This window comes from Nocardia brasiliensis NBRC 14402, from assembly GCF_000308475.2.
In the GTDB taxonomy this organism is placed as follows: Bacteria; Actinomycetota; Actinomycetes; order Mycobacteriales; family Mycobacteriaceae; genus Nocardia; species Nocardia brasiliensis.
Genome location: NZ_BAFT02000104.1, coordinates 56,506 through 113,014 on the forward strand (window position 1 = coordinate 56,506; position 56,509 = coordinate 113,014).

Annotated in this window: 55 protein-coding genes (2 of these 55 running past the window's edge); 38 read left to right on the plus strand and 17 right to left on the minus strand. The window is 67.8% G+C overall.

Features of this window, described 5'->3' with window-relative positions:
* Positions 1-407 carry the beginning of an FAD-binding oxidoreductase gene (locus TY25_RS35035; RefSeq protein ID WP_042263656.1) on the minus strand. 940 nt of this gene lie to the left of the window's left edge, so only the first 407 of its 1,347 coding nucleotides appear in the window; the start codon lies at positions 405-407; its stop codon lies off the left edge, out of view.
* A gap of 62 nt (positions 408-469) precedes the next feature.
* Complete coding sequence (locus tag TY25_RS35040; RefSeq protein WP_226887324.1) at positions 470-1,090, minus strand: TetR/AcrR family transcriptional regulator; 621 nt, start codon at positions 1,088-1,090, stop codon at positions 470-472.
* A gap of 82 nt (positions 1,091-1,172) precedes the next feature.
* Between TY25_RS35040 and TY25_RS35045 the strand changes: the two genes are divergently transcribed.
* From TY25_RS35045 to TY25_RS35060, 4 genes are all read left to right on the plus strand, one after another.
* Entirely contained in the window at positions 1,173-2,135 is a 963-nt protein-coding gene (locus tag TY25_RS35045) for a zinc-binding dehydrogenase (protein WP_042263661.1), read from the plus strand.
* Positions 2,136-2,200: 65 nt separating this feature from the next.
* The gene (locus TY25_RS35050) at positions 2,201-3,016 is read left to right on the plus strand and encodes an alpha/beta fold hydrolase (RefSeq protein WP_226887325.1); all 816 of its coding nucleotides are present in this window, start codon (positions 2,201-2,203) and stop codon (positions 3,014-3,016) included.
* Between the two features lie 152 nt (positions 3,017-3,168).
* Positions 3,169-3,978 carry an AfsR/SARP family transcriptional regulator gene (locus TY25_RS35055; protein ID WP_052383399.1) on the plus strand — a complete coding sequence of 270 codons (810 nt, stop codon included), beginning with the start codon at positions 3,169-3,171 and terminating at the stop codon, positions 3,976-3,978.
* A 35-nt stretch (positions 3,979-4,013) separates the two neighbouring features.
* Complete coding sequence (locus TY25_RS35060) at positions 4,014-5,732, plus strand: M1 aminopeptidase family protein (protein WP_042263665.1); 1,719 nt, start codon at positions 4,014-4,016, stop codon at positions 5,730-5,732.
* Here TY25_RS35060 and TY25_RS35065 read toward each other — a convergent pair.
* Positions 5,661-6,458, minus strand: coding sequence for an AfsR/SARP family transcriptional regulator (locus tag TY25_RS35065; protein ID WP_226887326.1), 798 nt, complete (start codon positions 6,456-6,458; stop codon positions 5,661-5,663). The genes TY25_RS35060 and TY25_RS35065 overlap by 72 nt on opposite strands.
* A gap of 143 nt (positions 6,459-6,601) precedes the next feature.
* Between TY25_RS35065 and TY25_RS35070 the strand changes: the two genes are divergently transcribed.
* The 10 genes from TY25_RS35070 to TY25_RS35115 all read left to right on the plus strand — a co-directional run bounded on the left by TY25_RS35070 (position 6,602) and on the right by TY25_RS35115 (position 17,833).
* Positions 6,602-6,820: a hypothetical protein gene (locus tag TY25_RS35070; protein WP_146153969.1), complete on the plus strand. Its 219-nt coding sequence runs from the start codon at positions 6,602-6,604 to the stop codon at positions 6,818-6,820.
* Positions 6,821-6,885: 65 nt separating this feature from the next.
* Positions 6,886-9,303: a hypothetical protein gene (locus TY25_RS35075; RefSeq protein ID WP_226887327.1), complete on the plus strand. Its 2,418-nt coding sequence runs from the start codon at positions 6,886-6,888 to the stop codon at positions 9,301-9,303.
* Positions 9,303-10,553 carry a hypothetical protein gene (locus TY25_RS35080; protein WP_042263671.1) on the plus strand — a complete coding sequence of 417 codons (1,251 nt, stop codon included), beginning with the start codon at positions 9,303-9,305 and terminating at the stop codon, positions 10,551-10,553. The genes TY25_RS35075 and TY25_RS35080 overlap by 1 nt, the downstream gene beginning before the upstream one ends.
* A gap of 22 nt (positions 10,554-10,575) precedes the next feature.
* The gene (locus tag TY25_RS35085) at positions 10,576-11,115 is read left to right on the plus strand and encodes a hypothetical protein (protein WP_042263674.1); all 540 of its coding nucleotides are present in this window, start codon (positions 10,576-10,578) and stop codon (positions 11,113-11,115) included.
* 13 nt (positions 11,116-11,128) lie between these two features.
* Entirely contained in the window at positions 11,129-12,463 is a 1,335-nt protein-coding gene (locus tag TY25_RS35090) for a hypothetical protein (RefSeq protein ID WP_014985150.1), read from the plus strand.
* A gap of 53 nt (positions 12,464-12,516) precedes the next feature.
* Complete coding sequence (locus TY25_RS35095) at positions 12,517-14,658, plus strand: hypothetical protein (protein ID WP_042263676.1); 2,142 nt, start codon at positions 12,517-12,519, stop codon at positions 14,656-14,658.
* 18 nt (positions 14,659-14,676) lie between these two features.
* On the plus strand, positions 14,677-16,380 hold the full coding sequence (locus tag TY25_RS42190) for a glucosaminidase domain-containing protein (RefSeq protein WP_081869305.1): 1,704 nt from the start codon (positions 14,677-14,679) through the stop codon (positions 16,378-16,380).
* Between the two features lie 9 nt (positions 16,381-16,389).
* Positions 16,390-16,860, plus strand: coding sequence for an OsmC family protein (locus TY25_RS35105; protein WP_042263678.1), 471 nt, complete (start codon positions 16,390-16,392; stop codon positions 16,858-16,860).
* 189 nt (positions 16,861-17,049) lie between these two features.
* Entirely contained in the window at positions 17,050-17,565 is a 516-nt protein-coding gene (locus TY25_RS35110; RefSeq protein ID WP_042263680.1) for a YbaK/EbsC family protein, read from the plus strand.
* A gap of 40 nt (positions 17,566-17,605) precedes the next feature.
* Positions 17,606-17,833 carry a hypothetical protein gene (locus TY25_RS35115; protein WP_042263683.1) on the plus strand — a complete coding sequence of 76 codons (228 nt, stop codon included), beginning with the start codon at positions 17,606-17,608 and terminating at the stop codon, positions 17,831-17,833.
* Between the two features lie 36 nt (positions 17,834-17,869).
* On the opposite strand, the gene TY25_RS35120 is transcribed toward TY25_RS35115, so the two are convergent.
* Positions 17,870-18,313, minus strand: a complete 444-nt coding sequence (locus TY25_RS35120; RefSeq protein WP_081869306.1) for a universal stress protein — start codon at positions 18,311-18,313, stop codon at positions 17,870-17,872.
* Positions 18,314-18,988, minus strand: a complete 675-nt coding sequence (locus TY25_RS35125; RefSeq protein WP_042263684.1) for a response regulator transcription factor — start codon at positions 18,986-18,988, stop codon at positions 18,314-18,316.
* A gap of 538 nt (positions 18,989-19,526) precedes the next feature.
* Between TY25_RS35125 and TY25_RS35130 the strand changes: the two genes are divergently transcribed.
* Together TY25_RS35130 and TY25_RS35135 are read left to right on the plus strand one after the other, a co-directional pair.
* Positions 19,527-20,477: a DMT family transporter gene (locus tag TY25_RS35130; RefSeq protein WP_052383402.1), complete on the plus strand. Its 951-nt coding sequence runs from the start codon at positions 19,527-19,529 to the stop codon at positions 20,475-20,477.
* A 58-nt stretch (positions 20,478-20,535) separates the two neighbouring features.
* Positions 20,536-21,111, plus strand: a complete 576-nt coding sequence (locus tag TY25_RS35135; protein ID WP_042263686.1) for a helix-turn-helix domain-containing protein — start codon at positions 20,536-20,538, stop codon at positions 21,109-21,111.
* 6 nt (positions 21,112-21,117) lie between these two features.
* Here the strand turns inward: TY25_RS35135 and TY25_RS35140 are convergent, their stop codons facing one another.
* Positions 21,118-23,097: a fluorothreonine transaldolase gene (locus TY25_RS35140; protein WP_226887328.1), complete on the minus strand. Its 1,980-nt coding sequence runs from the start codon at positions 23,095-23,097 to the stop codon at positions 21,118-21,120.
* Between the two features lie 65 nt (positions 23,098-23,162).
* Here TY25_RS35140 and mtnA point away from each other — a divergent pair, with 65 nt between their 5' ends.
* Positions 23,163-24,164: an S-methyl-5-thioribose-1-phosphate isomerase gene (mtnA, locus tag TY25_RS35145; RefSeq protein ID WP_042263690.1), complete on the plus strand. Its 1,002-nt coding sequence runs from the start codon at positions 23,163-23,165 to the stop codon at positions 24,162-24,164.
* Here the strand turns inward: mtnA and TY25_RS35150 are convergent.
* Positions 24,137-24,721, minus strand: a complete 585-nt coding sequence (locus TY25_RS35150) for an adenine phosphoribosyltransferase (RefSeq protein ID WP_081869307.1) — start codon at positions 24,719-24,721, stop codon at positions 24,137-24,139. The genes mtnA and TY25_RS35150 overlap by 28 nt on opposite strands.
* Positions 24,722-24,756: 35 nt before the next feature.
* Entirely contained in the window at positions 24,757-25,635 is an 879-nt protein-coding gene (gene mtnP, locus TY25_RS35155; RefSeq protein ID WP_042263693.1) for an S-methyl-5'-thioadenosine phosphorylase, read from the minus strand.
* Positions 25,636-25,865: 230 nt separating this feature from the next.
* On the opposite strand from mtnP, the gene ahcY reads away from it, so the two are divergent.
* The 3 genes from ahcY (at position 25,866) to TY25_RS35170 (ending at position 29,812) form a co-directional block, all read left to right on the plus strand.
* Positions 25,866-27,320, plus strand: a complete 1,455-nt coding sequence (gene ahcY, locus TY25_RS35160) for an adenosylhomocysteinase (RefSeq protein ID WP_042263695.1) — start codon at positions 25,866-25,868, stop codon at positions 27,318-27,320.
* Positions 27,321-27,447: 127 nt separating this feature from the next.
* Complete coding sequence (locus tag TY25_RS35165) at positions 27,448-28,311, plus strand: adenosyl-fluoride synthase (protein ID WP_042263697.1); 864 nt, start codon at positions 27,448-27,450, stop codon at positions 28,309-28,311.
* Positions 28,312-28,381: 70 nt separating this feature from the next.
* Positions 28,382-29,812, plus strand: a complete 1,431-nt coding sequence (locus TY25_RS35170; RefSeq protein WP_042263699.1) for a cation:proton antiporter — start codon at positions 28,382-28,384, stop codon at positions 29,810-29,812.
* On the opposite strand, the gene TY25_RS35175 is transcribed toward TY25_RS35170, so the two are convergent.
* From TY25_RS35175 to TY25_RS35185, 3 genes are read right to left on the minus strand one after another with little or no spacing between them, the layout of a single operon-like run.
* Positions 29,770-30,777, minus strand: a complete 1,008-nt coding sequence (locus tag TY25_RS35175; protein ID WP_081869308.1) for an alpha/beta hydrolase family protein — start codon at positions 30,775-30,777, stop codon at positions 29,770-29,772. The genes TY25_RS35170 and TY25_RS35175 overlap by 43 nt on opposite strands.
* On the minus strand, positions 30,774-31,907 hold the full coding sequence (locus tag TY25_RS35180; protein WP_042263702.1) for a LuxE/PaaK family acyltransferase: 1,134 nt from the start codon (positions 31,905-31,907) through the stop codon (positions 30,774-30,776). Before TY25_RS35180 ends, TY25_RS35175 begins: the two co-directional genes overlap by 4 nt.
* Before the next feature lie 24 nt (positions 31,908-31,931).
* The gene (locus TY25_RS35185) at positions 31,932-32,153 is read right to left on the minus strand and encodes a ferredoxin (RefSeq protein ID WP_042263704.1); all 222 of its coding nucleotides are present in this window, start codon (positions 32,151-32,153) and stop codon (positions 31,932-31,934) included.
* A gap of 295 nt (positions 32,154-32,448) precedes the next feature.
* On the opposite strand from TY25_RS35185, the gene TY25_RS35190 reads away from it, so the two are divergent.
* From TY25_RS35190 to mbp1, 8 genes are all read left to right on the plus strand, one after another.
* A complete protein-coding gene (locus TY25_RS35190) occupies positions 32,449-33,747 on the plus strand; it encodes a hypothetical protein (protein ID WP_146153970.1) in 1,299 nt (432 codons plus the stop codon).
* A complete protein-coding gene (locus tag TY25_RS35195; RefSeq protein ID WP_042263708.1) occupies positions 33,735-35,180 on the plus strand; it encodes an acyl-CoA reductase in 1,446 nt (481 codons plus the stop codon). Before TY25_RS35190 ends, TY25_RS35195 begins: the two co-directional genes overlap by 13 nt.
* Positions 35,177-36,298 carry an NAD/NADP-dependent octopine/nopaline dehydrogenase family protein gene (locus TY25_RS35200; protein ID WP_081869309.1) on the plus strand — a complete coding sequence of 374 codons (1,122 nt, stop codon included), beginning with the start codon at positions 35,177-35,179 and terminating at the stop codon, positions 36,296-36,298. The genes TY25_RS35195 and TY25_RS35200 overlap by 4 nt, the downstream gene beginning before the upstream one ends.
* Positions 36,295-37,485, plus strand: coding sequence for a threonine synthase (locus TY25_RS35205; protein ID WP_052383403.1), 1,191 nt, complete (start codon positions 36,295-36,297; stop codon positions 37,483-37,485). Before TY25_RS35200 ends, TY25_RS35205 begins: the two co-directional genes overlap by 4 nt.
* A 15-nt stretch (positions 37,486-37,500) precedes the next feature.
* Positions 37,501-38,586 carry an LLM class flavin-dependent oxidoreductase gene (locus tag TY25_RS35210; RefSeq protein WP_042263712.1) on the plus strand — a complete coding sequence of 362 codons (1,086 nt, stop codon included), beginning with the start codon at positions 37,501-37,503 and terminating at the stop codon, positions 38,584-38,586.
* Positions 38,583-40,310 (plus strand): NAD(P)/FAD-dependent oxidoreductase, encoded by a 1,728-nt coding sequence (locus TY25_RS35215; protein ID WP_052383404.1) that lies wholly within the window; start codon positions 38,583-38,585, stop codon positions 40,308-40,310. Before TY25_RS35210 ends, TY25_RS35215 begins: the two co-directional genes overlap by 4 nt.
* Before the next feature lie 131 nt (positions 40,311-40,441).
* On the plus strand, positions 40,442-41,281 hold the full coding sequence (locus TY25_RS35220; RefSeq protein WP_042263715.1) for a glucose 1-dehydrogenase: 840 nt from the start codon (positions 40,442-40,444) through the stop codon (positions 41,279-41,281).
* A gap of 77 nt (positions 41,282-41,358) precedes the next feature.
* A complete protein-coding gene (gene mbp1 / locus TY25_RS42195) occupies positions 41,359-41,601 on the plus strand; it encodes a microaggregate-binding protein 1 (RefSeq protein WP_029901942.1) in 243 nt (80 codons plus the stop codon).
* 66 nt (positions 41,602-41,667) lie between these two features.
* On the opposite strand, the gene TY25_RS35230 is transcribed toward mbp1, so the two are convergent.
* Entirely contained in the window at positions 41,668-42,765 is a 1,098-nt protein-coding gene (locus TY25_RS35230) for a carboxylate-amine ligase (RefSeq protein ID WP_042263719.1), read from the minus strand.
* A gap of 362 nt (positions 42,766-43,127) precedes the next feature.
* Between TY25_RS35230 and TY25_RS35235 the strand changes: the two genes are divergently transcribed.
* On the plus strand, positions 43,128-44,444 hold the full coding sequence (locus TY25_RS35235) for a M14 family zinc carboxypeptidase (protein WP_218568574.1): 1,317 nt from the start codon (positions 43,128-43,130) through the stop codon (positions 44,442-44,444).
* 99 nt (positions 44,445-44,543) lie between these two features.
* Here the strand turns inward: TY25_RS35235 and TY25_RS35240 are convergent, their stop codons facing one another.
* The gene (locus TY25_RS35240) at positions 44,544-45,350 is read right to left on the minus strand and encodes an alpha/beta hydrolase family protein (RefSeq protein WP_042263722.1); all 807 of its coding nucleotides are present in this window, start codon (positions 45,348-45,350) and stop codon (positions 44,544-44,546) included.
* 146 nt (positions 45,351-45,496) lie between these two features.
* Positions 45,497-46,351: a phytanoyl-CoA dioxygenase family protein gene (locus TY25_RS35245; protein WP_042263725.1), complete on the minus strand. Its 855-nt coding sequence runs from the start codon at positions 46,349-46,351 to the stop codon at positions 45,497-45,499.
* Between the two features lie 110 nt (positions 46,352-46,461).
* On the opposite strand from TY25_RS35245, the gene TY25_RS35250 reads away from it, so the two are divergent.
* The 6 genes from TY25_RS35250 (at position 46,462) to TY25_RS35275 (ending at position 51,280) form a co-directional block, all read left to right on the plus strand.
* A complete protein-coding gene (locus TY25_RS35250; RefSeq protein ID WP_042263799.1) occupies positions 46,462-47,037 on the plus strand; it encodes a TetR/AcrR family transcriptional regulator in 576 nt (191 codons plus the stop codon).
* A gap of 87 nt (positions 47,038-47,124) precedes the next feature.
* On the plus strand, positions 47,125-47,748 hold the full coding sequence (locus TY25_RS35255) for a nucleotidyltransferase domain-containing protein (protein WP_042263727.1): 624 nt from the start codon (positions 47,125-47,127) through the stop codon (positions 47,746-47,748).
* Positions 47,749-47,805: 57 nt separating this feature from the next.
* Positions 47,806-48,636, plus strand: coding sequence for a helix-turn-helix domain-containing protein (locus TY25_RS35260; RefSeq protein WP_042263729.1), 831 nt, complete (start codon positions 47,806-47,808; stop codon positions 48,634-48,636).
* Positions 48,637-48,739: 103 nt separating this feature from the next.
* The gene (locus TY25_RS35265) at positions 48,740-49,300 is read left to right on the plus strand and encodes a putative immunity protein (RefSeq protein ID WP_042263731.1); all 561 of its coding nucleotides are present in this window, start codon (positions 48,740-48,742) and stop codon (positions 49,298-49,300) included.
* 71 nt (positions 49,301-49,371) lie between these two features.
* Entirely contained in the window at positions 49,372-50,382 is a 1,011-nt protein-coding gene (locus TY25_RS35270; protein WP_042263733.1) for a GlxA family transcriptional regulator, read from the plus strand.
* A gap of 178 nt (positions 50,383-50,560) precedes the next feature.
* Positions 50,561-51,280 (plus strand): DJ-1/PfpI family protein, encoded by a 720-nt coding sequence (locus TY25_RS35275; RefSeq protein WP_052383409.1) that lies wholly within the window; start codon positions 50,561-50,563, stop codon positions 51,278-51,280.
* 9 nt (positions 51,281-51,289) lie between these two features.
* Here the strand turns inward: TY25_RS35275 and TY25_RS35280 are convergent, their stop codons facing one another.
* Positions 51,290-52,651 carry an aldehyde dehydrogenase family protein gene (locus tag TY25_RS35280; protein WP_042263735.1) on the minus strand — a complete coding sequence of 454 codons (1,362 nt, stop codon included), beginning with the start codon at positions 52,649-52,651 and terminating at the stop codon, positions 51,290-51,292.
* The gene (locus tag TY25_RS35285) at positions 52,651-53,709 is read right to left on the minus strand and encodes an AMP-binding protein (RefSeq protein ID WP_042263736.1); all 1,059 of its coding nucleotides are present in this window, start codon (positions 53,707-53,709) and stop codon (positions 52,651-52,653) included. The genes TY25_RS35280 and TY25_RS35285 overlap by 1 nt, the downstream gene beginning before the upstream one ends.
* Positions 53,710-53,859: 150 nt before the next feature.
* Here TY25_RS35285 and TY25_RS35290 point away from each other — a divergent pair, with 150 nt between their 5' ends.
* Together TY25_RS35290 and TY25_RS35295 are read left to right on the plus strand one after the other, a co-directional pair.
* Positions 53,860-54,771 carry a LysR family transcriptional regulator gene (locus TY25_RS35290; RefSeq protein WP_042263804.1) on the plus strand — a complete coding sequence of 304 codons (912 nt, stop codon included), beginning with the start codon at positions 53,860-53,862 and terminating at the stop codon, positions 54,769-54,771.
* Between the two features lie 141 nt (positions 54,772-54,912).
* Positions 54,913-55,422 carry a hypothetical protein gene (locus TY25_RS35295; RefSeq protein ID WP_063048044.1) on the plus strand — a complete coding sequence of 170 codons (510 nt, stop codon included), beginning with the start codon at positions 54,913-54,915 and terminating at the stop codon, positions 55,420-55,422.
* A gap of 59 nt (positions 55,423-55,481) precedes the next feature.
* Here the strand turns inward: TY25_RS35295 and TY25_RS35300 are convergent, their stop codons facing one another.
* Positions 55,482-55,928, minus strand: coding sequence for an ester cyclase (locus tag TY25_RS35300; RefSeq protein ID WP_042263739.1), 447 nt, complete (start codon positions 55,926-55,928; stop codon positions 55,482-55,484).
* A 165-nt stretch (positions 55,929-56,093) separates the two neighbouring features.
* On the opposite strand from TY25_RS35300, the gene TY25_RS35305 reads away from it, so the two are divergent.
* Positions 56,094-56,509 carry the beginning of an AAA family ATPase gene (locus TY25_RS35305; protein WP_042263740.1) on the plus strand. Its footprint extends 2,197 nt past the window's final position, so the window shows 416 of its 2,613 coding nt (coding positions 1-416); its start codon is at positions 56,094-56,096; its stop codon lies off the right edge, out of view.

The window sequence follows — 56,509 nt, forward strand, 5'->3', positions numbered from 1 at the left end:
GCCATGCCGCCCAGCGAGGCGTCGGCCCCGGGGTCGACGGTGAACTGCAAACCGTGTTCGGCCGTCGCCGCGTTCAGTTGGGTGCGGGTGACGCCCGGTTGCACCGTGGCGGTGAAATCGGTGGGGGAGATGTCGAGGATCGAATTCGCCTGCGACAGATCGACGATCAGTTCGTTGCGCTGAGCGAGCAGGTGTCCTTCCAGGCTGGTGCCGGCGCCGCGGGCGATGAGCGGGGTCCGCGTCGCCCGCGCCCACCGCACCAGCGCGGCCACCTCGTCGACATCGGCCGGTGCCGCGACGCCGCGCGGGCGTTGCCCCGCGCGCCCGGTCTCGTCGACCGTGAACTGGTCGAGAACCGCGGGGCGCGTGTCGATCTCGAGGGGTGGGCCGTCGAACGCGGTGGTCATCGTGCTCCTCCAGCCGGGCCCGCACTGGGTCGGCGCCCGTCCTCGCATCGTAAATCGCGGCCTCAGCTCGCGGGCGTCAATCGCGGCACCGGCGGCAGCGGGACGACGGTGGGCGCGGCGCGGAACGCCTGCAGCATGAGCGCGGCGAAGCGCCGGGACGCCGCGACGCGTGCCGCAGGGCTGCTCGTACGCAGGCCGCCGTTGGCCATGATCATCAGGACGAGGTCGTCCAACAGGATGTCGGCGCGCAACTGACCGCTGTCCTTGGCGCGCCGCAGCAGTTCGGCGGCGCCGATGAGCGAGGACGAACGGATCGCGGTGAAGTCCATCGAGTGCGGAAAGGCGGACATGAGGGCAGCGCTGAAACCCTGGTCGCGCGCCAGCAATTCGCACAACTTCTCGACGGCGACACTGAAGCCGTGCCACGCGTCCGGGTCGGCCAAGCCCTCGTCCACGATGGCTCGGCACGCGTGCATGTGATCGGTGAACGCCTCGGTGACCAGCGACTCCTTGGTCGGGAAGTGCCGGTAGAGGGTGGCCGGGCCGACCTGCGCGTGCCGGGCGATCGCGCGCATCGGCACGTCCAGGCCGTCGGCGACGAATACCGCGCGCGCCGCGTCCAGAATGCGCTCGCGGTTGTCCCGCGCGTCGGAACGGAGGGTCTGAGACAAACGGGTGGTCACCGCTCTCACTTTAGCTAAACGGACGGGGGCGTCCGTTACGTTCCGTGGATCGGTTCAGCTCGAAAAGCCCACGGAGGCAGCAGTGAAAGCAGTGACGTTCCCGGCGTTCGGGACGCCGGAGATGCTCGCCGTGGTCGATCTTCCCGACCCGGGCCCGGCCGCGGGCGAGGTGCTGATCGTGACCGAGGCGATCGGGGTCGGCGGGCTCGACGCGCTGATCCGCAGCGGCGCGTTGACCGCCTACGGGTCCACGCCCGGGCACGTTCTCGGCAGTGAGGTGGCGGGGACCGTCGCGGCGGTGGGCGACGGTGTCGACACCGCGTGGATCGGTCGGCGGGTCTGGGCGCACACCGGGTTGACCGGGGGCTACGCCGAGCGCGCTGTCGCCCCGGCCGCGACGGTGGTGCCCGTCCCGGAGGCGGTGTCGGCCGCCGCGGCGGTGACCCTCGGGAGTTCGGCCATGGTGGCCCATTTCGCCTTGCGTCATGCCCATTTCGCGCCCGGTGAGTCGGTGCTCGTGCGGGGCGCGGCCGGGGGCATCGGGGTGATGGTGGTCCGGCTCGCGGCGCGGCGCGGCGCGGGATCGGTCGCGGTGACGACCTCCTCGGCCGAGCGTGGTGAACGCCTGCGCAAGCTCGGCGCCACGCACGTACTGGACCGGCACGGCCGCGGCGGGCCGGAAGCTCCCGCGGACTACGACGTGATCATCGATATCGTCGGCGGTGCGGCGGTGTCCGCATTCCTCGGCAGGCTCGCGCCGAACGGCCGCATGGTGGTGGTCGGGGCGATGGGCGGTATGCCGCCGGCGGACTTCGCCGCGCCGATGATCGCGGCATTTCAGAAATCGCTGTCGTTCGCGACCTTCAGCGCGGATACGGTTGCGGCCCCCGAGATCAGCGCGGCGATCGCCGAACTGTTCGCCGCCGCGAGCCGCGGTGAACTGGAAGCGATGGTGCACGAAGAGCTTTCGTTGGCCGACGCGGTCCGGGCGCACCGGATGATCGACGCGGGCGAGGTGTTCGGCCGAGTCGTGCTCGTGCCCTGAGGTACCGGCGACGCGGGGCGGCGGTGCGGCACCGATGAGTTCTGCCGCCCTGCCCCGTCGATACGGTGACAGACTTCGACGCGAAGGGCGCACAGATGAGCACGGCGATATCGGCGGACGGCACGCGACTGGCCTACGACGTGGTGGGCGAGGGGCCCGCACTGGTGTACGTCACGGGGGCGACCTGCTTCCGGAAGTTCCGGCCCGTCGTGGACGACGTCAAAGCGTTCTCGAAGGAATTCACCGTCTATACCTACGACCGCCGCGGCCGCGGCGACAGTACCGACACCGCGCCCTACGAGGTGCAGCGCGAAGTCGACGATATCGAGGCGATGATCGACGCGGCCGGCGGCAACGCCTTCGTTTACGGGCATTCCTCGGGTGCTGTGCTCACGCTCGAAGCCGCGCTGCGGTTACCGCACAAGGTCGATCGGGCGGTCATCTATGACGCGTCGTACGTGCACGACGCGGCAGAACGCGATTCCTACGCCGAATTGGCGCGGAAGGTCGAATCGCGCCTGCGAAAGGGCGAGAACTCCGGCGCGGTGCGGGAATTCCTGCGCGAAATCGGCATGCCGCGTCCGTTCGTCGCGCTGCTGCCGCTGTTTCCCGGCTGGTCCACCATGAAGGCCCTGGCACCCACCCTCACCTACGACATCGCGCTGACCGCGGACGTGCCCCCGCTGGACCGGCTCGGCGGCATCAAAGTACCGCTGCATATCGTCGCCGGTGCGAAAAGCCCGGCCGGATTGCACGACGTCGCACAGCAACTCGCCGACACCATTCCCACCTCCACCCTTCGCACTCTCGAGGGGCAGAACCATATGGTCAGCACCAAAGCGTTGCTGCCGATTCTGTGTGACTTCCTACGCGCGCGGTGAACGCGAGTTCGGTCAGCGGGGACCCGTTTCGCTGGATTCGCCCCGATTCGGGTAGCGATCTACTCAGGTGCGGCATCCTGACCTGCGGTGTCATGGTGTCGAAAGATTGACTTTCGTCGAAAGACGTGACCATGTGGGTAGCGAATTCAGCGATGGCGGGAAGGGCAGCAGGCCCCTTCCCGGCGTACCCGCGGACCAGGATCACCGCGGCGTATGCGGCTGGTTCCGCAGACTTGCCGGGGGCCGGCGCGCAGTTGTCGTTGTTCGGTGGGTTCGAGTTGCGGGTGGGCGGGGTGAAAGTGGTGCTGCCGGCGCACGCGCAGCGGGTGCTCGCCTATCTCGCACTGCACCGGATGACCGCGCCCGAGTGTGGACGCCGGGTGCTGGCCGAGCGGTTGTGGGAGAACTCGTCGCCGGATCGGTCCTCGGCCAGCCTGCGCACGGCGCTGTGGCGGATCCGCCGGGCAGGGCCTGCCCTGCTCGGCGGCGACGCGGAGCGTGTGCGGTTGACCGATCAGGTCGAGGTCGACGTGGACCGGTTCCGGCGGCGCGCCGAGGACTTGCTGGCCGGGTGCGCGGGCCCGGCGGCGAATGCGCACGAGCTGTGCACGGCGGCCGAACTCCTACCGGGCTGGGACGAGGACTGGCTGGTGCTGTTCCGCGAACAGCTCAGGTTGCTGCGGCTGCACACGTTGGAGGCGGTGGCCCGCAAGGACTGCGCCCTGGGCCGCTATCCGCAGGCGATCGACCTGATCCTGCGGGTCGTCGCCGAGGAACCGCTGCGCGAATCGGCGCAGGCGATTCTGATCGATGCCCACCTCGGCGAGGGCAACGCGGCCGAGGCGCGCAGACAGTTCGACCTCTTCGCGGCGACGCTGTGGCGCGAACTCGCGCTGCGCCCGTCGGCCGAACTCGGGCGGCGCGCCGGGGTCCGGGAGTGCTCGGCGACTACGCGCCGTTGACGCCGACGCGTACGGTAGCGAGGCACGCTGCGCGGATGCCGGCCGATTTCCGCAACGCACCGCCGCCGACTCCGATCGGCCGACTACGCGCGGTGCCGATGCACATCGAGGAACTGCGTGCGGTCGTGACGCTCGACGCCGCGACCGGAACCGGATCCGTCGAGGCGACCGTGGACTACGTGGTCGGCCCGCACGCGGGAGCGCCGATCTTCGACCTCCGGCAGACGGTGCGCTCCGCCCGGCTCGACGGAACCCGGCTCGACCCCGCCGAGCTGGCCGCCCACGACGTCGGCGCCGGTGCGCACAGCTCGATCCGGGTCGTCGGCCGCACCCAGGCCGCCGGATCGTCGCACCGGCTGAGCGTGACGTACCGGCTCGATACGCCGGACGCCGATCTCGGCGGGGCGTATCCGCCGGCGCTGCACTGGTCGAACGGTCGGGTGCGCTGGTCGTTCGGCATGTCCGACCTGTATGCGGGCCGGTACCTGGAGGCCTGGTTCCCGTCGAACCTGCCGTTCGACCAATTCCCGTGGACGCTCGAATTACGGGTCACCGGAACGGCGGTCGCCCATTCGCTGATCACCAACGGCGCCGCGACCGTGGTCGGCGCCAACGCCTGGACGGTGCGTTTCCCGTCCTGGTTCACCACGATGTCGTCGCTGCTCGAGCTGCGACCGGCCGACTCGGTCGTGCTGCGCTCGTCGACCGTATCGCTGCCGGTGTCCGGGCGTCAGGTGGTGGTGGAAACCTGGAAACTCGTTGGCGGTCAAGAGAATCTGCCCGCGTTGCACGCCAGGGTCGGCGTGTTGCTGACCGAGTACGAGTCCGTCTTCGGCGCGTTCCTCGGTGACCGTTTCGTGTGCCTGTTCCACGGCGCGGCCGGCGGCATGGAATACGCGGGCGGCGCGACCACCGCGGCCGGTGCGCTCGGCCACGAGGTCTTCCACTCGTGGTTCGCCCGTGGTCTGAGTCCGGCGGCACAGACCGACGGGTGGTGGGACGAGGCGTACACCAGCTTCCGGGACGACGGCGACACTCGCACCGAGAGTTTCGATTTCACCCGCGCGCCGGTGCGGCTGTGCGCCCGGCAGCCGTTCCAGCGCACCACGCCGACGGCGGCGTACGACGACGGCAGTCGCTTCTTTCGCGGTGTGGCGCAACGGATCGGCGCGGCCTCGCTGCGCACGCTGATGGGGGAGCTGTACCGCGCGCGCCGCGGGACTCCGGTCAGCACAGCGGAATTGGTCGCGCATCTGGTGTCCGGTTCCGGTGCCGCGGATCTCGTCGACGCCTGCCACCGATTCGTCTACGGCTTCGCGGAGTCGACGCCGGACCCGCGCCTGGTCTTCGGGGCGGCGCCGAGCTTGTGGAACCGGCACGGGGACGACCGGATCGCGGTCCACGTGCAGCCGAAAGCCGGTCAGGACAACTGGATTCACGCCCGGGTAACCAACACGGCGGCAGCCGGACCGTGCCGCTGCTTCGTCGTCACCTTCGCGTTACGAGTCACCACCGGCGCACCGCCCACCTTTCCCGTCGACTTCTTCCCCGCGCAGACGGCGGCGGTGGGTTTCGAACTCGCGCCGGGTCGTTGGCGCACCGTGTCGGCCCGACTGCCCGCGGCGCTGCTGCCCGCGCGCGGCACCAGGGTCTCGGTGCTGGCTTCGGTGCACGCGCGCCGCTCACATCCGGCGTCGGGCACCCATGTGTGGGAGCATGCGGCGCTCGCCCAGCGCGACATGACGATCGGCTGATCGGGACGCCGGTGCGGGCGGCGGCGGGGCGGCCATGCCGACCCGCCCGAACAACTCCGGCGACGGCCGGATGCTCAGTTCGGTCCACAGCAGATCCGCGAACACGCGCAGCTGCCTGCGCGCCTCGACCACGTTGCCCTCGCACAGATGCGCCTCGATAAGCGCGGTCTGCGCCGATTCGCGCAGCGGTTCCTCGGCGACCACGGCGAGCATCGCCTCGATCGCCTCGTGGTAGCGACCCCGCGCCGCGAGCTTGCGCGCGTCCGTTTCCAGGGCGTGCAACCGCGTCTGCCGCAACTGTTCTCGCGCGAGCAGCAGCCAGGTCTCGTCCCAGCCCGGCAGCAATTCGCTGGTACGGGCGAGCAGGGCGGCGCGGTCGCGCGGACAGTCGGACTGCGCGCTCAGCATGCGCTCGGCGTTGCCCCGGAACTCGTGTACGTCGACGGTCACGCCGGCGCCGAGCCGCACCCGGCCGCCGGTGCCGTGCACCAGGGCGGGAGCGGCCTGCCGGATCCGCCACAGGGCGGTGCGCAAACTCGCCCGGGACCGGGCCGCGGTGGCGTCGGGCCACAGGCGTTCGGCGAGCAGGGCGCGGTCGCAGTCGGGTTGGGCGATCTGGTCCAGCGCCAGATAGGCCAGTACACGTCGTGAATGCTGCGGCAGGGCAACGTGGTTCGCGTCCACGCGCAGCGCGAAACCGCCGAGCAGGCAAATGGCGACCGCCATCGGATCATCCCTCCGTCACCGGCCGCAACGCGGCCGAGTGCTGCCAGCGTGGCGACCCGGTGCTGCGCGTGCGTCAACGCCGCGTCAACGCCGCCCCCTCGGCATTGACGGGAGTTGGTATGGCCGCGCGCGACCGTGGTCCGGTGAATGGACCCGAGAGCAGAACGATCGTGGTGCGGGCCTGGCGGGACCGGGGACGGCTGATCATCCGCGTCCTGGCCGGCTCCGCCGAGCCGGACTCCGCCCGGGAATGGGTGTTCGCCGATACCGACGCGTCGCTGGCGCAGGTCGCGACCTTGCTCGCCGAACTGGGCGAAGATCGCGCCCCGGGGGAGACCGCGCCGGCAGAGACGAAGCGTTGACGTTCGCGCATACCGTGGTCGCGCACAGTGACGCGAAACGCCCGTCGTTTGCGGAGGTGACCACAATGCGCAGTGACTCATACACCGAGTCTCGCGGTGCTACCGAGGACTATGTCTCGCCCTTTTCCGGGCTCTCGCCCTTCGGCGAGGCGGTGGACGAGGCGGCCGAGCAGCCGACGGCCGCCCAGGACGAGTCGCCGTTCGAGAGCTACTCGTTCACCGAATCGCCCTTCGGGGAGCACAGTTACTCGGCGTCGGACGAGCAGTCGCAACTCGCCACCGAGTTCCTGGAGGCCCTGCACGACGAAGAATTCACCGAGGCGCTCGAGCAACTGCTCGACGAAGGAGCCGCGCGGGCGCTCTCCGATGCCCAGCAGTGGTCGGTGACGCCGTCGGCGTCCGAGTGCCGGGAGTCGTTGCAGGAGTGGCTCGCACCGCTGATCAGCGAATGGGAACGCACCATCGACAGCTTCGCGAGCGGACTGGAGAACGCCGATCTGCACGGGCTGGCCGAGCAGGAACTCGACGAACTGCTCGACTCACTGGCAACCCCCGCCGCGCTCGATTCCGAGGTGTTCGAGAACTTCCTCAGCAAGATCACCCGCAAGGTCAAGTCGGTCATCAAGCAGAAGATCCGGCAGGCGGTCGGGTTCGTCCGCAACCCGGTCAAGGGCGTGCTCAATGTCGCCAAGAGCGGGCTGAAGACGATCAAGAGCGGTTTGCAGGCGGTCGGCAAGCACGTGCTCGGGCCGATCCTGCAACGGCTGAAGAAGATCGGGCTCTCGCTGCTCAAGGGTGTCGTCGCGAAACTGCTGAACCCGCTGACCCGGATCCTGCCCGCCGAGATCCGGCCGCTGGTGCCGATTCTGGCCAAGCGGCTGGGAATCGGCGAGGCCGCCGACGAGACCGCGGACGAAACCGACGAGGCTGCCGACGAATTCGGCACCGCGGCGCTGCTGGCGCAGGATTTCGACCACCAGCTCTTCGCGATGTTCACCGCCGAGGAGCACGACGAGGCCGACGCGCAGGAGTACGACGAGGCCGATGCCGAAGAGCCCGAAGCGAATACGGTCGCCGAACTGGACGACGCCCGCGCCCGGCTCGCCGCCCAGCTGAGCGCCTATACGGGGGAGGACCCGCCGATCGCCGAGATCGAGCAGTTCGTCCCGGCGGTGCTGGCGATCCGGCCGCTGCTCAAACTGGGGCTGAAAGTGACCGGGGCGCGGGCGAAGCTGATCAATCTGATCGCGCAGCCGCTGGCGAAGCTGATCAAGGGGATGGTCGGTCCCGACGCCGCGCGGACCATCGGCAAGATCGCGGGGCAGGACCCGTCGGTCCTGATCGCACGGGCGGTGGTCGGGGTCGGTTTCACCGCGCTCGGCCTGGAAGCCACGGGCCAGGAGGAAGATGCGATCCCCGGCGAGGCGCTCGCCTCGGCGGTCGAGGCGACGGTGACGCGAGTGCTCGAGGAGTTGCCCGAGGCAGCGTTCACCGATCCGCTCCAGGTCAGTGCGGCGGTGCAGCGTGCGTTCGCCGAGTCGGCCGCCGCGTACCTGCCCGATCGACTGCTGCGCGCGGACCTGCCCGAGCGCGAAACCGCGGAGGAGGGCGGCTTCTGGGTGATGCTGCCCCGCTCGACCGGGCCGCGCTACCGATTCCGCAAGTACACCAGGGTTTTCGCGGTGCCGATCCCGCGACAGGTGGCGCGGGCGGTGCGCTGGAACGACGGCGGCACGCTGGAGTCCTATCTGCTCGACCGCGGCGTCGATCGGTGGCCGGTGCAGGCCGAGATCGACCTGTACGAGACCATGCCCGGCACCATGCTGGGGCATCTCACCCGAGATGAAACCCTGCCCGCGGCAGAGCAACCCGCCGCGGAGGACTATCAGCCGCTCACCGCCGAGGCCGCGGGACTGCTGCTGCGCGAACCCGCGCTCGGTCGCCGCCGCCGGGTCGGGACCGCTCCCGGTGCCTACCGGCCGGTGCCCGGCCAGCGGTACTACCGCGTGCGCGTCGCGAAACTGCCGGCGCGCAAGGGCCGTCGGCCGCGCAGGCTCACCACGGTGCGCTGGGATCCGGCCACGAAGCGGATGCGGATCGTGATCAAGCTGTCCGAACGACGGGCCAGGGCGTTGCAGGCCCGCCTGCAACGCGCCGCGCCCGCCGGACAGCGCGATCTGCCCGCCGTGCTGTCGGCGTTGCGCGAGATCTTCCTGCCGCGCCTGCACTATCGGATCGCGCGGCGCCTACTGAGAGCCGAGCTGTCGACCGATCCGGTCGCGGCGGCGAAACTGGCCGCCGATCTGACCGCCGCGACCAGTACCGCCATTGCCACCTATCTCGCGCAGCGGGGTGCCCAGTTCGCCGCCGCCGTCGCCGATCCGGCGGACGGGGTGACGCTCACGGTGACTTTCACCGGCGTAACGGCGGATTCGGGACAACTGCCCGTCGCCGAGGTCGTCGCCACGCCGGGAACGAAGTGATGGACGCCCGATTCGCCACCGAGACCGCCGCGCTCGCCGCTGAGGCGCGGCACTGGCGGCGCGCGTGTGCGGCGCTGGGCGACCTCGAGGTCAGTGCGTCACCGGTGGCGTGGCGCGAGCTGGAGTCCTATCTCGGGCTCAGCGTCCGCGCGAGCCTCACCGGCCAGGCGCGCAGGCTCACCGCACAGGCGGACCGCACGCTGTTCACGATCAAAGGTGCGACGACACCGGCGGACCTGAAAACCGCACGCGCGGAACTGCTCAGGTTGCGCCGCCGGTACAGCCGCGCGGAAGCCGTGGTCGACTTCTACTGCGACGCGGTGAACACCAGAACGAATCCGCGCATCGCGGCGGTGCTGCGCGGGCTGGACGCCCTGGCCGTGCACAGCATGGATCAGGTGCTGCGGCCGCTCGGCATCGACACACCGCCGGTGCTCAGCTATCTGGACAAGGGCATGGGCGCGTCGATCCTGCGCTCCGGTGCCCGGCTATGGGACGCCTCCCTGTCACCGGCGGCCGCGATCAAGATCACCCGGCACAATCTGTGGCAGCCGACCTCCCTGGTGCACGAGACCGGCCATCAGGTCGCTCATTTGACCAGTTGGACAAAGGAATTGGCGGCGGCCCTGCATGCCGCGCTGGCGCCGCACAGCGCGCCGGCGGCGGCCGCTTGGCGCAGTTGGGCCTCTGAGGTGGCGGCCGACGTCTACGCCTTCAGCTTGCTGGGATACGCGCCGGTGCCTGCCTTGGCGACCGTCGTGGACGGACCGTCGAGCCAGGTGTACCGGATGCCATTCGGTGACCCGCACCCGGTTTCGGCGCTGCGGGTGCAGTTCAATGCGGCGCTGTGCCGGAGCTGGTTCGGCGCGGGCCCGTGGGACGCGCTGGCCGCGCGCTGGCAGGCCAGACATCCACTCGCGCAGGCTTCTTCGGAGGTCGGCGCGATCGTGGCGGCCAGCATGCCGCTGCTGCCCACGATCGCCGAGGTGTGCACGCGCAGGCCGATGCGAGCCTTCCATGGCGTGCCGCTCTCGGCACTGGCCGACCCGCGGCGGGTGTCGCCCGCCGAACTGAACCGACTGGCCGACCGCGCAGGTGCCTCGCTGTACACCTCGACCTACCTGCAGCGGGTCGAGCCGATGCGGATTCTGGCACTGACCGTGCTGCGCGGTCTCGAATCGTCCACCGCGCCATCGGAAATGGAGACATGGCTGCGCCGGATGGGTGGCGGCGACCGCGTCGCCGCCTGAACGTAGGAGATAGGAGACCGACATGGACAACGAGCCAGGCAAGGCGGCGGTGGACATGGATCAGCTGATCCAGTTGTTCACCGGCGTACTGCAGCACTACCGGCAGCAGGAGAGCGCGGCGCCGAGCACGCTCGCGGAAGGCAACGACTTCACGCTGTCGATCTTCTCGGAGCTGCAATACGGGTTGCAATCGCGCAACCTCTCGGCGAAAGGGCCGATCACCCAGCGGTTGCCCGCCCTGGTCGACGTCGAGCACAAACTGCTGGAATTCCAGAAGGGCCTGCCGAACTACGCCGACCGGATCGCTGTGATCCACCGTGGCGCCCGCGGCCCGGAATTCCTCTACGTCTACGACGAGATCCGCAGGGACGGCGGGAACGGCGACGGCTGCGGGTCGAAACCGACCTTCGCGATCACATATCCCGCCGAGGCGGTCGCGGCGCAGATCCAGGACTGCGACGGGCAGGTCCGGGCCGTCACCTTCGTGACGTACGGACCGATCCGCACCGGGTCCGGCGGCGGCGTCTCGCTCGCGCACTCCGATTCGCCGCAGGCACTTTAAGGAAGGCAGCGCCATGTTCCGACAGTTGGCTACCAAACTCCCCAAGCTCACCGACCCACTGACACCCGCCGACGCGGTCTTCACCTTCCACCCGGAGCAGTTGAGCCGGTGGCTGGACGAGATCTGGGCGCAGGGCGGAATCACCGTCTGGCCCAAGGTCTTCACCGAGACCAAGGTGCCGCTCGGCGACCCGGCCGCGGTCAAATTGACGCAGCTGCCGGACAACTTGATCAAGGAGTCGTTCAAGTCCGGCGTGCACGGGCCCACCACGGGGACACCGCCGTTCCCGCCGCCGCTCGGCTACAACCCGACCAACGATCCGCAGGTGGTACCGCTGTGGGACCACATGTTCTACGCGTACCTGGTCGAAAGCACCGGCGCCGTAGAGATTTTCGCGGAGGTGGTGCGGCGCTACGTGGTCGGCGAGACGCTGCCCGCGCCCTCGGTCGAAACCATGGCCTGGGTACGCGCCACCGAGGAACTGTTCTTCCGCGACCCGCCGCTGTTCCGGGTGGGCGGGTTGACCAGCCAGCTGCGCCCCGATGCCCGGGTGAACCGGCGCAACGCCTACTGGCGCATGTTCGGACTCGATCTCCCGCATCCGGCGCCCGGCGCGGACAGCCAGGCCTGGAAGCGCGACGCGGGCGCCGCGAGCAACATCCGTTTCATCGAGATGTGGAACGAACTGCTGCGCCAGGTCTGGCTCGGGATCGAGAACGAGCGCAACACCTCCGGCTCGAACCCCACCGACGCCAGCTACATCGGATACCTGTGCCAGACCCTGGCCGAGATGCTGCGGCTGCGCCGGCTCGGCGGGATGCTCTCGCGCGAAGAGTTCAGCTACGTCTGCCTGCTGAACTGGTTCCACCTCACGGTCGACTACGAGAGCGCCGTGGTCCGGGACCTCAGCGCCAACGCGGGTATCAGCGGCGGTAACCCGGCCGATCGGCTCGCGACGATCGGCAGGCGGGTCGGCGTGGCGCCCTCGCGGCAGGCGCGCGAACTCTTCGAACTCGCCACGCTGGTCTCCCCGCTGCTGTGGGCGATCGAGCTCGGGGTGTTCGACGAACAGTCGCAGGCCGAGCTGCTGTATCGCTCCACCGGCGTACCGGGGCCCGGCCCCGCCCAGACGATGAACCGGATCATCGATCTGTGGCAGTCGGCGACCGGCGAGCGGGTCAAGGATCTGGCGGTCACCATGCGCCGCAGCACGAATCAGGTCCGATCGGCACAACCGACGAAACTGCTGCCCGCCGGCGTGCTGTCCGGCACCACCGCACCCTCGGCACCGGCGGCGCCGGCGGCGGCCGCGACGAACGGACATCGACGAGTTGCCCCACGGCTCTGAGCCGTTGGGACGTCGAGTCGTTCGCCATCGCGCGATACCGATTGGAGCCTGATATGAGTACCGTTGCCGAATCATCGATCTTCGCTTCGCCCGAGGCGACGCCGGAGACCGGCGTGTGGCCCACGCGCGAAGACGTCTTCGCCGAGGACGTGGGGGATCTGGCGTACGACGGCGAGACCGGCTGGCAGAACGAGGGTTCCGACACCGAGTTCGACGAGGCCGGGGATACCGAGGCGGACTACGCCTACGGTGCCGAGTACGACAGCGAGGACGCCGTCTTCGAAGTGGACAGCGAGGTAGCGCCTTTCGAGGCCGCGGGCTATGCCGAAGCGGACTCCGAGAACGCCGCCTACGCAGGCGCAGCCTACGAAGACAGCGACTACGAGGAAGCCGACTACGAGGAAGCCGACTACGAGGACGTCCACTATGAGGATGCCGACTATGAGGATGCCGACAACGGGGAAGTCGATTACGAGGACGCGGACTACGAAGACGCGGACTACGAGAACGCGGACTACGAGGACGCGGACTACGAAGACGCGGACTACGAAGACGCCCAGCCCGTCGCGGTGACACCCGGCCGGTTGCTCGTGCACCGGCATCCCCAATTGCGTTCGCACGCGGGCACGCCACCGGATCTGCTGATCGAGTGGAACGGCATGGTCGAGCCCTCCGTGGTCGACGTGGTCGTCCATGTGCACGGCTACTCGGGTCACGGCGCGGCCATGCAGATCGTCAAGCACAAGAAGCCGATCAGCGGACTGGATTTCACCGATCCGGCCAAGCCGGGAGCCGCCGGACGGACCGTCCCGACGTTGCTGATTCTGCCCCGCGGCCACCATCAGCCGAAGGGCAATCCTGCGCGCTACACGTTCCCGGCGCTCACGAAACCCGGTGCACTGCAGGCGCTGATCGATGACGCGCTGGTCCGTTTCGGCGCGGCGACCGGCACCACCGTGCGGCGCAATCGGCTGATCCTGACCGCGCACTCCGGCGGTGGCGCGGCGCTGATGGCGATCCTGGGTCACACCGATCCGGATGAGGTGCACACCTTCGACGCGCTGTACAACGACCCGAAAACGTTGATCGACTGGGCGCGCAAGCGCATGGCGGCGGGCACCGGCGCGCTGCGGGTGCTGTACCGCCCTGGTGAGGGCACCGCGCGGGCCAGCGAGCGGGTTGCGGCGGCGGTCCGGGCGGCCGGTTCGCCGAACTTCCGGGTGGAGCGGACACGGGTGCCGCACAACGAGATTCCCCGTCGATTCGGCTGGCAGCTGCTCGCCGACGCGTCGGCGAACCTGAGCGGCGGGGTCGTCAGCCGGGAAGTGGCCGACGAGAGCGCCGACGAGCTGTGGACGCCGCAGGAGGGCGACGGGGAGTACTGGGGCGAGACCGGTTGGGAGTCCGAGGATTACGCGGTGGAGTCGATCGCGCAGGAGTGCGGGTGCCGGGGCAGGGACAGCGAATCGCCGGAGGGAGAAGCGCCGCCCGCGCGCCCTCGCCGGATGCTCGGCACCTGCAAGCCGGTGCAGGACGATCTGAAGCCGGAGGCGCCCTGGAGTGTGATGCAGCAGCGATTCCGCAAACGCTGCAGCCTGACCAGTCATCGTCTCGACGCCAAGGCGGCCATCGATTGTGCGTGCGCGTTCGGCGATCCGCGCGATGTGGCGATCTTCTCGATGGCCCGCGTGATCGCGGCAGGCCCGCTGGCGGCCCGGCTGTTCGCGCATTTCCTCGGCGCCAGCGGTGCCGAGGTCACCATCGACGTGGCCGACATGATCAAGCGGTCGGCGGGCGTGCGGGAGAAGATCCGCAAGTCGATCGCGCGCGGCGGCGATATCGGGTTCACCCGGATCGAGCAGAGCGAATACCGCAACAGCGACCTGCAATTCGCTTACGGCGCGATCGACTGCGTGCAGTGGCGGGTGCTGCCGCCGGCGCCCAAGGACTGGCGGAACAAGCCCGCCACCCGGATCGAGATCTCGATGCTGGACTACTACGAATTCCATCCCGCCCGTCCCGGCGTCAGCCAGTGCGCGCACGCCGCGTGCGTCGAGCTCGTCGCGCGGGGACAGGCGAAGAATTTCTGGACCAGCGGGAGCACCGTGGTCACCCTCGCCGACCTCGGGGCGCGTCCCGCGGTGCCTGCGCGGCCGCCGCGGGAGCGCCGCCCCATCCACCAGAGCACCTACTGAGACGCGGGGAGGCAAGTGATGAGTGTCGTCGCCGAGTGGCCCGGCCACAGCGCCGCCGAAGAATCCGGCGCCGTCGAGCAGCACGAGTTCGACGAGAGCGTCGCCGGTGCCGAGGCGGCCTTCGAGGCCGAAAGTTTCCCGTCGGGGCTGGTGCTCACCGCCCGGCCCGGCCCATCGGCGGCCGGGCAAGAGCATTGGGATCCGAACAGTACCGGTCTGCCGCTCTACGACACCGGGCCGCAGGTCCGCACGAAGAAGCTGGCGCCGAACTTCACCGTCGGTGAACTCGTCAGCAGCGGTGGACGTCCCGCCGACCGCGCCCGCATCTCGCCGGCTCTGGTCCGCTGTCTGCAGGCGATCCGCGATCGGGTGGGAAAGCCGGTGAAGATCACCTCTGGCTATCGGTCCTGGGCGAGCAATGTCGCCGTCTACCGGGCGCGCGGGCAAAAGCCCACGCTCAGTAGGCATTGCAGCGGACAAGCCGCCGACATCACCATCGCCGGTCTCACCGGGTTACAGATCGCGGAACTGGCGATCGACGCCTGCGGCAACGATATCGCGCTCGGCGTCGGCGGCAATTTCGCGCACATCGACGTGCGCGGACGACCCGACACCTGGACCTATCTGACCGGTGCGGCCAATACTGCCGCACTCGCCCAGGTGCGGCAGTATCGACGAAACCGTTCGGCGCCGAAGCCCACGCCCGCCCCGACCCGTACGCCAGATCGTGCCGCGGGCATCGTGCGGCGCGGTTCGTTCACCAAGTGCGCGACAGGGGAGCAGCCCGGCGCCCGCGCCATGGCGAATCAGTGGAAGCGGCTGACCGGCCGTCAGGCGGGCACCTTCAACTGCCGGGCAACCACTTTCGGCACCCCGTCGCTGCACGGGGAAGGGCGTTCGATCGACCTCTACGCGAACGCGGCGGACCCGGCGCATCGGGCTCAGGTCGACGCCTACATCGCCTGGCTGCAATCCAATGCGGTGGAATTGCAAGTGGCGTACATCATTTGGAACCGGCGGCAATGGGGCTGGCAGTTCCGGGCGCAGGGTTGGCGGCCCTACGGCGGCAGCAACCCGCACACCGATCACATCCACGTCGACCTCAGCTGGGAAGGCGCGCGGTCGCCGAGTCCGCTGTTCGCCGGCCCGGTTCCCGGCCTGGGCGGTGGTAGCGCACCCGCGCCGACGCCGAAACCGGGGCCGCGACCCAGCGGCCGGGTGCCCGCGCACGTCGTCGATTTCGTGCACAAGTACCGTCCGCACGCGCAGGCGAACGAAACCCGCAGTCGCATACCGTGGCTGGTCACCCTCGGCCAGGCCGCGCTCGAAACCGGTTGGGGCGCGAAAGCTTGCGGCAACAACTTCTTCGGCATCAAAGCAGACGCGAAAGTGCCGGAGGCGCAACGCAAGCTGTGCACGACCACGGAAGTGCACAGCACACCGAACGTACGCGGCTACCCCGAGATCATTTCGGTGACACCACGGCCCGACGGCCGGTACAACTACGTCGTGCGCGCGTGGTTCCGGGCCTACGCCTCCCCGGACGCGTCGTTCGACGGCCACGCGCAGGTGCTGTTGCAGCCCCGATACGCGAAAGCGTTCGCGCACACCGCCGATCCCTACGCGTTCGCCCGCGAAGTGGCGGCCGCGGGCTACGCCACCGAACCGAGCTATGCTGCGACATTGACAGGTGTGATGAAGTTGATCGAAAAAGTGCCGTAGGGGTGGCGGATGACCAAGGCGCACGAGTACGCACTGGACGTGACCTGGACCGGTAACACCGGCACGGGCACCAGCGGGTACCGGGACTTCGAGCGATCGCATATCGTCAGCGCCGAGGGCAAACCGCCGATTCCCGGCACGGCTGATCCGGCGTTCCGTGGCGCACCCGAACACTGGAATCCGGAAGAGCTGCTGGTGGCCTCCCTGTCGCAGTGCCACATGCTCTGGTATCTCGTGCTCTGCGCCCGCGCGGGGATCGTGGTCACCGAATACACCGATCACCCGACGGGCACCATGGTCGAAGACCTCGCGGGCGGCGGCCGGTTCGCCGAAGTAGTACTGCGCCCGCAGGCGCGGATCGCTGATGTACAGCACCGGGATCGCGCGCTCGCGCTGCACGAGCGCGCCCACGACCTGTGCTTCATCGCGAACTCCGTCAATTTCGACGTGCGCTGCGAACCGCAGGTCGCCGGCGCCTGAGCCTCCGGTAAACCGAAGCGGCAGTAGATATTCGACGGTATGCGGACTATCACCCTGCCCGTGACGTAAAGTATAGTAGTCGGTATCGTTCGTTTTACTAAACGCTCGCCTATCGCATCACACCTGCCGGGATGTGCTGTGCCTGGAGGTTGTGCTCGCGTTGGTCTTCGTCGACTCAGAAAGGTTCGCATGACCCAGAGTGATCCCTACCAGCGCCTCATCGAGTTCCTCGACGCAGGTTCCGCGCAGTATCGATTGATCGATCACGAACCGGAGGGCCGCACCGATGTGGTCAGTCCGATGCGCGGCAACGACTTGCACGATGCGGCGAAGTGCATGGTGGTGATGGTGAAGATCGGCAAGAAGACCAAGCGGTACGTCTTGGCGGTGGTGCCGGGTGACGCGAAGGTCGACCTCACCGCGGTGCGCGCGCTCTTCGAGGGCACCTATGTTTCCTTTGCCACCCCCGAAATCGCCGAGAATCTCGCCGGTTCGGTGGCGGGCACGATTCTGCCCTTCTCGTTTCATCCCGATCTCGAACTCATCGTCGACCCGGGTGTTCTCGACATCCCCGAGCTGTATTTCAACGCGGCCCGGCTCGATCGGTCGATGGCGTTGCGTACCGGCGACTACGTGCGCTTGGCCCATCCGCGCACCGAGAAGATCGCGCAATACGAGGCGGCCATGGGCGAGGCGATGACGTAATCCGATTGCCGACAGAACGTACATTCTCGGAGGTCTGCAGATGACTACCAAAGAAGCCGACAGCGGCCACCTGGCGGGCTCGACGAATTTCGTCGACCGTGACGCCGAGCGTGTCTGCGCCGAATTGCATGCGATGCGCGCGGTCGGGGACGACACCGGCGCGCTACCGGCAGGCCACGGCTTGGCCGATGTCCGCCGCGTCGCGCTGGTCGGTACGAACCGTCTCCGAGATGTGTTGTTCCACAAGGCCAGACACGGCCGGGTGTAGTCCGGCCGTGTCCGGCGTTGCGGTCCGAGAGCGCACTCAGGGCGGATTATGGTCGGCGACAAGGAGGATCGGGTATTCGTGCTGGCGCAGCAGCGCACGCGACACGGAACCACCGTAGTGATAACCGAGAAATGAATGCGGATGCGAGCCGATGACGATCATCCTGGCGCCCACCGAGTGCGCGACGGCGAGCAGGACTCGCTCCGGTGTACCTCGTCGGGCATGGTAGGTCCACTCGATCGAGCGATGATCGTAGAGCGCGGCCGCGGCGCACGCCCGAACGGTGGCCTGTTTCGCGTCTGCCTGCCTTTCCCAATCATCGATATCGGGATCTACCGGATAGTCGCCCAGATCGAAGGCGTGCACCACATGTAATTCGTCCGTGAGATCTCGGGCCAGGCCGGCGGCGGCAACGAGAGCGGCTAAGGCAGCGGGTCTTTCGGCTATGCCGACGACGATCGCGGTGGCTCGGCGTGGCATTCATCGCTGCCTGGACGCATCGGGCTCGAGTATCGCCTCGACCGAAAGCAGGTCGAGGGCGATTGCCTGTTTTATCGCTTCGACGCGTGAGGAGGCCGAGAGTTTGGCGTAAATATTCGTCAGATGCCGTTTGACGGTGCCTTCCGCCAGATACAGCCGGTCGGCGATCTGCGAGTTCTTCAGGCCCGCGGCAACGAGCGTCAGCACCTCTCGCTCCCGGGTCGAGAGTATGGCTCCGTCCCCGCTGCCCAGACCTTGCAGCATGCCTCGGGTGACCGATAGAACCACCTGCTCGGGGTTCTCGAAGATCTTGCGTACCGCGCTGATCAACTCCTCCCGGGTCGAGTTCTTCCATACGTATCCCCCCGCGCCCGCCGCGATCAGATCGCCGATGCCGCGCGGCGTGTCCCGGTCGCCCAAGATGATCACCGCCACAGCGCTGGGCGTGCTCAGCAGGACGCTGCGTATCCACCGTTCCGGTCGCCGCTCGTATTGGCTGATACTGATGATCGCGATATCCGGCCGGTACCGCTCGAGCGTCGCCTCGACATCGCGCTCACCGCATTGCCCGACAACTTCCATATCGTGTTCGTGGGAAAGGATTTCCACTATTCCGTGCCGATACAACACATGTTCATCGACGACTACCAGTCGTATTCCTGCCGGTGCAACCATCAAATCTGCCCCCGCTTTCGTGCTGTGTATCAAAACTAGGGAGGCTGGTGCGCGCCCCTAGGTCGAACGTGCGCGCCCGTGCGGTGAACGCCGGCCCGGCACTCGGGCATCAAATGCTCGAGTGTGGACTGCGAGTCGGCGTGGGAATGGGACCGCTCGATGGCCGCACGCGGGCCGACGTGCTGCCGGATGGCCTCGGCTGACCGCCGAGCATTCATCTGGCAAACCACGATGACCCCCATGGTGATCTGGTCCGCCGACGAGCGATGATCGCAGCGGCCCGAGTGACCCGAACATTCCGCGCTGCATGTCCGATAGCCAGTGTGACCTATGGGACTGGACAGTCGCAAGGGTGCACGAGGTCGCAGCAGGCGCTACAACTTACCGCTGACACCGGAATTGGGGGCAGAGCGTCGAGCGTAACAAACTGTACGATTCTGCCTAATATGCTGTACGGCAGCTGAAGGTGGCAAACCTTTGGCGATCGAGGGGACGGTGTACCACGATGCGGGGTGGGGACGCGTCACAACCAGGGTCGATGGTGGCTCTGACGGATCTTTCCATCTTGCTGGTGGCGATCACCTGGGGTTCCAGCTACGTCGTCATGCAGACGGTCGGCAGCGCGGTGTCCGCGGCCGGTTTTCTCGCGCTGCGTTTCGCGGCGGCAATACCGGTCATCGCGCTGCTCGCATTGCGCACGCTGCCCCAGCTCACCTCGTCCGAGGTGCGCAACGGCATCGCTTTCGGGTTCATGCTGTACGGCATCCTGATCTTGGAAACAATTGGGGTACTGCATACGTCGGCCGCCAACTCCGGATTTCTGATCACCGTTTCCGTGGTGCTCGTGCCGGTCCTCGAACGCGTACTCAGTCGTCGGGCACAGCCGCTACCGGTCTATCTCGCTACGGTCACCGCGCTCGTCGGCTGCGGTCTGCTGCTGTTGTCGAGGGGCGGATTCCATCCGCAGAGCGGAGACTTGATCATCCTGGCCGCGGCGATGATCAGGGCCACCCAGATCACCCTGTTCGGCCGCAGTTCCGAAGGGCAGAACCAGTCGCTGGTGAATATCACCCTGATCGAGTTCGTCGTGGTGCTGCTGCTGGCGACGGCGACCTCGGTGCTGACAGGTGCGCCGATGTGGCGACTGGCCGGCGCGGTGAGTGGATCGAACTGGCTGCTGATCGCCTATCTCGGCGTGATCGGCACGTCGTTCGCGTTCTTCGCTCAGCTACGTGGCGCACGCCGGACGAGCTCGACCCGGGTCGGCTTGATTCTCTGTACGGAGCCGGTCTTTTCGACCCTTTTCGCGGTGCTGGTGGCCGGTGAGCAGCTCACCGTAGTGCAGATGTTAGGCGGCGCGCTGGTGGTCGGGTCCGCGATCGTCGGCCGCAGTCTCGAAGGGGCACGGAAAGTGCCGGCCCGTGTCGTCGCCGAACCGAGTCGTCATCCGTTGCGGACCGGACCCGACACCACCGGATCCGGACCGTAATCGCCGAGCCCGGTGCGTTAGATTGGGCCTAGCGGCACAATCTAGCGAACGGTGGTCGATGTCCGATCTAGCAGACAGCACGAAGCTGGACAGTGCCGCCGCGGCCATCGGCGCACAGATCCGCAGGATGCGGGAGGCTCGGGGCATGTCGGCGGCGGAGCTCGCCCGGCAGGCCGGGATCAGCAAGGCCACCTTGTCCACGTTGGAATCGGGGGCGGGTAATCCGCGTATCGACACGTTGTCTGCGATCGCCGTGGCGCTGCGGCTGCCGCTCGGCGACCTCATCGTCGCGACGGCACCGACCAGGGCCACGCTCCGGCCGGGCACGTCCGAGCCGGACTACAGCAAACAGGAACTCCTGCAGCGCGTCGGCGCCGGCGTGTACGTCGAGGTGTGGCGGATCCGAATCCGCAAGGCGGGCAACCGGATCGACAGCCCGGCGCACACGGTCGGCACGGTGGAGCATCTGCACGTGGCCAAGGGCGGCTTGCGGGTCGGCGCCATCGACACGCCCTGTGACGCCAGCGCAGGCGATTTCGTGGTGTTCGGTGCCGACGTGCCGCACTTCTACGAGGCGAGGACCGACAACGTCGAGGCCGTGCTGGTCATGACCTATCCGGTCTCCGGCTGGTAGGGCGGCTCAGATCCGCCGGCTCGCCACCTTGGCCATCAGGGCGGTGCATTCCTCGAGCGTATCGCTCCAGAACACCAGTCCGTGGCGCCGGATGTAGATGATGTGGCTGCGTGGCGCCGCCTTCGCGACCGCCTCCGCGAGCTGCACACTGCCGTACTCCTTGGGCGGGATGACGAGCACATCCAGGTCGGCGATCTCGTCACCCGGGATGTAGTGGTTGTGCACGATATAGCGGGCGTCGACCGATGTTCGCACCAGATAGTGCATGTAGCTCTCCGCCGACGGCGGCCCGGCGCCCTCGCAGCGCAGCGTCCAGTCCGAGAAGCCGAGCAGTTCGACGAAATCGTGCGGCGCCAGATCTTTGAGGTAAGAACCGCTCGCCGAAACGAAGGTGTGACCGTTTGTCCGGACGCTGATGTTGCCTGCCGAATCGGTCTGGTGCTCGAACACCGCGGCGGCCTCGCCGAGCGTGCGGACGGCCTCGACCGTCTCTGGGGCGCAACGATTGTCGGCTTTCGTCAGGCTGATATTGACCCAGCGCGGCCGAGCCGGGGTCGTAGGTGACGACTTGCCGCGAGGGGCGCGGCGCGGACCGGCGCTCTTACCGCAGTATCGGATGTTCTGCCTGCCGACAACGAATGTCGCGACATCACGCGCGACCGATTCCGGGTTCGCGTCCCGGAGCAGCAGGCGTTCGATCCAGCCGGCGATCCGTTCGAGATCGGCGCCGCTGTATCCCCGCCGTGTGATCTCCTGGACGCCGAGCCGCAGCGTATCGATGTGTTCGAACGCGATCGAGCGATTCACCGAGATGTTCGCGTCGAGCAGCTTCTTGGCCAACATCGGGCCGGCGCCGAGCGGCCGGGTGTCGATGAAAAACATGTGGTTCTGCGTGAATCCGCGATCCGCGGCGAGCACGGGGATCCCGCGCTCGTTGAGCAAACCCGCCAGATGTCTGGCGTTTTCGATCACTCGCGCCGCGTATTCGCGCCCGTCCTCGTACATCTCGTGCAGGGCGATGAACAGCGCGAGCGTCGAGGCGGTGTGCTGACTGCTCACCATGCCGTTCGACAGGGTATAGGTGATCCGTTCCATCAGGCTGCGGCTCTTGCCGAGGATGAGCCCCTTCTGCGGGCCGAAGAAGGTCTTGTGCGTGTTGGCCTGCAGAATGTCGGCGCCTTCGGCCAGCGGATCCTGGAACTGCCCGCCCGCGATCAACCCGAGGGTGTGCGAGGCGTCGAAGATCAGCGGGACGTCGCCGCAGATCTGCTTCAGTTCCCGGAGCGGGAACGGGAAGAGATAATTCATGGCGTCGATGTACAGCAGCGACGGCCGTTCGCGCTCGAATATTTCCCGGGTCCGCTCGAGGTCGATGGTGCACAGGTCGCGGAACGCATAGGTGGTACTCCGCCTGCCGAAGGACCGGCACATGAGCTCGGTCAGGAAGTGTCCGCCGTCTTTCGTGGAAATGCGCATGATCTTGTCGCCGGGCTGGGACAGTGCGGCGAAGGTTGTCTGCATCGCGTGCAAGCCGGACAGACAACGGAATTCGGTGTATTCGGCGCCGAAGAGTTCGCGGCACACCTGGGTCGCGGATTGCTCGATGGCATTCACCCGGTTGAGCCCGCGATAGAGGAAGTTGTTGAGGCGCGACGGAGAGTCGAGCCGCATATCGAGATGCTCGAGCAGATAACGGTTCGCCAATTTGGTGGACAGCACGTTCTGGGCGAACGGGGACAGCACCGTTTCGTTCGCGGTCAGATGCAGCACCTGCTCGTTGTCCACCTCCTCGCGGGTCACCAGGTCCCGAATTGCGGTAAGCGACAAGGGCGTATCGTTACTGAGCTCGGTCATTTCACTCCGATCGGCGGGAGACCCTGCCCCTGCGTTTCGGCAGTTTCTCAAGATAGACATTAGTAATGCCCACTGCGGCACAACAATACGACGAATGTTCCATTTTTGTGTCCTGAAAGGCGTCTGGCACATGGCCGTTCGGCTATGGCCGCGGTCTCGTCGTTGACGGAATGCGGCAGTGGCCGGAGAGTGATCCTATGCGGACAATCGACTGGGTCGACGGAAAAGTAGTCATTCTCGATCAAACGTTGCTACCACACCGGGAAGTCGTCGTTACGGTGACCACCGCCGCCCAGCTCGCGGGCGAGATCGCCCGGCTCGCGGTGCGCGGCGCGATGGCGCTCGGTGTGGCGGGTGCGTTCGGTATGGCGCTCGCCGCGCTGCGGGCAGCCGAACGCGGCGAATCGATCGAACTCGCGCTCGATGCGGCCGCCGCGACCATGACCGAGGCACGCCCCACGGCGGTCAATCTCGCGTGGGGCGTGCAACAGGTGCGCACGGTCGCCGACGGTGGTCTCGACGCGGTCGTCGCCGCGGCCTTGGCGGTGCGAGACGCCGACATCGCCGCCAATCGAACGATCGGCGCGCGCGGCGCCGACCTGCTCGCGGGCGCCCGGCGCATTCTGACGCACTGCAACGCGGGTGCGCTGGCCGGTGTCGAATGCGGTACCGCGCTGTCGGTCATCGGCGCGCTGGACGCGGCGAACCAGCTGGAGCTGGTGTACGCCTGTGAAACTCGGCCGCTGTTGCAGGGCAGCCGGCTCACCGCGTGGGAGCTCGGCCGGGCCGGGATCGCGCACACCGTCATCGTGGACGGCGCGGCCGCGGGGATGATCGTGCACGGCCGGGTCGACGCGGTGGTCGTCGGTGCGGATCGGATCGCGGCCAACGGCGACGTGGTCAACAAGGTCGGCACGCTGAGCCACGCATTGGCCGCGCAGCGCGCGGGGATCCCGTTCGTCGTCGCCGCGCCGGAAGCGACCCTCGATCCGACCTGCCCGGCCGGAGCCCAGGTGCCGATCGAGGAGCGGGCAGCGACGGAGGTGCTCGAATTGGGCGGTGTGCGAATCGCTCCCGTGACGAGCACCGCCTGCAATCCAGCGTTCGATGTGACACCCGCTGATCTCGTCACCGCGATCGTCACCGAGGATCGGGTGATCAGACCGTCGGGTCAGTCGATCGGCAAGGTCAGCGTGTGATAGCCCCGGTAGCGCCCGAGCCGGGCGGGCCCGCCGAGCTCGGTGAGCGTGGCGACCACCGCGTACCCCGCCACCGTACCGTGCGCGAGTTCCACCAATTCCGCTGCGGCGGAGAGCGTTCCGCCGGTGGCCAGCACATCGTCGACGAGCAGGACGCGTGCGGACGGGGGCAGGACATCGCATTGCAACTCGAGTGACGCCCGGCCGTACTCGAGGTCGTAGCCGACGCTGTACACCCGCCCCGGCAGCTTCCCCGATTTGCGGGCGAGCACCAGCGGGCTGCCCGATTCCTGGGCCACCGCGGTGCCGAAGACGAAGCCGCGCGCTTCCACCGCCAAGACGATGTCGAAAGCGCCGGCGAAATGGCGGATCGCCGCCTTGGCAATCCGGGTGGTCATAGTGGGGGTCGCGATGACCGGACAGAGGTCTTGGAAAAGCACACCGGGCGAAGGGAAATCGGGATACGCCCGGATGAGCTCGGCGACGTCGGCGGCGAGCCGGTCGTCGATGCGGTCCGGGGCGGTCGGGGCGGTCGAGTAGTCGACGGTATCGGACATGGCGAATCCTGTGGTCTCGAGAGTCGGGAAAGGGATCAACGCAGCTGGTTTCCGGCGATGAGCGCGAGCCGGTCCGCGGTGTCGCCGGGTACGCCCGCGGGGTCCGACATGACGGCGTGCCGCATCGCGTCGGCGCACTCGCAGTCGCGCGCCGTGCCGTCCGAGGACGCGGCGAACTTGCGGATGATGTCCTTGGCCGTCGCGATGTTGGCCCGCATCACCGACGCGACCATGTCTGCGGTGACGGATGGCCCTCCGGTGCGCCAGCAGTCGTAGTCGGTCACCAATGCCAGTGTGGCGAAACAGATTCCGGCCTCCCGCGCGAGTTTGACCTCGGTGGCCGCGGTCATGCCGATGATGTCGGCGCCCCAGGCTCGGTAGAGCTCCGATTCGGCTCTGGTGGAGAACTGCGGCCCCTCGATGCAGACGTAGGTGCCCGCGCGATGCACGGTCGCACCAGCCGACGCGGCGACGTCGGTCAGCCCGGCGCGCAGCACCGGGCAGAAGGGGTCGCCCAGCGGTACGTGCGCGACCAGGCCGGCCCCGAAGAAGGTGGACCGGCGGTGCCGGGTCAGGTCGACGAGCTGGTCGGGCACCACCAGATGGCTCGGCTCGATCTCGTTGCGGAGACTGCCGACGGCGCTGATGCTGAGGATGCGCTGGACCCCGAGTTGCTTGAGCGCGTGGATGTTCGCCGCGGCGGGCACTTCGGTCGGCAGGTAGCGGTGGCCGCGGCCGTGCCGGGCGAGGAAGGCGATGGGGCGCCCGTCGAGTACGCCGACGCCGACCTGGTCGCTCGGGTCGCCGTAGGGCGTGGTGAGGGCGACTTCGCGGCGGTCGGCGAGCGTTTCCAGGTCGTACAGCCCGCTGCCGCCGATGATGCCGAGTTCGATTTCTGCCGTAGGTGCAACCATGGTATCCGTCCCGGAGTTTGCCGAATTTCGGCGCGACTGAACTGTCTGCCGACGATCTTCAGGATATCGGCGGTCCGATCCGTGCCGCGATGTGCCGATCGGCGCAAATTGCTACACATTACGGCGTGTCACCAATTGCTTGCCGTCGTATCTTCTGCTTACCCCGCTGATCTGCGTTGTATTGGACGGTACGTCGCCCTATCGTCAGTACGGACAGTGGTCGAGCATTTATGGAGTTGACCGTGACAACTGAATTCTATTATCGGGTCGCCGATCTATCACTTGCCCATTTCGGGCGCCAGGAAATCGAACTCGCCGAGCACGAGATGCCGGGCCTCATGGCGCTGCGCGAACAGTATGCGACCAGCAAACCGCTGACCGGTGCCCGTATTTCCGGTTCGTTGCACATGACCGTGCAGACCGCCGTGCTGATCGAAACGCTGACGGCGCTCGGCGCCCAGGTGCGCTGGGCGAGTTGCAATATTCTCTCGACGCAGGATCACGCGGCCGCCGCCGCGGTCGTCGGGCCGTCCGGCACGGTCGAGGACCCGCGGGGTGTTCCCGTGTTCGCCTGGAAAGGCGAAACACTCGACGAGTACTGGTGGGCCACCGGGCAGATGCTCGACTGGCCCGACGGCGCGGGGCCGAACATGCTGCTCGACGACGGCGGTGACGCCACGATGCTGGTGCATCGGGCGGTCGAGGCCGAAAAGCTCGGCGCCGTAGCGGATCCCGGTGCCGAGCAATCGGCCGACGACGAGGTGATCGACGCGCTGCTACGGGCCTCGCTGGCCGCCCACCCGCGCAAGTGGACCGACCTCGCCGCAGGCATCCGTGGTGTCACCGAGGAGACCACCACCGGTGTCCACCGGCTCTATCAGATGGCGAACAGCGGTGCGTTGCTGTTCCCGGCGGTCAACGTCAACGATTCCGTCACCAAGTCGAAGTTCGACAACCGGTACGGCATCCGGCACTCGCTGATCGACGGCATCAATCGCGGCACGGACGTGCTGATCGGCGGAAAGGTCGCGGTCGTCTGCGGTTACGGGGACGTGGGCAAGGGATGTGCGGAGGCGCTGCACGGACAGGGGGCCCGCGTCGTGGTGGTGGAGATCGACCCGATCTGCGCCCTGCAGGCCGTGATGGACGGCTTCCAGGTGGCCACGCTCGACGACGTGGTCGGCTTCGCGGACATCTTCGTCACCGCCACCGGGAACGTGGACGTCATCACCGCCGATCATCTCGCGGCCATGAAGCATCAGGCGATCGTGGGCAATATCGGCCACTTCGACAATGAGATAGACATGGCGGGCCTGGCTCGGATCGCGGACGTCCGCAAGGAGAACATCAAGCCGCAGGTCGACAAGTGGGTCTTCCCGGACGGCCATGCCGTGCTCGTCCTCTCGGAGGGCAGGCTGCTCAATCTCGGCAACGCCACCGGCCATCCGTCGTTCGTCATGAGCAACAGTTTCGCGAATCAGGTGCTCGCCCAAATCGAACTGTTCACCAAGTCGGCGCAATACCCGGTAGGTGTGTACACGCTGCCGAAGCGACTGGACGAAATGGTCGCGCGTTTGCATCTGCCCGCTCTCGGTGCCCGGCTCTCGACCTTGACGCCGCGGCAGTCGGACTATCTCGATATTCCGATCGAAGGTCCGTACAAGCCGGAGCAGTACCGCTACTGACGCCCGCCCGGGCGGCTACCGGGCATCGAGATTTCCGCCCGTGGAGGTGGCGGAATTCACCGCACAGTAATACAGAAGGAGCGGGTCAGTGACAACAGCAAATGGTCGCCGCCCAATTATCGCTTTCATGAGCGACCTCGGCATCACCGACGACTCGGTGGCGCAATGTAAGGGGTTGATGCTCAGCGTGTGTCCGGATGTCACGATCGTGGACATCTGCCACACCATGCAGCCGTGGGACGTGGAGGAGGGCGCACGGTACATCGTCGATCTGCCGCGGTTGTTCCCCGAGGGCACGGTGTTCGCGACCACGACATACCCGGCGACCGGCACCACCGCGCGCTCGGTCGCGTTGCGGATCGCGCACGCTTCCAAGGGCGGCGCCCGCGGACAGTGGGCCGGCTCGGGCGCGGGCTTCGAACGGAAGGAAGGTTCCTATATCTACATCGCCCCGAACAATGGCCTGCTCACCACGGTCATCAAGGAGCACGGGTACCTGGAGGCCTACGAGGTGTCCTCGCCCGAAGTCATTCCGGAGCAGCCGGAACCGACCTTCTACAGCCGTGAGATGGTCGCGCTGCCGTCGGCGCATCTCGCCGCCGGCTTCCCGCTGGAGAAGGTCGGGCGACGCCTCGCCGACGACGAGATCGTCCGATTCGAACGCAAAGATCCCGAACTCGTCGCCGACACCGACCTCGTCGGGTACGTGACCAACATCGATCATCCGTTCGGCAACGTGTGGACCAACATTCATCGCACCGATCTGGAGAAGCTCGGTGTCGGGTACGGCACCAAGCTGCGGATCACCCTCGACGGCGTGCTGCCGTTCGAGTTGCCGCTGAGCCCGACCTTCGCCGACGCGGGGGAAGTCGGGGCGGCGGTCGCGTATCTGTCCAGCCGCGGTTATCTGGCTCTGGCGCGCAACGCGGCGAGTCTGGCCTATCCCTACAACCTCAAGGCCGGCATCAGCGTGCAGGTCAAGGTGGGCTGATCCAGCACTGTCGGCGGCCGGTCGGGCCAGTTCGGGCCGGCCGTCGGCATCGGCCTGCAAGGAGGGTCAAATGTCGCTGTCCCGTGGCGATTTCGCCAGTCTGTTCGTCGCGCTGATCGTCATCCTGGTCGCCGCTCATCTCGGGGCGCAGATCTGTGCGAAACTGCGCCAGCCGCCGGTGATCGGCGAGATCCTCGGTGGACTGTTCTTGGGGCCCACGGTGTTCGGGCAGGTGGCGCCGGGCGTGGCGAGCCAATTGTTCCCCGCCGGCGGTGTCGTCCACGCCGGAATCCAGATGCTCAACGAGTTCGGACTGCTGCTGCTGATGTTCCTGGCCGGGCGGGAGGTCATGACCTATCGCAATCCCGGCAAGCAGCGCACCGTGGCGGCGTTGGCCGCGGCCGGGCTGGTGATTCCGATGGTGCTCGGGGTCGGGGTGGCCCTCGCGCTCGACCACGCCGACTACTCCGGCCCGCACGGGACCGATGCCACCTTCGCCCTCATCTTCGGAATCGCCTTCGCGGTCACCAGCATTCCGGTGATTTCGCGGATAATGCTCGACCTCGGGTTGCTCAACACCAGCTTCGCCCGGACCGTCCTCGCGGTCGCGCTGCTCGAGGACGTCGTGCTGTATGTGGCGCTCGCCGTGACGTTCAGCCTGGTCCAGAGCGACCAGAAGACATTCGGGCTCGGTTCACTGCTGCAACTGCACGGTACGGGCGCGATGGCGTACCAGGTGATCGTCAGCCTGGTTTTCATCACGGCGCTGCTGCTGGCCGGCAAGTGGTTGTTCAACCGGCTGGCCACGAGCAAGGTGAATCTGATGGAGAAGGCGAGTCCGATCGCGTTCCGGCTGGTATTCGCACTCGCGCTGGTCCTTTCGTGTGTGTTCCTCGGGATCAACGCCATCTTCGGCGCGCTCTTGGCCGGGATCGCCTCCTCCGATATCAGTGCGCCGCAAGGCAATCGGCATAGCAAGCCCGTGGCGGGCGCGGCCGCATGGGATACGATCAAGGACTTCTCGCTGGCGTTCTTCATCCCGATCTACTTCGCCGGGGTGGGCATGCAACTCGATCTGGCCCGCAACTTCGACCTCGTGTTCTTCGCCGCCTTCTTGCTGACCGCGACCGCGGTCAAGGGGCTCAGCATCTGGGCCGCCGCGCGCGCGGTGGGCGAATCGACCCGGTACGCGAAGAATTTCGCCGTCGCGCTGAACGCGCGTGGTGGCCCGGGAATCGTGCTGGCCACCGTCACGTTGTCCGCGGGCCTGATCAACGAGGAATTCTTCACCAGCATCGTGCTGCTCTCCATCGTGACGTCCTCGTTGGCCGGCATGTGGTTGGACTATGCGTTCCCGAGAACGCTACGTCCGTCGCTGCTCGCCACAGCCTCGAATCATGATGCGAGGACGCCGGACAACGGCGCCGCGGGAACTCGCGGCGGTGGCGCTGCGGCCGATCATGTGGTGGGGGCCGACGAAGCGCCCGGGCCCAAGTCGTAGTCGAACGGTGCGCAATGGGTGACTTCGACGGCGAAACCGTCGGGCTGCGACCGATCGATCTGTCGCTCGCCCTTGTTCTGCGCGACGACGTGCGCGAAGGTCGGGGCGAGGACGGGATCGTCGGCCGCGGGCGCGGGCCGGAAGAAGCGAACCAGTTCGGCGAGCGCCGTGCGGGCACTCGCGGTGTTGAGCTCGTGCGTGGCATCGGACAGCACGACGATGGCGGCCGACGCGTGGTCGCGGAAGGCATACTCCACCGCGTGCAGATCGACCCAGGAGTCGCGGCTGCCCTGGACCGCCAGAATCGGCACGGATTCGATCGACCGGACATCGGCGTGGGTGGATTCGGTGGTGTGCCAGCCCAATTCGACCAGCCGCTGCACGAACCGCCATTTCACCTCGTGGTCGAGCACGAGCGCGGTGCGGTCGGGGTCGGTCTGCTCGCCGCGCAGCCACTGCCCGATGAAGTCCTGGTCGTTGGCCGCCGCGATGGTGGCCTGCATGTCGACCACGGCGGAGATGGCGCCGATCGCGACCGGACGCCGACCCGACCGGGCGGCCGCCGCGAACGCTATGCGCGAGGCGATACTCGCGGTGAACAGGGCGGCGGGTCCGCTGCGCGGGCCACAGCTCGCGACCCAGTCGTGCACCAGCGCGAGATCCGCGGCGAGCGCATCGGGGGTCAATTCCAGTATGGTTCCGTCGCTTTCGCCTACATGATTGGTGGGGTCGTAGCGAATGACGTCGAACCCGTTGAGGAGAAAGTAGAGGGCGACGGCACGGCCGCGGCGCATCACCGTGCCGAACGGCGGTGCCACGATGACCCGGCCGACCGGGTCGTGGTTACCGGGCTGGAATTGGCGTAGGCCACGCAACATGCCGCGGGGCGTGGGCAGTTCGAACCGCTCCGACCGCACGGTCACCGGAGTGGTCGAACGGCGATGTCCTACTGGTGCTGTCGTCATCGGATGACCTCGGCGTCGAGTCGTAGGGCGCAGCCGCGAGTTTCGGCCGTCGTGATGCGGCGCACGACGGTGAGCACCGCGGAGTCGTTGCCGCACGGGCAGCTGCCCTCGCGCGACACCGAGCCCAGATCGTCGGTCGCCACGAAGCCCGGATAGCTGGTGGGGGAGGCGTCGCAGAACGCGAGCACGCCGACCTCGCCGGGCGGCAGCGCCCGCATCGTCGCCGGGTCACGCGCACTCGTGTGCAACCATGCGGGCACATGTTTGGCGCGGAACCGGCATTCGAACAACACCGTGTTCAGCTCGACCGCGTTGTAGCAGTCGCGGATCGGCGCGTCACCGGCCAAACCGAAAGCAGCCGTGACGAATTCCTCGAAGTCCCGCCGGGACATGGCCGTCGCGTCCGCGCGCTTCCAGCCGCCGGCGGTGATGACGAGGCCATTGCGCGCACCGAGGCCGGGATCGATGCCGCGTTCGCGCAGCGCTGCCGCGAGATCCCGGACCAGGGCGGGTGGTCCGATGATCACCGGCCGGTCGATTGACTGGTCGAGCAACGCCGCGATCACCTCATCGATCCGGAAAATGTTTGCGCTGACGAAGAATCGGGTGGGATGCAGCAGATCGACGATGCTGAGCACGTAGGAAAACCAGAGATCGCCGGCCTCGGTGGTGTCCGGCCCGAGCACGAACAGCTGCCGTTCGATATCGGGATTCGGTAGGGCGAGCCGGCTGCCCTGATCGATGCTGCCGACAAAACGCTCCAGAGTGGTCCCGTCGCGATATATCCGGCTTTTCGTACCCCGGGTACCGCTGCTGGTGCAGACCTGCACCACTTTTTCGGGCGCACAACTCGAAACAGTTCGGCGCTTGAACACCGAGGCCGGTATCAGCGGCAACGACTCGATGAAACCGGGCCGGTCCAGCCGGGACAGCGACCATTCGTTGGCTTCGGCATAACGCCGGTAGGCTGCGCAGCGCTGCCAATGGTGCTGCACGGCAGCGCGCATCAATTCGTCGCGGAGTTCACGGAGCTCGGCCCCGGCCAGCGTGAATGCATCGTCGCGCTGGTGGATCAGATCATCGATCGCCCGAATGGCGTCGATGACCGTGACCTTGGCGTGCGTGGTCATGCTCTTCCCTCGATCGGCGCCCGGTCAGTCGATGATGTTGATGCAGCGTGACGGGCATTCGGCCGCCGCGCGGTGCACCTGCTCCTCGTGTTCGCCGGGCACGAGCAGCGCCTTGGGCGCGCAGTCGGCGCCGACGTCGGCCTTCACGTACGCCACATATTCGTCGTCCGTCGCGAACATCGCCGCAGCGTGTTCACAGCACAGCTCCGCACCTTGGCAGAGCGTGCGTTCGATCCACACCCGCATTGTTTCCAGGGCTCCTCGTGCCAGAATTTCTCGGCCAGTTCGTGCTCCCTGTCCACCAAACGGTAATTGCCATGGCACTGTCAATACGTCGTTCAGCACACTTGTCGCGATTCGGTATTCGAAAATCCTCGCAAGGTAACGTGATTCGTACGACGGCGCGGTATTCGGCGGGCCATCGGTCACATACGCTCTGTCACTTTCGGGTTATCGCGTCAGCGAAAATTCGGTGATAGTTTCGGCGCAGTGCTCCCCAGCAATTCCAGTACGTACCGCGTACCTCTGATTGGAGCCGATCGTGTCGATCGAAACCATTCCGACGAGCATGTCGACGCTCGATGACGTCGCCGGACTGTTGTCCTGTTGTGCCGCAGAAGATTTCGCGGATTCGGCGCGGGATCTGATCCGGGCGGCGGGTGCCACGTTGATCTTCAGCAGGCATCACTGGCTGCGCTTCGGCGGGACCTGGCACGGCCGCAAAGAGTTCCGTGACGCGCTGACCGCGGTCGAGGCACGTCCGTACGAGACCTGGACCGAGGACGACGCGGAACTCGTCCTCGGGCTGGCCGCGCTGCGGCGCGCCGGGATCGGCCTCGAACAACTCGACGGTGAACTCTCGCTCCGGTCGGTGCGTGCGGTGCTGGCGCAACGGCTGGACGGCTACCTGTTGTCGATCGGCCAGCCGCGGACGCTGGATCACCTGACCCTGCTGGAGCTCGCCGACCGCATCCGTAGGGTCAGGGAATACGTCGAGCGGGACTACTTCAGGTATTCGGTGATCGATGGCGCGAAGTGGCATCGCACGGAGGGGCTGCTCGCCCGCGCCCAGGTGAGTTGGACCGAATTGCCCGGCCGGGTGGTCGAGGAGTTGACCGCCATCGCACCGGGCCTGCCCGACACCCGCCTCGCGGCGCGCTGGCTTCCTGCGGCCACCAGGCAATGCCTCAGCGCCCGTGGGCAATCCAAGGATCTCGTCGAGGCGCTGATGCGGTGCGCAGTGCGTGATCGCGTCCTCTCGGTCGACCATGTGACGGTCACCTGCGTGCGCGGGGTACTGCTCGACCGCCCCGGCGAGCTGGACGCGTCCGACCAGTTCTTCACGCATACGGTGCTCGACGACGGCCTGGCCCTGGCCGGCTTCGCCGAGCAACTGGGGCACGAGTCGGAACAGCGCCTGCGCGCGACCTTGCGGGCCCGGATGATCAAACTGAAGCGCAAAGCGGTGGTGAACTATTTCGGCGACGGTTGCCTGCGCGGCGAATGGGTCGAGAAGGCCGCCGACAACATGATCTTCTTCAACGAGGACACCCACTACCGCGGTCATCAAACCGTCGGGTGCTCGACCGGTGGCCGTTCGGCGTTCGAGGTGAGCTACCACCGTGACCGAGCCGAACACACACTGCCGGCGATGATGGGCGACTTCCGGGTGGTCCGGTTGTCGCATGATCCCTCTCGCCGCTTCGCGGTGGACAACCTACGCCACGTGATTCGATACGCACAGTGGGTGCGACTGGTCGTGCAGGAGACCTTCCGTGCGGGCGGTGTGCTGGAGCTGCTGCCGAGCGAACGGTCCGGGGGTGCCGGATGCACGAGGTAGCGCTGCCTATCGTCGTGAACGGCGAGACGGTGGCCGACAGCGGGGTCGAACCGCTGGTCGTCACCTACGAATCGGGCTGGCGGATCACGATTCCCCGGCCGACCGCCGAACTGGTCGGGGACGTGCTGAAGACGCGACGAGACGCGCTCGCGGAGCTGCACCTGGACGAGATCACGGTGTTCCTCGAGCGGGTCGGCCGATTGTGGGGCGATCCCGGCTATCCGGGCCGCCGCGACGCTGTCGCGCTGGCGGCGCGGATCACCGGCTACCACGAGGCGATGATCGAGGACGACTACACGCGGGTAGCGCGCGCCTGTGCACGGGCCAAACTCTACGACATCGTCGAGACGGACCTGGACAATCCACTGCTGCTCGATGATTGGCTGCCCAAGCAGTCGATCTTCTTGCGCGCGTTGCCCAAAGGGCGCGTACTGCATTTGATGGTCGGCAATGTTGCGCTGGCCGGGCTGTTCACAGTGATCCGCGGGTTGCTCACGAAGAACGTGACCGTCGCGAAACTGCCGCGCCGCGATCTGGTCTCGACGCTGGCCTTCGCCCGCACCTTCGCCGACGTCGATCCCTGGCATCCGCTCACCCGCGCGCTTTCCGTACTCTATTGGCCCGGCGGGGATCCGATCGAGCAGGTTTTCATCGACGCTGCGGATGTGGTGTGCGCGTGGGGAAAACACTCCTCGATCGCGGCGATCAAGCCGCGGATCCCGGTCGGGACCGAGCTGGTGGAGTTCGGCCCGAAAGAGAGCATCATCCTGATCGGCGCCGACGACGGCGGCTGGGCCGACGTCGCGGTGCGTGCGGCGTACGACCTGAGCGTCTACGAGCAGGAGGCCTGCTTCAGCCCACAGCGGATCTTCGTCGAAGGCGACGGCGACGCCTTCGCCGCCTCGCTCGTGCGCGGGCTCGAACATGTGGCGCAACGGCTTCCGTGCGGTTTCCGGACTGTCGACGCCCAGGCGCACATCACCCGGGCGCGGCAGGAGGCCCGGTTCGACGGGTACCGGGTCCGGCAGAGCGCCGGGTCGGAGTGGACGGTGGTGACCGTCCCGCCGGGGGAGACGCCGGTCCTGGAACACCCGCTGGGCCGGACCGCCTACGTCTATTCCGTCGCGCGGCTGGCGGACGCCGTGGCGGCGGTGCACCGGGACACGCAGACCGTCGCCGTGTATCCGTGGCACCGCGGCAAGGAGTTCGGACGCGAACTCACGTTGGCCGGGGCCTCGCGCATCACCGAGGTGGGCATGATGAGCAGGCCCCGCCCCGGGTTCGTGCACGACGAGATGCGTCCGCTGCACTCGCTGGTGCGCTGGGTTTCGGTGGAGCGCGGTCTGGACTACCGAGGTCGCTTCCGGGCTGCGGATCGAGCCGAATTCGAGCAGCGGATCTACGGTCTGCCGGTTCGCGATGCGGGCGAATGACGATGGGGGACAGGCCGATCAAGACGGCGGTACTCGGCGCGGGCGATGCGGGCCGGGCGTTGGCGGCAGTGGTGGCGCGGGCCGGATGCGAGGTCCGGCTCTGGAATCGGACCGCCGCGCATCTCGCGGATATCGAGGACGCGACACTGACCCTGCGCGACCCGGACACGCATACGGTCCACCTCGCGGCGGTGTCGACGGATCTCGACGCGGTGTGCTCGGGCGCGGATCTCGTGCTGGTTGCGGTGTCCGCCGCCGCACAGCGTGACCTGGTCACGGCATCCTGGCCGGCACTGCGGCGGGCCGAGGCGGTCGTGCTCGTGCCCGGGCACACCGGCGGCGTCCTGGAGGTCACCACTGCGTTGCGCGACCGGGTGGACTGGTGTGAGACCGCGCCCGGCCCGGCCGTCGCCGAGATGATCCTGCCTTTCGTCTGCCGCGGCGAGGGACCGTCGATCGTCCGAATCTTCCAGTACAAGAGGGATGTTCCGCTCGGGGCGCGACAGCGGCGGCACGCGGACCGCGCCCGCGACCTGCTGGTGCGAAGTGTTCCCGCCGTTCGCAGCGCGGCCTCGATCTGGGAGACGAGTCTGGCCAATGTCACGGCCGTGATCCAACCCGTTGTGGCCCTGGCCAATCTGGCGCGGCTCGACCGCGGTGACCGGCATCGTTTCTACGCCGAGGGGGTATCGTCCGCGGTTGCGCGAATCATCGAGGCCGCCGACCGGGAGCGGGTGCTGCTCGGGCGCGAAGTGGGGGTGCGATTGCCGACCGCGTTGGGCTGGTTCGGGCAGACCTACGATGGCACCGCAACCAGTTTGGCCGACGCGCTGAGTGCGGCCCCTGGATATCGGTCCATCCTCGCCCCGTGCGGCACCGACCATCGCTTCCTCGACGAGCACGTGCGGACCGGTACGGTGCCGTTGGCCGCGCTCGCCATGCTGGTCGGCACGCCGCACCGGCAATTGGACGCCATCGTCACGATGGCCTCGGCCGCGACCGGCCGCGAGCTGTACCGGAACGGTCGAACGCTCGCTCGGCTGGGCATCGGATCACGGGCGGACATCATGACTCTCATGGGTCCGCCGGCCTACGCGACCGAAGGTACGGCGAGATGATCGAGACATCGACCACGCCGGAATTGCGCAAGCAGGTCGTATTGGAGTGTCGTGCCTGCGGTTACCACGTCACGGCCGCCTTCGTGCCGCGGTGCCCCTGCTGCGGGGGCGCCACCGACGTGTTCTACGACCTGACCCGCGCGCAAATCCGCGACGACGGCAATCCGCTGGTGCGCTGGTTCGACCTGTTGCCGCTGACCGACTTTCAGCACACCGTGTGGCTCGGTGAGGGCAATACCCCGCTGCTGTGGGCACGTGAACTCGGGCGCTGGGCGGGCCTGGACTTCCTGTACCTGAAAGCGGAGAACGCCAATCCGAGCGGGACCGCCAAGGACCGGATGGCGGGTGTGGCCATGCCGTTCCTGGTCCAGCAGGGCGTGACCGAGTTCGTCATCTCGTCCACCGGCAACAGTTCGACCTCGATGGGCCGGTGCGCCGCGCGCATGCCGGAGGTGACGCTGCACATCTTCGGCGCCCGGGACTTCCTGGACCGGATCGATGTGCCCGACGCGCCCAATGTGCGGGTGTACTGCGTAGACGCCGACTACGTCGGTGCGGGCGCGGCGGCCGCGCGGTTCGCCGCCGAGCGCGGTCTGCCGTTCGAGAGCGGCTTCTTCAATCCGGCGCGGCGCGAAGGTCTGAAACTCGCTTATCTGGAGGCCTTCGACCAACTGGCGCCGCGCGCACCCGACGTCGTCGTGCAGGCGGTGAGCAGCGGGATGGGCATCTACGGTGCGTTCAAAGGCGCCACCGAATACGTGGCGCTCGGCAGGCTGGCGCGGGTGCCGCGCATCGTCTGCGCACAGCAATCACGATGTGCGCCGATGTACGAGGCCTTCCGGGACAACTCGGCGACGATCCGCCCCGAGCACATCAAACGGCGTCCGAGCGGTATCGCCAAGGCCATCCTGCGGGGGAACCCGGCGGATTCCTACCCGTTCGTCCACCGGATCGTGCAAGCGACGGGTGGCGCCTTCGAGGCCGTGTCGGACCAGGAGATTCTCGCGGCCAGACGACTCGCCTGGGATCTGGAAGAGGTGGACGCGTGTCTCACCTCGTCGGTGGCCCTGGCCTGCGCGATGAAGCTGGCGCGGGCCGGCTGGCTGAGTCGAGACACCGTGACGCTCGTGAATGTCACCGGGAGGGAACGGCCGCCGGCCGCACCGGCCTATGTGAACTACGTCTAGGGAGGAAAGCCGCAGATGAGATTCGACATCGTACTGAGCGTCGCGCAGCGGCCCGGTATCGGTCAGCAGGAAACGTTCGCGGCCGCGATACGGTCGGCGCAGTGGGCCGAGGAACTCGGCTATTCCGGAATATGGCTGCTGGAACACCATTTCACCAACTACAGCCTGTGCACCAACGCCCTCAACATGGCATCGTTCCTGCTGGGCGGAACCGAGCGGATCCGAGTCGGCTCCGCGATCACCATCGTTCCGCTGGAACATCCGATCAAGCTCGCCGAACGAGTCGCGATGCTCGATCATCTCAGCGGTGGGCGTTTCGATTTCGGCATCGGCCGTGGCACCTACGCCCGGGACTTCGAAGCCTTCGAGGTCGATATGACGGTGAACCACCAGGCATTGGTCGAGACCATGGAGCAGGTGGCGCGGGCGTGGGGCGAAGAGCCGTACGTGATCTCGTCGATGGACGGCAGCCCGGACGCGGTGCCGGTGCAGCCGAAACCGCTGACGCGACCGCATCCGCCGGTCTACGTCGCCTCCGGCTCGCCGGACACCGTCGGATGGGCGGCGGCACACGGATACCCGCTGCTGATCCGAGAAGCCATGCCGGACAACGAGAAACGGGCACTGCTGGCGCGATACCGCGAAGCGGCCGGACCGCACGGACAGTTCGACGCGGCCGCGCGGCACGCGCTGACCTGCATTGCCGTACTGGACGACACGGACGACCGTGCCGCGGACACCGTACGCGAGCACGTGGGGTGGTGGGTCGCCGAGGGCGCGACCTCGAACGGGTTGCTGGCGCGCCGGCACCTGCTGCCGAACTATCGCACCTATTTCGAGGCGGTCGACGCGGGCCGCAAGGCCGGGGGCCGGGACGCGTCCGGCGTGGTCGAAAAGATGATTCCGCTCAATCTGGTCGGCACGCCGCAGCGCTGCCGGGAACGCCTCACCCAGCTGCACGAGTCGACCGGGCTCGGGCACTACATACTCGCCTTCGACGCGAATCCGCCAGGGGAGCCCACCTATCGGGTGATGCGACGCTGCATGGACGAGGTGCTGCGACCCGTCGCCGCCGCGTGCGAAGGGACGCTCGTACCGTGATCACCGACCGTTCGGACTATGACGTCGTCGTGCTGGGTGGTGGGCTGGCCGGGCTCAGTGTCGCCCGGCAGATGCTCTTGCGCAGACCGGAAACCACCGTCCTCGTCGTGGAGCGGGTGCCGCATCCGGTCCGCGCGGCCGCGCACAAGGTGGGCGAATCCACGGTCGTGATCAGCGGCACCTACTTCGCGGAAACGCTGCAGCTGCGCGAACATCTGGAGCAGGCTCAGATTCGTAAGACGGGCCTGCGGTTCCTGCCGTCCGTTTCGGTACCGCCGCCGCCGCTGTCGCAGCGCGCGGAATCGGGGCCGAGCGGGTTCTTCTACGCGTCGGCGACCTTTCAGCTCGATCGCGGCGTCTTCGAGAACGCGTTGGGTGAGATCGTCGCAGCGGGCGGTGCGGAGTTCCGGCACGGGTATCGGGTCGTCGACGTACGCCTGAAATCGGGTGCGCCGCACGAGGTCGTGATCGCGCGGGCGGGCGCTGGACAGACCGTGCGGGCGCGGTGGGTGATCGACGCCACCGGACGGCGCGGCCTGCTCAAGAGCAAACTCGGCCTGCGCAAGGACAGCCCGCACAACTGCGACGCCGTGTGGTTCCGGCTGAGCGAGATGATCTGGATGGACGAACTCGCCGAGGAGGAGGTGGGCACCTCTGCGGCCGCCAAATCGGCCTGGCGAGAAAGGGTTCCGGAGGGATTGCGCTGGCGGTCCACCAATCATCTGATGGGCAAGGGCTATTGGGTCTGGCTCATCCCCTTGGTGTCGGGGTCGATCAGTGTCGGTATCGTGTCCGATCCGCGGTATGTGCCGTTCGAGGAGATCGGCACGTTCGAGGCCGCGCTCGACTGGCTGACCCGGCACGAGCCCGAGGTCGCGCGCGCCGTCACCCGGCACCAGGAGTCGTTGCAGGACTTCAAGCGGCTGCGGCACTTCGCCCACAGTTGTGCGCAAGTGTATTCCGGCGATCGGTGGGCGTTGACCGGCGAAGCGGGTGTTTTCAACGATCCGCTGTACTCGCCCGGCAGCGATTTCATCGCGATGTCGAATACCTTGGTGACCGATATGGTCGTTCGGGACCTGGGCGGGGCGGCGATCGACGACCTCGCGGCGCGACTGAACGACTTCTACCTCGAGGTGTACGACACCCTGCTGCCGGTGTGGACCGATCAGTACCGGCTGATGGGCAATCCGCAGGTGTGGTTCGCGAAGCTGATCTTCGACCGGTATCTGCACCATGCGTTCTTGGGCCTGCTGATCCGCAGCAACACCACCGACGCCTACGCACCCGCGGTCATCGGCGCCGAGCTGGCCGGCTTCCGGCTGCTGAACGAGCGCATGCAGGCCTTCTTCCGGGAATGGGACGAACGAGAACCGGGACGCGATCACTGCCACTTCTTCGATCACACCGGCACGCCGGCCCTGAAGTCGTCCTTCGGCACGTCCGGCGACCACGGTCCGCTCGGTTCGGCGGAGATTCGTCGCCGGCTCGGCGCCAACCGCCGCGTCCTCGAGGCCATGATGCAGGTGATCATGGCTCGCGCGGCGACCCGCATCGGCTACCCGACAGCCGCGTGTGACATCGATCCGCGCACGTTCACGTTGGGCGATCTTCCGCTGGCAGGCAAACGCGCCAACCGGGACCAGGACGCGCTGATCGAGTTCATATCCGAGCTGTTGCAAGACAATTGGCTGCCCGTGAGCCCGGTCGAGGTCGCCGGGTAGCCCAACCCGAGGACCGCTTCTCGTCCTGCCTGTTGCGGCCGGGCGGTCGAAACACGTCGGCCCGGTGTTTGCCGACGGCGTAGTGCGGTAGTCGGCGACTACGTGGCAGTGGTGCAACGAGAGGAGTGGTCATGGGATTTCCTGAACAGCAGCAGCCGGTTCCCGGCGTGCAGGCGCGGATGGATCCGGTGCCGGACTGCGGGGAAGACAGCTACCAGGGGTCGGGGAAGCTGACCGGCAAGGCGGCCGTGATCACCGGCGCCGACAGCGGTATCGGGCGCGCGGTCGCGATCGCCTTCGCGCGCGAAGGCGCCGATGTGGTGCTCTCCTATTTGAGCGAGGACGAAGACGCCAAAGAAGTGGCCGAACTGGTCGAGCAGGCCGGGCGCAAGGCGGTGCTGGTGCCCGGCGATCTGGCCGAGCCGGGGCAGTGCCGGACCGTCATCGATCGGGCCGTGCGGGAGTTCGGGAAGATCGACGTGCTGGTGAGCAACGCGGCCTACCAGATGACGCACGAGACGTTGGAGGAGATCAGTGACGAGGAGTTCGATCACACCTTCCAGGTGAACGTCAGTGCGTACTTCCGCTTGGTCAAGGCCGCGCTGCCGCATATGCAGCCGGGCGCGTCGATCATCGGCAGTTCGTCGGTCAACTCCGATATGCCCTCACCGACCCTCGCGCCCTATGCGGCGACGAAGGCGGCGATCGCGAACTTCTCCGCGAGCCTGGCCCAGCTGCTCGGCGAGCGTGGAATCCGGGTGAACAGCGTTGCGCCGGGGCCGATCTGGACTCCGCTGATCCCGTCCACGATGCCGCCGAAGAAGGTGGCGAATTTCGGCGACGACGTGCCGCTCGGGCGCGCGGGCCAACCCGCCGAACTCGCCCCGGCCTACGTGCTGCTGGCCTCCGACGACGGCAGCTACATCTCCGGCGCGCGGATCGCCGTGACCGGTGGCAGGCCGATCCTTTGACCGCGATGGATTGAGTCGCGCGACTCCGGGTAAGCGCCGAAGGTCAGCCGCAGTCGCAGCTCGAAAGGTGAATAACTGTGTCAGAACATGGAAGTGGCCCCCGCGAGGGCGTCGAAGGTGTCGTCGAAGACGTGAAAGGCAAGGCCAAGGAGGCCGCCGGTGTCGTCACCGGTGACGAGAACCTCAAAGGTGAGGGCAAAGCACAGCAGGACAAGGCCGAATCCGAGCGCGAGGCAGCGCAGAAGGAAGCGGCGGCCGAGAAGGCTCGCGCGGAGGCAGATGTGAACGAGGCGCGCCAAGCCGGACATCAGCACAACTAGTCGTCGCACCGCCGGTGCCGCGTTGCCGGTCAGCGAATCTCGCTGACCGGCAACGCTGTTCGTGTGTCAGGACCAGCTGGTCAGGCGGAAGGTGTCGACGAGGTGGCGCAAGCCGGGCTGTGCGGCTCGACGCTGCCGGGCAGCGCCGGTGCCGTGGCGTTCCACGTTGCGCAACAGTCGCTTTGCCAGGGCGGTGTCGTCGGCGGCGGTGAGCGCGTCGGCGATCCAGGTGACGAGTGAACGCAGCATCAAGATCGCGGGCACCCGGATCTCTTCGATCGGATCGACGGCAGGGCCGGCCAAACCATAGCGCGCGGCGGCCCAAATCGCCGCGGCGCCGACCTGATCGTCGATGCGCGGGCCTTCCACGCCCTCGTCCAGCTGGTTCAGGGCCGTCTGCACCAGACCCCGGGTGAGCACCGCCTGCAGGATCGCGTCGTCCACGGTGGCGGCGGTGTCGGCGGCGCGCACCTCCACGGTGGGGTACACCTTCGACGGCCGCGCCAGCCAGAACGACATGTGATCGTCGACGAGCGCGCCGCACTCGATGAGGGTGGCGATCCGCGCGTCGTAATCGTCGGCCGAACGCGCGTACGGCGGCAGTCCGGCGCCGGGAAAGCGGGCCTGTTCGGCGATCCGCCAGGAGCTGTAACCGGAGTCACGGCCGCGGTGGAACGGTGAATTCACCCCCACCGCAAGCAATGTCGGCAACCACGGCCGCAGATGATTCACGACGGCCACGGCACGATCCGGATCGGCGACGCCGATGTGCACGTGCGCCCCGCACGCGGTGTAGTCGCGGAGCGTGCCGCGGTACCGGTCGTGGATCCGGGCATAGCGGCCCGAGTCCGGTAGGGGAGTGTCGTCGGCGATCGGTTGCGGCGCGGTGCCGACGGGCAGCACCGTCACGGCGCACGCGTCCCCTGCGGCGGCGAGCGTGGCTCTGGCGCTGCGTAATTCGCTCGCCAGCGCGGTCATGCTGGTATGGATGCCGCTGATCGTCTCGATCTGCGTCAGTTGCAGTTCCGGCTTGAACCGGGCGCTGTCGGCCGTCTCGAGTTTGTCCGTCAGCCAGCCGCAGACCGCGTCGAATTCGGGTACCGGACGGCCTTCCGCGTCGACCAGAAGAAATTCCTCTTCGAAACCTACCGTGAGTGCCTGCATTCGATCGAACTCCTCGCCGATCCGGACAGGTGCACGCCGTCCGGCGAGACCACCTCCGGTGACCGCTGTTGGCCGTGCTTTACCCGGACCGGCGCAAAAGATGCGCGAATCGGCGAAACCTGTTGTGCGACACCTTACGGAGTGCTGCGAGTGTGCCGCCACCCGGCGTCGTTCCCCACTCGCCGACTGGGGTTTCTCCGCGCCGACGCACCGGCTTAATCTCCGCACAGAAGAACGACATGGCTCGCGGTGGCCGTGGTCGCCGCCCAAGACTAGGAAAGTCCATGAGCAGTTTTCGCAATATTCTTGCGTCTATCACCGTGGCGGCGGTCGGTGGATTCTCGACGCTATTCTTCTGTCCGGTGACGGCGAACGCCGCCGATGATTCCCCCTACTACTGGGATGTGCCGGTGCCGTCGCGGGCGCAGGTGGAGATCATCGAGAACGCCGGGATCGAAATGGTTCCCGCCGGACCGGGCAAGGTGACCATCGCGGTCGACGAGGCCGGTGCCCAGGCGCTGCGCGCGAAGGGGTTGACCCTGACCAAGAAGGCGCCGGTCTACAAATCGGACCCTTCGGAGCGGCGGACTCCTGACGCCACCTACTACGGTGGCTATCACACCGCGGCCGATCTGCTTCGGCACGCGACCGATACCGCCGCCAAATATCCCGGCATCGCGCAGGTGCACAACATCGGCAAATCGTGGCTGGCCGACCGGGGCCGCGGCGGGCACACGATGAACGTGATCTGCCTGACCGGCACGGCCGCGGGGACCGACGCGGAGAAAGCCGCCGCGAAAACCACGATGAAACCCGTCGGCTGCGATCTGGCGCCCACCACGCGCAAGCCGCGATTTCTGCTGACCGCCCAGATCCATGCCCGCGAACTGGCCACCGGTGAATTGGCGTGGAAATGGATCGATTATCTCGCCACCGGCTACGGCACCGATCCCGCGGTGACCTCGATCTTGGACAACACCGAGGTCTGGGTGGTCCCGGTGACCAACCCGGACGGCGTCGACGTCACCGCCAGCGGCGGCAATCGGCCGAAGATGCAACGCAAGAATGTGAACAACAGCGCGACCCCGGCGTCGTGCTCTGTCGTCGACGGTTCCGGTCAAGGCCCCGGTGTGGACCTGAATCGCAATTTCACCGTCCGCTGGGGCGGGGATTCCCGCAACCCTTGCTCGCAGACCTATCAGGGTCCGCGCGCCGGCTCCGAACCGGAAACCCAAGCGATTCAGAAGCTCTATGCGAGCCTGTTCACCAACCAGCGGCCCAGCGGCGGCGGTGACGTGCCGCAAACCGCGACCGGCATCGTGATCGATCTGCACGCCTACGGCAACTACGGAATCATCCCGAGCAATGCCACCAGCCGCAACGCCACCCAGTTGCGCGCATTGACGAAGAAGATCGTGCCCAGCGGATTCGTCGTCGGCACTTCGGAGGAAACCGTCGGATACTCGACCACCGGAACGACCGACGACCAAGCCCACGGCGCATTGGGCTTGGCCGCCATCACCATCGAAATCGGCCCGAACAGTTCGGGGTCGTGCGGCGGTTTCATGCCGCGCTACTCCTGCGTGGAAAGTACCTTCTGGCCACAGATGAAGAAGGCGTTCAGCACCGCCGCTCAGCTGGCGAACGCGCCTTACCGGCAGGGCGGTCAGACGTCCTGATCGGCTCGTTGTCCCACCGGTCTGGTCGAGAGGCCAGGCCGGTGGGTCGTGCCGATCCGTGTCGGCGTGGTCTCGAATAGTGCTGGGGGACAACAGGGTCTAGGGCATGGGGGCTTGCGCGAGCTGGTGGGCGAACCACTGGGTGAGGGCGGCGTCCACCGCGCGGGCCTGGGGTGACTGGGGCGCGGGGGCGAGGCCGGGTTCGTCGGCCAGGGGGTGGGCGAGGCCGGGGATGGTGCGAAGTTCGGCGCGGGGGCCGATCGCGGCGACGAGACGGGCGGCGTCGGTGCGGAAGGCGGGGTGGTCGAGTTCGCCGCTGACGACGAGCAGGGGCGCGCGATCGGCCAGGCGTGTGGCCTGGGCGACGAAATCCATGCTGGCGACGGCTTTTTCGGATTCGGCGTCGTAGGGGTACGCGCCGGGGAACAGGTCGACCACGGAGCGCAGGTCGATGGCGCCGTTCACGATTGCGGCGGCGAAGACCGGGATGTCTGTCGTGGTGAGCACGTGCAACGCGACGGCTCCGCCGAGCGAACCGCCGAGCACGCCGATCGGGCCGTCGTCGACCGGCAACTGCTCGCGCAGATCCGCGAGGGCGGCCGGGAACTCCGCGGTCGCCTGCTGCGCGAACGGGTAGAGGAACGACATCAGAGGGTCTTCGTTGAACAGGGCGACGATGGCGTCGGTGCTGCCGTCGACCATGCGCGCCCCGCACATCGGCATGCCGAGATGCACGCGCCAGGCGGGCAGGCCCGCCATCGGCAGTGCGGCCGCGAACGCGGCGTCGGTGCGGGGCGCGTCCAGCATGTGCCAGGTGACGATCATCGGCGCGACGGCGGCGTCCCCGGACGGCGGCAGAGCGGTGAACGGCACGCCCGCGGCCGTGCCGGTGATCGGTGAGGTCATGCGCCCACGTTAGATCGCTCGCGGTGGCGCGGGAATCCCTTGCGCTATAAGCGAAATCAGCGTGTCGCTGCCGCGCCGACCGGCTTGTGCGGGTCGAGCGGCGGCGCTGATTCGGCTTGCGCGCCGACCGGCCGCACGACCCGGGCTCACAGCGGTGAGGCGCCGGGTTCCAGCAGGCGTTTGGGGTGCATGCCGTCGACCTGGCCGATGAAGGGCGGGTGGATGCTGTATCCGAGCATGCGGCGGATGTCCTCGGAGACCGCGCGGACGGTGTCCCGGGTGGTCGAGAGGGTGAACGCCTCCTGTGGTCGCAGCCACGGTTCGCAATATTGGGCGGTCAGGGCGAGGCGCGGCTGCGCCGAACGGTTCGCGCCGCCGCCGTGCCAGAGGGTGCCGAGGAAGAACACGCACGAGCCGGCGCGCATCACCACGGGTTCACGCTCGGATTCTTCGGGCATGCGGTGGCCCCACCGGTGGCTGCCCGCAATGATGTCGGTGGCGCCGTTGTCGGGGGTGAAATCGTCGATCGCCCAGATCGTCGCGGCGCCGAGTGCGGCGCGCGGGCGCGGCAGCGGATAGAAGCTGTCGTCGGTGTGCAGCATCTGGGCCTGCTCACCCGGCAGAATGTTGATCACCTGGAGCATCGACAGCAGATAGTTCGGCAAGAACAAGCGATCCAGGAGCGCGAGTACTCGCGGATGGTCGGCGATGCGGTCGCAGGTGCGCGTCTTGTTGAGCACGCTGTAGATCCGCTGGGTGGTGTGGCCCTCGAACTTGTTGCGGCCGTGCTGGTTCAGCAGCGGCACGACCGCCGCACGGATCTCGTCGAGTTCCTGCGGGCCCAGCAGGTCGGGCAGGATGACGTAGCCGTCGCGGTCGAGGGCGGCCAGGTCGGCCGCGCAGATTTCCGCATCGATGCTCGCGCCGCTGCTCGGGGTGCGGCGGTACGTCCCGGCCAGGTCGCCGCCCAGGTCGGGCAGGGACGACACCTCGGCGCTCATGGCCGGGACTCGCGGACAGTCGGCGCGACGCACAGGGTCGGTTCGCTAGGTTCCCGCATCGGAACTCCTCGAAGATCAGAACATAACTGAGTTCGGTTATGATTCCGACTGTGGCACGTGCACCGATCGGTCGTCAACAACTTCTCGACGCGGCCCGCGACGAACTGGTCCGCGGCAACGGCGTACTCGAGCTGGCCGCGCTCACCCGCCGCGCCGGGCTGAGCACCGGGGCGATGTATCACCATTTCGGCTCGAAAAGTGGTCTGCTGGCAGCGATTTACGAGACGTTCTACGAGGGCCTGCGGCACGCCATCGGCGACGCGCATCTCCCTGCTGCCGACTGGTCGACCCGCGAGCACGAACGCACCCGCCGTTTCGTCGCCTACCACTTCGCCGATCCGCTGGCCGCCGTCCTGCTCGACCGCGCCGCCCTGGACCCGCAGCTCACCGAGCTGGAAGCGGTCTACATTCAGACCATGAGCGCCAACGCCGCCGACAACATCCGCGCCGGCCAGGCGCGCGGCGAGATCCCCGCCGAGATCGACCCGGAGAGCGCGGGCGCCTTCGTCATCGGGGGTCTACGCCACGGCATCGGCCAGCAACTCCGGCTGACCCCGCCGCCCGACCCGGAGACAGCCGCCGATCGCCTATGGCGCTCGACAGCCGCCGTCCTCGGACTCCATTGAATCGCAAGGGCAAATCACCGCTGCGTGCACCGCTAGGCGGCAATGTGAGTCGCGAGGCGTGTCGATCACGACGGGAGGAGAGAAGCCGTGGGTTCGTCTGACGACACCTCTTCGCGGGAGCTTTCGGCGGAAGAGGCCGATCGGCTGTGGGCGGCCTGGACGCCGGGTGAGGTCGCGGTGCGGCTGTCGGGTGTCGCGGCTCCGTGGTATGTGGCGGCCGGGTGGGCGCTCGATCTGTTCACCGGCGGTACGGCGCGGTCGCACAGCGATCTCGAAATCGGGGTTCCGGCAGCGAGATTCGGCGAGATTATGGCCGCGCTGCCCGGGTTCGACTGGGAGGTCGTCGGTGACGGCCGAGTCCGGCCGTATCCCGCGGAAGCGGAGCAGCACTTTCAGACCTGGCTGCGCGAACCCGGGCCGGGTCGCTATCGGCTGGACGTTTTTCGGGAAGCGCAGGTCGGGGATCGCTGGGTGTGCCGCCGTGACCCGGCCATCACGGTGCCGTACGCGGAGTTGATTCTGCGCACCGACGACGGGATTCCCTACTCGATTCCCGAAGTCGCATTGCTGTTCAAAGCGAAAGCTCTGCGCGCAAAGGACGAGGCCGATTTCGATCGCGTGCTGCCCGCGCTGGACAAGGCGCGGCGCGCGCGATTGTTCGAATGGCTGTCCCGGGTGCATCCAGGGCACGCCTGGCTGGCGCGGCTCTGAACGCCGGCCACGGGTTCGTGCCGGGCCCGCCGACCGCGACGCTCGTACGATGACGGCATGTCTGGTGCGCCGTTTCGGATCGGCGGAGCCGCGGTAGAGGTTGCGGTCCCGGCCCGGTTGCGGGTCGCGGGAATCGGCATGGCCGGGTTTCGCGGGCGCGCGGCGAATCCGGTGGAACTGCCGGTGGTGCCGTATCCGGCGGTGACGATATTCCTCGATTTCGGGGACGTCCGGTTGATCGATGGCGCCGGGGAGTGCGTGCGCGGTGGCAGCGTGGTCGGCCTGGCCCCGGGCAACGTGCGCGGGGGCGGGCGCGAGGTCGACCTGTTGCAGATCCGTTTGTCTCCGATTGTCGCGCAGGCGATCTCGGGTGCCGCGGCGGAATCGGCCGGGGCCGTGGTCGCTTTCGACGAGTTGTGGGGACGCGATACCGCACGGTTCGGTGCGCGACTGCGCGCCGCCCGCTCGTGGGACGAACGGTTCGCGATCGCCGAGCTCGCGATCGCCCGGCGGCAGCAGGAAGGGGCTGCGGTGGACCCGGAGGTCGCGTACGCCTGGCGGCGAATCGTGCGGAGTCGCGGGCGGATTCGAGTCGAGCCGCTGGCCGGGGAGCTCGGTTGGAGTCGCAAACGATTGTGGTCCCGATTTCGGTCACAGGTCGGGTTGACGCCGAAGCGGGCGGCGCAGCTGGTTCGGTTCGACCATGCGGCGCACCGCCTCGCGGGCGGCGTGGCCGCGGCGCGGGTGTCGGCCGAATGCGGTTACGTCGACCAGTCGCATCTGTATCGGGACGCCAAAGCCTTCGCGGGGCTCACACCCACTGCCCTTGCGGCCGCGCCGTGGTTGGCGGTCGACCCCGTGGCGTGGGCCGCGCCGGCGTACGCCTGAGCGCGAGGCGGCGGGAGAACCGCCGTTTGAGGGTTTCGGGTCTGTCTTCCCGGCAAGTCCTCTGGAAGTGCCAACCGGCAGTTCAACGATACGGTGAAGTTTCATGGGTGCAGGCGAGGAGAACTCGACGATCGAACTGACCATGGCCGAACTGCGCGAGATCACGGCGTACGCGCTGGCCTGCGCGGCGCCGGTGGTGGTGATCTTCGAGCGTGTGTGTCCGGGCGATCCCCGGGTGCGTGCCGTGCTCGAGCAGGCTCGCGAGTTCGCCGCGGGAGGCAAACGGACGAAGGCGATTCGCGTGACCGCCATGGCAGCGCACCGGGCGGCGTGGGAAGCCGAAACGCGCGATGATCCGCTCGCTGCCGCCGCGGCGCACGCCGCGGGAGCCACGGGCTCGTCGGCCTACCTGCACCCGCTGGCCAAAGCCACCCAGGTGTGGCACATCCTCGGCGCGGCCGCCTACACCGCCCTGTCGCTCGAACTCGATGCGGACGGTGCTCGTGCGGTCGCCACCGCTCACCTCGACGAGGCGCGAAAACTGGCCGGCCCCACCGTGATCGGTGTCCTGTCCCGATACCCGGCAGCGCCGGGAGGTCGCGGCAGAGCGGGGGAACTGGTACGCCGGCTCGACGATTCGCTGCGACGCGGTGCGACCTCGTAACGGGGTCTGCTGGCCGGATTTGCAATCTTTGTGTCGTTGACGCCATCCCGAACCGGTTGCACGATGGGTGCATGCCTGCTTCCACCCGCCTCGTGCAACTGGCGGTCTTCGACCGGTTTCAGCTGCTCGACCTGGCCGGACCGGCCGACGTCTTCAACGCGGCCGCCGTTCTGAGCGGCGCGCCGCTCTATGAGGTCGAGGTGGTCGCCGCGCGGGCGGGCCGGGTGCTCGCGTCGAACGGGATCGAGGTGACGGCTCGGGCGATCGGCGACCTGTCCCGGCCGGTGGACACGTTGCTCGTGACCGGTGGCATCGCGTTCGGTCCCGCCCGCAAGGATCCGGAGTTGATCGAGGGGATCCGGCAGGTCGCGCGGCGGGCCCGGCGGATCGGTTCGGTGTGTTCGGGCACGTTCCTGCTGGCCGAAGCCGGGCTGCTGCACGAGCGGACGGTGACCACGCACTGGGCGGGCAGTAGCCGCCTCACCGAGCGGTACCCCGACATCGATGTCGAACCCGACCGGATCTACGTGCAGGACGGCCCGATCTGGACCTCGGCAGGGGTGACCGCGGGTATCGATCTCGCGATCGCGTTGCTCACCGCCGACCACGGACCGGACCTCGCCCGCGAGGTGTCGCGCTGGCTGGTGGTCTATCTGCACCGACCGGGCGGGCAGAGTCAGTTCAGCGCGCCCGTCGCGGCCGGGCCGCCGCGGCTGGAACCGCTTCGCGCCCTGCAGGTCTGGATCGAGGAGAACCTCACCGCTGATCTGTCGCTGGAGGCGCTGGCCCAGCAGGCAGGCATGAGCACCCGCAACTTCTCCCGCGTGTTCGCCGCCGACCTGGGCACCACCCCGGCGCGCTACGTGGAGAGCGTGCGCGTCGCCGCGGCGCGCAGGCTGCTGGAAACCACCGATTACCCGCTGGATCGCGTCGCCCTCGCGGTCGGACTACGCCGCCCGGAAACCCTGTACCGCACCTTCCAGCGACTCCTCGGGGTAGCACCCGGCGAGTACCGGGATCGCTTCGCGCGCCCCCGTTCCGCGGCCCTCGTGAGCGCGGATTTCGAACTCTCGGACGCCTAGTGCCGCCTCCCGGCACCAGCACCATCGAAGACAAGGGATTATCACCATGGCCGACCACCCCCCGCAATCAACTTCTGCCGCAGTCGAAGACGGCACCGCCGCCGCGCCTGCGGTCGATACCGCGACGCCTGCCCCGGCACCCGCCGAGGTGGCAGTACCCGCCCGCGACGGCAGCGGGCTGCAGATCGCCATCGTCCTCTATCCCGGCATGACCGCGCTGGACGCGATCGGACCGTACGAGGCGCTGCGCCTGGTGCCCGGCAGCGAGATCCGTTTGGTGAGCAACGAAGTCGGCCCGATCATCACCGACAGTGGCGTGCTGGCCCTGGGCGCCACCCACACCTTCGCCGAAACCCCTGCTCCCGATGTGGTTCTCGTGCCGGGCTCCGGGACCGATACGCCGACCGCCATGGCGAACAAGGAGCTGACCGGCTGGTTGGCCGCGGTGCATCCGCACACCAAGTGGACGACCTCGGTGTGTTCGGGCGCGCTGATCCTGGCCGCGGCCGGGATCCTGCCCGGCCACCCCGCGACGACGCACTGGTTCGCGCAGAAACCGATGGCACTGCTGGGCGTGGAGTCCCGTCCCACGGAACGGATCGTGCGTTCGGGCAAGATCCTCACCGCCGCAGGGGTTTCCGCCGGAATCGACGCCGCACTGTGGTTGATCGGCGAGATCTACGGTACCGAGCGCGCCGAGATCATCCAGCTCCTGATCGAATACGACCCGCACCCGCCCTACGACGCCGGCCACCCGTCGAAGGCTTCGGCGAAGGTCATGCGCAAGGCCGTCGCCGAGATGACGCTGGAAAGCACCAATGTCCGCTCCACGGTTGCTGTCGGCACCGTCGCATGGCAACTGGCGCTCACCAAGATTCGCGGTAGGAAGCGGCACTGACCGGACGGTTCAGCGCCGGATCGTCTTGGCGCGCATGAGGAATTGGGCGAGATAGCCATCGTGCGGCAGGCCCGGGTCCAGCCGGTTGGTCGGATGGTAGCCGAGGTGGACATTGCCGATGGTGGGTTCGCGCACCAGGTCGGTGATCAGCTGCTCGTCGTCGGTACAGGCGGTGAGCACCAGCGTGTTCCGCAACGGTGCGAGGCCCGCCGCGCGGTCCCACGGCGCGAACCACACGCAGGGGAAAGGGAGTTCCGCGCCGAGCTGCTCGGCGTACGGACTGTCCACCTGATGGACCGCCGGGCGGAGCACGGCGCTGCCGTCGCCCAAGTCCTCGACGACGCCGTCACCGCCCAGCCAGGCCCGGGTTCCGGCGGCACGTTTGCGCAGATGGTCTTCCCAGCGGCGCGCCGCGTCGACCGGATACACCGGCAGGATCGCGCGTTCGTCCCCGGGCGGCAGGCCGGGCAGTGCCGCGAGCCGCGCGGCGACGGCGGCCGCGACCGGGGCGGGATCGCCTTCGACGAGCACCGCGGTGGCGTTGACACAGCCGACACCGCCACCGCCGCTGACGGATTCGACGATCGTGTCGACCGCGGCGGACCAGTCACGATCGGCGGTGAGCAGAACCTTGGACCGGCCGGGCCCCTGCGGCAGGACGCGGGGATCGCCGCCGTACGCGGCCACGACGTCCGCGCCGCCGTAGACCATGCCGAGGTCGGCCAGACCGAGGATCTCCCCGGCCACCTCGTGCGCGGTCGGCAACAGCACCACCTGATCCGCGCCGAAACCGGCCGCGCGCAGGGCGCTGATCAGCCGGTGTGGCGTGAACGGTTCCCGCCGCGAGGGACGGACGGCGACCCGGTACCCCAGGGCGAGCGGCTCCAGCCAACCCAGATGCACCGCAGGGTGATTGCCCGCCGCGTGGACGGCGAAGACCTCGCCGCGCCGGGTCCAGACCGCCGCACCGGCGCGGGTCGACGGATCGCGCCAGTCGCCCACCGCGCCGAACGGGCGCGCGTGCCGGCCGATGCGGTAGGCGTCGGCGGCGGCACGGGCGATCTCGTCGGTGGCCTTGCGCACCACCGTGATCGGCAAGCCGGCGACCGCGCTGACCGTGCGCTGGTACTCCGCCGCGCGCACCCCGGCGACCGTCGCGGTGGCGAAGGCCCGGCCCGCGCGGGCGATGGCCGCGATCCGCTCGTCGACCGGCAGTTCCGGCGCCCGGCGCAGCGCCTGCATGGCCCGGGTGACATACAGCGCGGGCGCGAGACTCAGTGTCGCGACCGGGGTTCCGGTGCGGTCGCGCAGCGTCTCCTGCTTGCGCGACCGATAGTCGCCCTCGGGACCGAGCGCATCCAGGTGCAGCATCAGTACACCCCTTCGATCACCGGCGCGCCGCCGAAGGTGGCGACCGGGGCCACGTCCGCGACGGAATCGCCGAGGCCGCCCGGGGGCGGTGGAACTCGGACGGCATGGTCGCGTTCGGTGTTGTTGACGAGCAACGCGGTCCGGCTCAGGTGGTGCATCACGACCTGACCGCGGGCGCCGTAGGGGACCAGTTCGCCGGTCGCCGGATCGACGACGCGGAACGTCGTGTACGGCGCGAAAGTATCGAAGACGCAGGGTTCTTCGTCACCGCGTCCGGGGCGTTCCACGGCGGCGCCGAGAATCATCGTGCTGCCGTACATGCCGATCAGCAGCGTCCGCGGAAAGACCTCGCGGCGCAAGAGATCTCGGGTATCCGCGTCCAAATGCGCGCCGCCCCAGACGATGGCGCGGACCTTGCGATTGATCAGATCGACCAGGTCGTCGTGGCGGGCCAGCCGTTCCAGCAGCGGCGGGGTCGAGACGAGCACCCCGACGTCCTGGCTGCGCAGCAGGTGGCCGATCTGTTCGAGCAGGTGGTCGGTGTACGCGTCGGCCTCCGCGCCGCGCCCCTCGGCGATGAGTCGTTTCACCCAGCGTGGATCGAGATCGATCCCGAAGTTCACGACGTGCCGTGCGGTGCACAAACCGGCGATCGTCGCGCCGACCCCGTGCGGTCCGCTCGGAATGGCACTGAGCCAGTCCGCGTCTCGGGGCACGCCGAGGGCGTCGAAACGCGCGCCGATCCACTCGACCGCGCGGCGTTCCCAGTCGGCGGTGAACACCACCCGTTTCGGTTGCCCGGTGGTACCTCCGCTTTCGTAGACGTGCACCGGATGGCGGTCACCGTAGCCGCGGGGGATCAGGTCGCGCACCGCGATATCGCGCAACTCGTCCACGACATTGGGAAAGCGGACCAGATCGTCGAAGCCCCGGATATCGGTCAGCGGATCGAAGTCCAGCGTCGCGGCCCGGGCCAGCCAGAACGGCGAGCCGGTCGCCGCGCTGAAATGCCAGCGCATCATCCTGCGAACGAACTCGTCCGGATTCTGCTCGGTCATGAGAACACCTCTCGTACAACAGCATTCGTACTCACGCGGCGCACAGGCGCGGCCGCCTCCGCTGTCGACGTTAGGTTCGGGCGATACATAGCGTCCAAGACCGAATGCGGCATGAATTCATGCCTCTCGGGTTATGAGAGGATGGTGGCCGTGGATCTGTTGTCGCTGCGGTATTTCCAGGTGGTCGCGCGGCACGAGCACATCAGCCGGGCGGCCGCGGAACTGCGTGTGGCGCAGCCCTCGCTCAGCCGCACCATCGCCCGGCTCGAAGCCGAACTCGGGGTGCCACTGTTCGATCGGCGGGGCAGGCAGATCCGGCTGAACCGGTTCGGCGCGGCTTTCCTCGCGCGAATCAGCCGTGCGCTCGCCGAAATCGACGATGCCCGTGCGGAATTGGCCGATGCGGCCGGACTGGCGCAGGGCACGGTCGCGGTCGCCTCCGAAACGCTGCTCTCGCTCACCGAATTCCTGGCGGAGTTCCGCGCGCGGCATCCCGGGGTCGAAATCCAGCTCTACCAGTCCACGGCCGAACGGATGAGCAGACAACTCGCCGCGCGCGAGGTCGACCTCTGCCTCGCCTCACAGCCGCTGCACGGTCCCGCGTTGCGCGCCGTCGAACTCTTCCGCGAGCCGGTCCTGCTCGCCGTGCCGCCGGGCCACGCGCTCGCGGACCGGCACACCGTCTCGGTGGCCGAACTGGCCGACGAGCCGATCGTCACGACCCGGCCGGGCTATTGGCAGCGTGCGCTGACCGACCGCCTGTTCGCCGCGGCCGGCCTGACGCCGAACATCACCGTGCAGGGCGACGAACTGGCCGCGGTGCAGTACCTGGTGAGCGCGGGTATCGGCGTCGGGTTGATCCCGGATATGTCGCGCCGCGCCGACGCGCATCCGGCGGTTCGCTGGGTCCGGCTGGACAGCCCGGAGTGTCACCGCACGCTGCGGGTGGTCTGGCGCGAGGACGCCTTCCTGTCGGCGGCGGGCCGCCATTTCCGTGACTCGCTTATCGCCACCGCCGATCATGAATCACGCGATTATCACGACGGCCCTTTGCCGCGATAAGTCCGCTTGTCCCGGTGTGCGCGTTGTAATCGAGCACCATTGCGGCGGAACAACTTTGTGATATCCGTCAGCTATTGACGCGGCGTTGACATCTGGGTTTGGATGCTGAATTCTTGCCGGGTGACGGGTAAGGACGAATTGATGACGCTGCCGAAACTGGCCGACCATGACATCACGCAGCTACGCGAGGTCGCGGACCGAATCGCGACCTTGATCCAGCGGAACTCCGACAGCAGCGGCGGTCTGCCTCGTTTCGTCGAGGCGCTGCGACAGAGCGGACCGATCGCGGAGCTGCTGATCGAGTACTCGGTGCGCTGGTTCAACGACAGCAACGGCGAGTCCGTCCTGCTCAGCCCGGAGCTGTACTGGGTGCTCACCGAGACCGTGCCGCCGGAGGAGCGGGGCACCGCCGGCGAGGGTCTGGGGCAGGCCGGTATGAACTGCCATCCCGTCACCCGCACCCGGCAGATGCTGCTGATCTGTGTGCTGGAAAAGCTGTCGACCAGGCCGTGGCGCCCGGAGACGCCCGAGGAAGCCGCGGCCATGGTCAAGCGGCGCTACAGCGACACGGCTCGTCCCGTGCTGCCGACCAGGGCGACCCAGCAGCCGGTCGGTGTAGAAGGCGTGATCACGACCGCGCAGTTCCCGTAGCCGCCGCTCGGCGGGGGTAGTCGTCGCGGCCCGAGGTCGTGGCGGTCATGACCGTCGCCTCAGTACCGGACGCCGAGCGTCGCCAGCAGCACGTGCATATCCGAATTGACCCAGTACTCGGCGATTTTCGCGTTCTCGATGCGCAGGATGTCGATCCCCGTGAACCGGATCGCGGTGCCCGCCGGCGCGCTCGCGCCGGGAAAGCCGCCGCCGTAGGTGCCCACGGCGACCCAGCGGACGACGAAGTGGTCGCGGTCGGTGATCGGCCCGACCGCCACGCTGAACACGAGTTCGGTGAAGGCGGCGCGCACCCGGTCGATCCAGTCGACGAGCGCGTCGGGCCCGCGGACCGCGTCGCCCTCGCTGCCGTCCATCAGCGCGGCGTGCAGCCGGAAGTCGGCGGCGATCAGATCGTCGGCGAAGGTATAGACACCGTTCCACAGGGTGAGCCAGCCGTCGAGCAGCTGCCGGGGTCCTGCCACGGTGTCCAGGGTGCGCTGTTCCATGATCGTTCTCGCTTTCGATGTCGTTGTGTCCGGACGGTTTTCGGGTTTCCCCGGGCTGTCCGTGCGGCCTGGACCAAGTCTGCGGCCGGAGCTACCGCGTTCGCGTCGGCGATACCTACCTATCCGCGACGTGACAGCGGGTTCCGGGCAGGCGAAGATCGGCGGGTGAACTATGTGGTCGGCCGATCGGCGGAGACGGCGCGGTTGCTCGCGCTGCTGCAACAGGCGCGGGAATCCCGGGGCGGCGCGGTGGTGCTGCTCGGGGAGCCCGGTATCGGAAAGAGTCTGCTGCTCGATCAACTTGCCCGGGCGTCGTCCGGCTTCCTGGTCATGCGGGCCACCGGCGCGGAGTTCGAGACCGAACTGCCGTATTCCGCGCTGCACCAGTTGTGCGCCCCCGTCCTGGAACATCTCGACGCGCTGCCCGCGCAGCATCGCAGCGCGTTGCGGATCGCATTCGGTGTGGACACCGGCACCCCGGACCCGTTCCTGGCCGGCGCCGCGGCGCTGGGGCTGCTGCTCGAACACGACCGCCCGCTGCTGTGCCTCATCGATGACGCGCAGTGGCTCGACCACGCGTC

What these genes read in the sequence shown, in the direction of transcription:
- TY25_RS35150 (WP_081869307.1), bottom strand. Translation starts at nt 24,721, where the DNA reads ATGTCCGATACCGTCGACTACTCGACCGCCCCGACCGCCCCGGACCGC.
- mtnP (WP_042263693.1), bottom strand. Translation starts at nt 25,635, where the DNA reads ATGGTTGCACCTACGGCAGAAATCGAACTCGGCATCATCGGCGGCAGC.
- TY25_RS35175 (WP_081869308.1), bottom strand. Translation starts at nt 30,777, where the DNA reads ATGACGACAGCACCAGTAGGACATCGCCGTTCGACCACTCCGGTGACC.
- TY25_RS35170 (WP_042263699.1), top strand. Translation starts at nt 28,382, where the DNA reads ATGTCGCTGTCCCGTGGCGATTTCGCCAGTCTGTTCGTCGCGCTGATC.
- TY25_RS35140 (WP_226887328.1), bottom strand. Translation starts at nt 23,097, where the DNA reads ATGTGCCAGACGCCTTTCAGGACACAAAAATGGAACATTCGTCGTATT.
- TY25_RS35080 (WP_042263671.1), top strand. Translation starts at nt 9,303, where the DNA reads ATGGACGCCCGATTCGCCACCGAGACCGCCGCGCTCGCCGCTGAGGCG.
- TY25_RS35065 (WP_226887326.1), bottom strand. Translation starts at nt 6,458, where the DNA reads ATGGCGGTCGCCATTTGCCTGCTCGGCGGTTTCGCGCTGCGCGTGGAC.
- TY25_RS35085 (WP_042263674.1), top strand. Translation starts at nt 10,576, where the DNA reads ATGGACAACGAGCCAGGCAAGGCGGCGGTGGACATGGATCAGCTGATC.
- TY25_RS35300 (WP_042263739.1), bottom strand. Translation starts at nt 55,928, where the DNA reads ATGGAACAGCGCACCCTGGACACCGTGGCAGGACCCCGGCAGCTGCTC.
- TY25_RS35105 (WP_042263678.1), top strand. Translation starts at nt 16,390, where the DNA reads ATGACCAAGGCGCACGAGTACGCACTGGACGTGACCTGGACCGGTAAC.
- ahcY (WP_042263695.1), top strand. Translation starts at nt 25,866, where the DNA reads ATGGAGTTGACCGTGACAACTGAATTCTATTATCGGGTCGCCGATCTA.
- TY25_RS35075 (WP_226887327.1), top strand. Translation starts at nt 6,886, where the DNA reads ATGCGCAGTGACTCATACACCGAGTCTCGCGGTGCTACCGAGGACTAT.
- TY25_RS35195 (WP_042263708.1), top strand. Translation starts at nt 33,735, where the DNA reads ATGCACGAGGTAGCGCTGCCTATCGTCGTGAACGGCGAGACGGTGGCC.
- TY25_RS35200 (WP_081869309.1), top strand. Translation starts at nt 35,177, where the DNA reads ATGACGATGGGGGACAGGCCGATCAAGACGGCGGTACTCGGCGCGGGC.
- TY25_RS35090 (WP_014985150.1), top strand. Translation starts at nt 11,129, where the DNA reads ATGTTCCGACAGTTGGCTACCAAACTCCCCAAGCTCACCGACCCACTG.
- TY25_RS35245 (WP_042263725.1), bottom strand. Translation starts at nt 46,351, where the DNA reads ATGAGCGCCGAGGTGTCGTCCCTGCCCGACCTGGGCGGCGACCTGGCC.
- TY25_RS35285 (WP_042263736.1), bottom strand. Translation starts at nt 53,709, where the DNA reads ATGACCGAGCAGAATCCGGACGAGTTCGTTCGCAGGATGATGCGCTGG.
- TY25_RS35240 (WP_042263722.1), bottom strand. Translation starts at nt 45,350, where the DNA reads ATGACCTCACCGATCACCGGCACGGCCGCGGGCGTGCCGTTCACCGCT.
- TY25_RS35115 (WP_042263683.1), top strand. Translation starts at nt 17,606, where the DNA reads ATGACTACCAAAGAAGCCGACAGCGGCCACCTGGCGGGCTCGACGAAT.
- TY25_RS35165 (WP_042263697.1), top strand. Translation starts at nt 27,448, where the DNA reads ATGAGCGACCTCGGCATCACCGACGACTCGGTGGCGCAATGTAAGGGG.
- TY25_RS35265 (WP_042263731.1), top strand. Translation starts at nt 48,740, where the DNA reads ATGGGTGCAGGCGAGGAGAACTCGACGATCGAACTGACCATGGCCGAA.
- TY25_RS35095 (WP_042263676.1), top strand. Translation starts at nt 12,517, where the DNA reads ATGAGTACCGTTGCCGAATCATCGATCTTCGCTTCGCCCGAGGCGACG.
- TY25_RS35230 (WP_042263719.1), bottom strand. Translation starts at nt 42,765, where the DNA reads ATGCAGGCACTCACGGTAGGTTTCGAAGAGGAATTTCTTCTGGTCGAC.
- TY25_RS35130 (WP_052383402.1), top strand. Translation starts at nt 19,527, where the DNA reads ATGGTGGCTCTGACGGATCTTTCCATCTTGCTGGTGGCGATCACCTGG.
- TY25_RS35125 (WP_042263684.1), bottom strand. Translation starts at nt 18,988, where the DNA reads ATGGTTGCACCGGCAGGAATACGACTGGTAGTCGTCGATGAACATGTG.
- TY25_RS35260 (WP_042263729.1), top strand. Translation starts at nt 47,806, where the DNA reads ATGTCTGGTGCGCCGTTTCGGATCGGCGGAGCCGCGGTAGAGGTTGCG.
- TY25_RS35220 (WP_042263715.1), top strand. Translation starts at nt 40,442, where the DNA reads ATGGGATTTCCTGAACAGCAGCAGCCGGTTCCCGGCGTGCAGGCGCGG.
- TY25_RS35055 (WP_052383399.1), top strand. Translation starts at nt 3,169, where the DNA reads ATGGCGGGAAGGGCAGCAGGCCCCTTCCCGGCGTACCCGCGGACCAGG.
- TY25_RS35205 (WP_052383403.1), top strand. Translation starts at nt 36,295, where the DNA reads ATGATCGAGACATCGACCACGCCGGAATTGCGCAAGCAGGTCGTATTG.
- TY25_RS35270 (WP_042263733.1), top strand. Translation starts at nt 49,372, where the DNA reads ATGCCTGCTTCCACCCGCCTCGTGCAACTGGCGGTCTTCGACCGGTTT.
- TY25_RS42190 (WP_081869305.1), top strand. Translation starts at nt 14,677, where the DNA reads ATGAGTGTCGTCGCCGAGTGGCCCGGCCACAGCGCCGCCGAAGAATCC.
- TY25_RS35295 (WP_063048044.1), top strand. Translation starts at nt 54,913, where the DNA reads ATGACGCTGCCGAAACTGGCCGACCATGACATCACGCAGCTACGCGAG.
- TY25_RS35120 (WP_081869306.1), bottom strand. Translation starts at nt 18,313, where the DNA reads ATGCCACGCCGAGCCACCGCGATCGTCGTCGGCATAGCCGAAAGACCC.
- TY25_RS35280 (WP_042263735.1), bottom strand. Translation starts at nt 52,651, where the DNA reads ATGCTGCACCTGGATGCGCTCGGTCCCGAGGGCGACTATCGGTCGCGC.
- TY25_RS35060 (WP_042263665.1), top strand. Translation starts at nt 4,014, where the DNA reads ATGCCGGCCGATTTCCGCAACGCACCGCCGCCGACTCCGATCGGCCGA.
- mtnA (WP_042263690.1), top strand. Translation starts at nt 23,163, where the DNA reads ATGCGGACAATCGACTGGGTCGACGGAAAAGTAGTCATTCTCGATCAA.
- TY25_RS35180 (WP_042263702.1), bottom strand. Translation starts at nt 31,907, where the DNA reads ATGACCACGCACGCCAAGGTCACGGTCATCGACGCCATTCGGGCGATC.
- TY25_RS35210 (WP_042263712.1), top strand. Translation starts at nt 37,501, where the DNA reads ATGAGATTCGACATCGTACTGAGCGTCGCGCAGCGGCCCGGTATCGGT.
- TY25_RS35110 (WP_042263680.1), top strand. Translation starts at nt 17,050, where the DNA reads ATGACCCAGAGTGATCCCTACCAGCGCCTCATCGAGTTCCTCGACGCA.
- TY25_RS35135 (WP_042263686.1), top strand. Translation starts at nt 20,536, where the DNA reads ATGTCCGATCTAGCAGACAGCACGAAGCTGGACAGTGCCGCCGCGGCC.
- TY25_RS35185 (WP_042263704.1), bottom strand. Translation starts at nt 32,153, where the DNA reads ATGCGGGTGTGGATCGAACGCACGCTCTGCCAAGGTGCGGAGCTGTGC.